General features: G+C 29.8%; 51 protein-coding genes and 3 pseudogenes. 12 read left to right on the top strand and 42 right to left on the bottom strand.

What is annotated here, in order from left to right; genetic code table 11:
- Nucleotides 1–231: 231 nt before the first annotated feature.
- From COL3_RS29095 to COL3_RS28375, 3 genes are all read right to left on the bottom strand, one after another.
- A complete protein-coding gene (locus COL3_RS29095) occupies nucleotides 232–381 on the bottom strand; it encodes a hypothetical protein (protein ID WP_008418600.1) in 150 nt (49 codons plus the stop codon).
- 382 nt (nucleotides 382–763) lie between these two features.
- The gene (locus COL3_RS28380) at nucleotides 764–1,561 is read right to left on the bottom strand and encodes a DUF4097 family beta strand repeat-containing protein (RefSeq protein ID WP_008418602.1); all 798 of its coding nucleotides are present in this window, start codon (nucleotides 1,559–1,561) and stop codon (nucleotides 764–766) included.
- Between the two features lie 285 nt (nucleotides 1,562–1,846).
- Complete coding sequence (locus COL3_RS28375) at nucleotides 1,847–2,260, bottom strand: thioesterase family protein (protein WP_008418604.1); 414 nt, start codon at nucleotides 2,258–2,260, stop codon at nucleotides 1,847–1,849.
- 140 nt (nucleotides 2,261–2,400) lie between these two features.
- Between COL3_RS28375 and COL3_RS28370 the strand changes: the two genes are divergently transcribed.
- Complete coding sequence (locus tag COL3_RS28370) at nucleotides 2,401–3,015, top strand: manganese efflux pump (RefSeq protein WP_008418606.1); 615 nt, start codon at nucleotides 2,401–2,403, stop codon at nucleotides 3,013–3,015.
- A gap of 121 nt (nucleotides 3,016–3,136) precedes the next feature.
- Here the strand turns inward: COL3_RS28370 and COL3_RS28365 are convergent, their stop codons facing one another.
- From COL3_RS28365 to COL3_RS28305, 13 genes are all read right to left on the bottom strand, one after another.
- Nucleotides 3,137–3,847: an MBL fold metallo-hydrolase gene (locus COL3_RS28365; RefSeq protein WP_008418609.1), complete on the bottom strand. Its 711-nt coding sequence runs from the start codon at nucleotides 3,845–3,847 to the stop codon at nucleotides 3,137–3,139.
- A 32-nt stretch (nucleotides 3,848–3,879) separates the two neighbouring features.
- Nucleotides 3,880–4,704, bottom strand: a complete 825-nt coding sequence (locus COL3_RS28360; protein WP_008418610.1) for a pentapeptide repeat-containing protein — start codon at nucleotides 4,702–4,704, stop codon at nucleotides 3,880–3,882.
- A gap of 270 nt (nucleotides 4,705–4,974) precedes the next feature.
- The gene (locus COL3_RS28355; protein ID WP_008418612.1) at nucleotides 4,975–5,250 is read right to left on the bottom strand and encodes a hypothetical protein; all 276 of its coding nucleotides are present in this window, start codon (nucleotides 5,248–5,250) and stop codon (nucleotides 4,975–4,977) included.
- A gap of 167 nt (nucleotides 5,251–5,417) precedes the next feature.
- Complete coding sequence (locus COL3_RS28350; RefSeq protein WP_008418614.1) at nucleotides 5,418–5,633, bottom strand: hypothetical protein; 216 nt, start codon at nucleotides 5,631–5,633, stop codon at nucleotides 5,418–5,420.
- A 108-nt stretch (nucleotides 5,634–5,741) separates the two neighbouring features.
- On the bottom strand, nucleotides 5,742–6,446 hold the full coding sequence (locus COL3_RS28345) for an FTR1 family protein (RefSeq protein WP_008418615.1): 705 nt from the start codon (nucleotides 6,444–6,446) through the stop codon (nucleotides 5,742–5,744).
- A gap of 76 nt (nucleotides 6,447–6,522) precedes the next feature.
- Nucleotides 6,523–7,236 carry a Crp/Fnr family transcriptional regulator gene (locus COL3_RS28340; RefSeq protein WP_008418617.1) on the bottom strand — a complete coding sequence of 238 codons (714 nt, stop codon included), beginning with the start codon at nucleotides 7,234–7,236 and terminating at the stop codon, nucleotides 6,523–6,525.
- A gap of 277 nt (nucleotides 7,237–7,513) precedes the next feature.
- Nucleotides 7,514–8,248 carry an iron-sulfur cluster repair di-iron protein gene (gene ric / locus COL3_RS28335; protein WP_008418618.1) on the bottom strand — a complete coding sequence of 245 codons (735 nt, stop codon included), beginning with the start codon at nucleotides 8,246–8,248 and terminating at the stop codon, nucleotides 7,514–7,516.
- A 72-nt stretch (nucleotides 8,249–8,320) separates the two neighbouring features.
- Entirely contained in the window at nucleotides 8,321–9,076 is a 756-nt protein-coding gene (locus tag COL3_RS28330; RefSeq protein ID WP_008418620.1) for a DUF438 domain-containing protein, read from the bottom strand.
- A 238-nt stretch (nucleotides 9,077–9,314) separates the two neighbouring features.
- Nucleotides 9,315–10,076, bottom strand: a complete 762-nt coding sequence (locus COL3_RS28325) for a SagB/ThcOx family dehydrogenase (protein ID WP_008418623.1) — start codon at nucleotides 10,074–10,076, stop codon at nucleotides 9,315–9,317.
- Nucleotides 10,077–10,438: 362 nt separating this feature from the next.
- Nucleotides 10,439–10,672 (bottom strand): hypothetical protein, encoded by a 234-nt coding sequence (locus COL3_RS28320; protein ID WP_242982211.1) that lies wholly within the window; start codon nucleotides 10,670–10,672, stop codon nucleotides 10,439–10,441.
- An 84-nt stretch (nucleotides 10,673–10,756) separates the two neighbouring features.
- The gene (locus COL3_RS28315; protein ID WP_008418627.1) at nucleotides 10,757–11,227 is read right to left on the bottom strand and encodes a pyridoxamine 5'-phosphate oxidase family protein; all 471 of its coding nucleotides are present in this window, start codon (nucleotides 11,225–11,227) and stop codon (nucleotides 10,757–10,759) included.
- Nucleotides 11,228–11,251: 24 nt separating this feature from the next.
- Entirely contained in the window at nucleotides 11,252–11,512 is a 261-nt protein-coding gene (locus tag COL3_RS28310) for a TfoX/Sxy family protein (RefSeq protein WP_008418630.1), read from the bottom strand.
- Between the two features lie 272 nt (nucleotides 11,513–11,784).
- A complete protein-coding gene (locus COL3_RS28305; RefSeq protein ID WP_008418631.1) occupies nucleotides 11,785–12,357 on the bottom strand; it encodes a flavin reductase family protein in 573 nt (190 codons plus the stop codon).
- Nucleotides 12,358–12,492: 135 nt separating this feature from the next.
- Here COL3_RS28305 and COL3_RS28300 point away from each other — a divergent pair, with 135 nt between their 5' ends.
- Together COL3_RS28300 and COL3_RS29090 are read left to right on the top strand one after the other, a co-directional pair.
- Nucleotides 12,493–12,837 (top strand): helix-turn-helix domain-containing protein, encoded by a 345-nt coding sequence (locus COL3_RS28300; RefSeq protein ID WP_008418634.1) that lies wholly within the window; start codon nucleotides 12,493–12,495, stop codon nucleotides 12,835–12,837.
- A gap of 122 nt (nucleotides 12,838–12,959) precedes the next feature.
- Nucleotides 12,960–13,103 (top strand): hypothetical protein, encoded by a 144-nt coding sequence (locus tag COL3_RS29090; RefSeq protein WP_008418636.1) that lies wholly within the window; start codon nucleotides 12,960–12,962, stop codon nucleotides 13,101–13,103.
- A gap of 200 nt (nucleotides 13,104–13,303) precedes the next feature.
- Here the strand turns inward: COL3_RS29090 and COL3_RS29085 are convergent, their stop codons facing one another.
- The 9 genes and pseudogenes from COL3_RS29085 to COL3_RS28260 form a co-directional block, all read right to left on the bottom strand.
- Nucleotides 13,304–13,480, bottom strand: coding sequence for a hypothetical protein (locus tag COL3_RS29085; RefSeq protein ID WP_008418638.1), 177 nt, complete (start codon nucleotides 13,478–13,480; stop codon nucleotides 13,304–13,306).
- Between the two features lie 83 nt (nucleotides 13,481–13,563).
- Nucleotides 13,564–14,316 (bottom strand): MBL fold metallo-hydrolase, encoded by a 753-nt coding sequence (locus COL3_RS28295; RefSeq protein WP_008418640.1) that lies wholly within the window; start codon nucleotides 14,314–14,316, stop codon nucleotides 13,564–13,566.
- Nucleotides 14,317–14,378: 62 nt separating this feature from the next.
- Nucleotides 14,379–15,224: a hypothetical protein gene (locus COL3_RS28290; protein ID WP_008418642.1), complete on the bottom strand. Its 846-nt coding sequence runs from the start codon at nucleotides 15,222–15,224 to the stop codon at nucleotides 14,379–14,381.
- Nucleotides 15,225–15,478: 254 nt separating this feature from the next.
- A pseudogene (locus COL3_RS28285) lies at nucleotides 15,479–16,916 on the bottom strand (HAMP domain-containing sensor histidine kinase).
- Between the two features lie 5 nt (nucleotides 16,917–16,921).
- Nucleotides 16,922–17,578 carry a response regulator transcription factor gene (locus tag COL3_RS28280; RefSeq protein ID WP_008418646.1) on the bottom strand — a complete coding sequence of 219 codons (657 nt, stop codon included), beginning with the start codon at nucleotides 17,576–17,578 and terminating at the stop codon, nucleotides 16,922–16,924.
- Between the two features lie 160 nt (nucleotides 17,579–17,738).
- Nucleotides 17,739–19,076: a hemolysin family protein gene (locus COL3_RS28275; RefSeq protein ID WP_008418648.1), complete on the bottom strand. Its 1,338-nt coding sequence runs from the start codon at nucleotides 19,074–19,076 to the stop codon at nucleotides 17,739–17,741.
- 261 nt (nucleotides 19,077–19,337) lie between these two features.
- Nucleotides 19,338–20,342 (bottom strand): annotated as a pseudogene (locus COL3_RS28270) (NAD-dependent epimerase/dehydratase family protein).
- 130 nt (nucleotides 20,343–20,472) lie between these two features.
- Nucleotides 20,473–21,054 (bottom strand): Crp/Fnr family transcriptional regulator, encoded by a 582-nt coding sequence (locus COL3_RS28265; protein ID WP_008418657.1) that lies wholly within the window; start codon nucleotides 21,052–21,054, stop codon nucleotides 20,473–20,475.
- Nucleotides 21,055–21,073: 19 nt separating this feature from the next.
- A complete protein-coding gene (locus COL3_RS28260; RefSeq protein ID WP_008418659.1) occupies nucleotides 21,074–21,934 on the bottom strand; it encodes a helix-turn-helix transcriptional regulator in 861 nt (286 codons plus the stop codon).
- A gap of 200 nt (nucleotides 21,935–22,134) precedes the next feature.
- On the opposite strand from COL3_RS28260, the gene COL3_RS28255 reads away from it, so the two are divergent.
- The 5 genes from COL3_RS28255 (at nucleotide 22,135) to COL3_RS29080 (ending at nucleotide 27,146) form a co-directional block, all read left to right on the top strand.
- Complete coding sequence (locus tag COL3_RS28255) at nucleotides 22,135–23,097, top strand: MraY family glycosyltransferase (protein ID WP_008418661.1); 963 nt, start codon at nucleotides 22,135–22,137, stop codon at nucleotides 23,095–23,097.
- Between the two features lie 22 nt (nucleotides 23,098–23,119).
- Entirely contained in the window at nucleotides 23,120–24,091 is a 972-nt protein-coding gene (gene mraY, locus COL3_RS28250; RefSeq protein ID WP_008418663.1) for a phospho-N-acetylmuramoyl-pentapeptide-transferase, read from the top strand.
- Nucleotides 24,092–24,146: 55 nt separating this feature from the next.
- Complete coding sequence (locus COL3_RS28245) at nucleotides 24,147–25,628, top strand: oligosaccharide flippase family protein (RefSeq protein WP_008418665.1); 1,482 nt, start codon at nucleotides 24,147–24,149, stop codon at nucleotides 25,626–25,628.
- A gap of 149 nt (nucleotides 25,629–25,777) precedes the next feature.
- Nucleotides 25,778–26,875, top strand: a complete 1,098-nt coding sequence (locus COL3_RS28240) for an iron-containing alcohol dehydrogenase family protein (protein WP_008418668.1) — start codon at nucleotides 25,778–25,780, stop codon at nucleotides 26,873–26,875.
- A 109-nt stretch (nucleotides 26,876–26,984) separates the two neighbouring features.
- On the top strand, nucleotides 26,985–27,146 hold the full coding sequence (locus COL3_RS29080) for a hypothetical protein (protein ID WP_008418669.1): 162 nt from the start codon (nucleotides 26,985–26,987) through the stop codon (nucleotides 27,144–27,146).
- Nucleotides 27,147–27,323: 177 nt separating this feature from the next.
- Here the strand turns inward: COL3_RS29080 and COL3_RS28235 are convergent.
- Nucleotides 27,324–27,584 (bottom strand): annotated as a pseudogene (locus COL3_RS28235) (GNAT family N-acetyltransferase); the annotation flags it as partial.
- A 100-nt stretch (nucleotides 27,585–27,684) separates the two neighbouring features.
- Here COL3_RS28235 and COL3_RS28230 point away from each other — a divergent pair.
- Nucleotides 27,685–28,002, top strand: a complete 318-nt coding sequence (locus COL3_RS28230) for a hypothetical protein (protein WP_008418671.1) — start codon at nucleotides 27,685–27,687, stop codon at nucleotides 28,000–28,002.
- A gap of 33 nt (nucleotides 28,003–28,035) precedes the next feature.
- Here COL3_RS28230 and COL3_RS28225 read toward each other — a convergent pair whose 3' ends face one another.
- Nucleotides 28,036–28,716, bottom strand: coding sequence for a DUF5680 domain-containing protein (locus COL3_RS28225; protein ID WP_008418673.1), 681 nt, complete (start codon nucleotides 28,714–28,716; stop codon nucleotides 28,036–28,038).
- Nucleotides 28,717–28,822: 106 nt separating this feature from the next.
- Nucleotides 28,823–29,527, bottom strand: coding sequence for a 4Fe-4S double cluster binding domain-containing protein (locus tag COL3_RS28220; protein ID WP_008418675.1), 705 nt, complete (start codon nucleotides 29,525–29,527; stop codon nucleotides 28,823–28,825).
- Nucleotides 29,528–29,752: 225 nt separating this feature from the next.
- Between COL3_RS28220 and COL3_RS28215 the strand changes: the two genes are divergently transcribed.
- Nucleotides 29,753–30,451, top strand: coding sequence for an ABC transporter ATP-binding protein (locus tag COL3_RS28215; protein ID WP_008418677.1), 699 nt, complete (start codon nucleotides 29,753–29,755; stop codon nucleotides 30,449–30,451).
- The gene (locus COL3_RS28210) at nucleotides 30,451–32,694 is read left to right on the top strand and encodes an FtsX-like permease family protein (protein ID WP_008418680.1); all 2,244 of its coding nucleotides are present in this window, start codon (nucleotides 30,451–30,453) and stop codon (nucleotides 32,692–32,694) included. The genes COL3_RS28215 and COL3_RS28210 overlap by 1 nt, the downstream gene beginning before the upstream one ends.
- Nucleotides 32,695–32,818: 124 nt before the next feature.
- Here COL3_RS28210 and COL3_RS28205 read toward each other — a convergent pair whose 3' ends face one another.
- The 4 genes from COL3_RS28205 to COL3_RS28190 form a co-directional block, all read right to left on the bottom strand.
- Nucleotides 32,819–35,194, bottom strand: a complete 2,376-nt coding sequence (locus COL3_RS28205) for a phosphoketolase family protein (protein ID WP_008418682.1) — start codon at nucleotides 35,192–35,194, stop codon at nucleotides 32,819–32,821.
- A gap of 781 nt (nucleotides 35,195–35,975) precedes the next feature.
- Nucleotides 35,976–37,175, bottom strand: coding sequence for an FprA family A-type flavoprotein (locus tag COL3_RS28200; RefSeq protein WP_008418684.1), 1,200 nt, complete (start codon nucleotides 37,173–37,175; stop codon nucleotides 35,976–35,978).
- A 153-nt stretch (nucleotides 37,176–37,328) separates the two neighbouring features.
- Entirely contained in the window at nucleotides 37,329–39,233 is a 1,905-nt protein-coding gene (locus tag COL3_RS28195) for an acyl-CoA dehydrogenase family protein (RefSeq protein WP_008418685.1), read from the bottom strand.
- Between the two features lie 502 nt (nucleotides 39,234–39,735).
- The gene (locus COL3_RS28190; RefSeq protein WP_008418687.1) at nucleotides 39,736–40,317 is read right to left on the bottom strand and encodes a LysE family transporter; all 582 of its coding nucleotides are present in this window, start codon (nucleotides 40,315–40,317) and stop codon (nucleotides 39,736–39,738) included.
- Between the two features lie 180 nt (nucleotides 40,318–40,497).
- On the opposite strand from COL3_RS28190, the gene COL3_RS28185 reads away from it, so the two are divergent.
- Entirely contained in the window at nucleotides 40,498–41,388 is an 891-nt protein-coding gene (locus COL3_RS28185) for a LysR family transcriptional regulator (RefSeq protein ID WP_008418689.1), read from the top strand.
- A gap of 156 nt (nucleotides 41,389–41,544) precedes the next feature.
- Here the strand turns inward: COL3_RS28185 and COL3_RS28180 are convergent, their stop codons facing one another.
- The 10 genes from COL3_RS28180 to COL3_RS28135 all read right to left on the bottom strand — a co-directional run bounded on the left by COL3_RS28180 (nucleotide 41,545) and on the right by COL3_RS28135 (nucleotide 51,133).
- Nucleotides 41,545–42,414: an NADAR family protein gene (locus tag COL3_RS28180; RefSeq protein ID WP_008418690.1), complete on the bottom strand. Its 870-nt coding sequence runs from the start codon at nucleotides 42,412–42,414 to the stop codon at nucleotides 41,545–41,547.
- A 50-nt stretch (nucleotides 42,415–42,464) separates the two neighbouring features.
- Nucleotides 42,465–43,088 carry a DUF47 family protein gene (locus tag COL3_RS28175; RefSeq protein ID WP_008418692.1) on the bottom strand — a complete coding sequence of 208 codons (624 nt, stop codon included), beginning with the start codon at nucleotides 43,086–43,088 and terminating at the stop codon, nucleotides 42,465–42,467.
- 16 nt (nucleotides 43,089–43,104) lie between these two features.
- Complete coding sequence (locus COL3_RS28170) at nucleotides 43,105–44,145, bottom strand: inorganic phosphate transporter (RefSeq protein WP_008418695.1); 1,041 nt, start codon at nucleotides 44,143–44,145, stop codon at nucleotides 43,105–43,107.
- Nucleotides 44,146–44,489: 344 nt separating this feature from the next.
- Entirely contained in the window at nucleotides 44,490–45,077 is a 588-nt protein-coding gene (locus COL3_RS28165; RefSeq protein WP_008418698.1) for an ACP phosphodiesterase, read from the bottom strand.
- 98 nt (nucleotides 45,078–45,175) lie between these two features.
- Nucleotides 45,176–47,209, bottom strand: a complete 2,034-nt coding sequence (gene pheT / locus COL3_RS28160) for a phenylalanine--tRNA ligase subunit beta (RefSeq protein ID WP_008418701.1) — start codon at nucleotides 47,207–47,209, stop codon at nucleotides 45,176–45,178.
- Nucleotides 47,210–47,232: 23 nt separating this feature from the next.
- The gene (gene pheS, locus COL3_RS28155; protein ID WP_008418702.1) at nucleotides 47,233–48,246 is read right to left on the bottom strand and encodes a phenylalanine--tRNA ligase subunit alpha; all 1,014 of its coding nucleotides are present in this window, start codon (nucleotides 48,244–48,246) and stop codon (nucleotides 47,233–47,235) included.
- Between the two features lie 419 nt (nucleotides 48,247–48,665).
- Complete coding sequence (locus tag COL3_RS28150) at nucleotides 48,666–48,848, bottom strand: hypothetical protein (RefSeq protein WP_008418704.1); 183 nt, start codon at nucleotides 48,846–48,848, stop codon at nucleotides 48,666–48,668.
- Between the two features lie 19 nt (nucleotides 48,849–48,867).
- Nucleotides 48,868–49,230: a DUF4180 domain-containing protein gene (locus COL3_RS28145; protein WP_008418706.1), complete on the bottom strand. Its 363-nt coding sequence runs from the start codon at nucleotides 49,228–49,230 to the stop codon at nucleotides 48,868–48,870.
- A 14-nt stretch (nucleotides 49,231–49,244) separates the two neighbouring features.
- The gene (locus tag COL3_RS28140) at nucleotides 49,245–49,733 is read right to left on the bottom strand and encodes a helix-turn-helix domain-containing protein (RefSeq protein WP_008418708.1); all 489 of its coding nucleotides are present in this window, start codon (nucleotides 49,731–49,733) and stop codon (nucleotides 49,245–49,247) included.
- Between the two features lie 527 nt (nucleotides 49,734–50,260).
- The gene (locus tag COL3_RS28135; RefSeq protein WP_008418710.1) at nucleotides 50,261–51,133 is read right to left on the bottom strand and encodes an alpha/beta fold hydrolase; all 873 of its coding nucleotides are present in this window, start codon (nucleotides 51,131–51,133) and stop codon (nucleotides 50,261–50,263) included.
- Between the last annotated feature and the right edge of the window lie 221 nt (nucleotides 51,134–51,354).

Here is a 51,354-nt window from a genome sequence, read left to right as displayed (position 1 = left end):
TGTTTTGCTTCTGGTATTAATGTTCTGTTTCTTCCACTATTGTTTGATGACATATAAATCTACCTCCCTTAATTAATATAATTTTGCTTGGCAGTAATATATTAACCACTATCACAAATTATAATCTATAAAAATATTAACAGAAGTAGTATTGATAGCTTGTATTAGATGACCTTAGTTTTTTAACTTATAAAATGTATTCTTTCTAGTTTTATCTTATATTTTAAGCCACTACCAGCGGCAACCACCAACTCTGACACTCCAATTTCTTAATTTCCTAACAGTCTGCTCTTTTTGATATGCATAAAATTCATAATCTGATTTAGACCTTCTTTTAATAATATCCTTAATAGTTTTTCTTGCTAGCTCTTTTGGTGTCATAGTGTTTTCACCATCCTTATTTATTTTTATTTTTCATTTTAATTTTCTCAAAATTTTGATAAATGTATTCGCATATACTGTTAAGTCTTTGTTAAACTATGGGAAATAAAAAAATGACATCCTTATTTCTTTAGATGCCATTATAAAAATTCAAATTAATATCCTCTTTTATAAACTAATAGTATGGTATTTTTTCTGCTTAGAATCATTAAACTTCTTAATAAACCAAAATATCATAATGATGCCTAAAACTGCTCCTATTATAATTAAATCTTTTGGTATAGGAGATATACACTTCTCATACCATTAAACCTTAGTTTATAAGCATTCTTATTAAAATATATAGCAGGTTCATGCTATTATTTTCTATATCATTTTTCACTTAGTTTCTTACATTTATTGCCCCTACTCCAACTTTTAAATCGAAGGTGTACATTTCATTATTGGATGTTGTTGCATTAATTTCACACTTTCCAACACCTTTATGTGTCAAGAACTTAACTGGTGCATTTTGGGGTATTGTAATATTTGTTTCACCTACACCACCATTATATCTAAAATTCCCTCCCACTTCAGTCATTTTAACACGTACTTCGCCTACGCCCCCAATAATATCAATATCTCCGCATTTATCATTTAAATTAAGATCAACTTTTCCTACTCCAGACTTTAAATCTAATTTATCAAACCTGATATTTCCACAATTTAATTCTCCTGCTCCACCAGTGATATCCATTTTTTTAACTTTTATTCCCTCAATTTTTGATGTTCCTGCTCCTTGTTTAAATGTAAAATTACCATTAAATTTTGAAGGAATAGAAATATTAATTTTAGTTTTATTAGCTTCAGTATTTATCAAAGATCCAAACAATTCATATCCTTTTTCAACAATTTCAATTTCATTACCAATTTTATTTATATCAAAGCCTTTACTTTTATCTGAGAGTTTACCTGCTATCTTTACGTCCTCTCCATCATAACTATTAATATTCACTTCAGCCGCACAAACTTCAACGTTAATACCTGTTGCATTATCAAGAGCTACTTGTTTATCAATTACACTATCATTGCTTAAATTACTACTTGCATTATTAGCTACTGTATTTCTTGCATTAACGTTGCATCCAATAACTAAAAACATCAGCATCACTGAAATAGCTAAAAAAATTATTTTTTTCATTATCCTAACTCCTTAAAATTAAAATTAAAATTTTAATATCTCTCCTTTGATTTAAATAGCAAAAAAACAAATATTATATTTTTAATTCTAAACTTGAAACCTTAATTTAGTATTTATGAATTCCTTAATTTTTCTTAATATTTTGTGGGATATAAGTCAATTGGTGGCAATAAAAATATTTCTTAAATAAAGAAAAAAGTACACTCGGTACTTTATCTGCTTAAATATTTCAATTTTTTGTAAAGAAGAACTTTTAACTCTTCTTTTAAAAAAATAACTTTCTTTTTACAACAATACTTGAAGTTTTTCATATATGTCCGGATGAATTCTTTTAAGATTTATTATCTTAAAGTCATTGTTAACAAAAACATGTAATGTACTTCCTTTAGAAAGTTCCTTTTGATCTTTTTCTCTAATAACTGAATAATTAAACTCAACCTTAACTGGCGTTAATTCTTTGACCCAAGTTTTTATAATTAACTCATCTTCATACTTTGCACCAGTAAGATATTTGCAGCTGCTTTCAGCTAAAGGTATCAATACACCTTTTTCCTCCATTTCACTATAACTAACACTGCTTCCTTTTATAAAATCTGTTCTACCTGCTTCATACCAAATTAAATAATTAGAATGATGAACTATACCCATTTTATCAGTTTCTGCATATCTTACAACAATCTTTGTTTCGCTTATATACAATAAAAACACCCCTTTTAAGTAACATTATTATCTTCTTAATTATATAGAAATAAGTGGATTTAATAAAGTAGCTATATTTTTCATTCATCATATCAGTTTTAAACCATATATTAAAGCATGGATGTGAAGGAGGGCTATATATGGCATTAATTTTATCAGCAATCTTATATAGTTTATCGTCAAATTTAGATAACTTAGTTGTAGGAATAGCTTATGGAATAAAAAAAATAAATATTGGAATAATACCAAACCTTATAATCGCAACTATTACTTCGATTGGAACGCTTATATCTATGTCACTTGGACTATATATCTCAAAATTTTTACCAATTTCAATAACTAATACATTAGGTGCTATAATAATTATTTTTCTAGGAGTTTATTTCTTTATTCAAAGTATACTAAATCTTATAAATAATAATAAAACCAAAGATCTTGCATTGAAAAATATTAATGAAATGATTGAATATGCTGAAAAATCCGATTTAGATAATTCCGGTAGTATAAATGCCAAAGAAGCTTCTTTTGTAGCATTTGGCCTAACTTTCAATAATTTAGGTACTGGACTAGCTGCAAGTATTACAGGTGTTAATATTGAGGTTACTGTAATATCTACATTTATTTTCAGCATACTTATCATTTCACTAGGTAAGTCTCTAGGAAATCATATATTAGGAAAGTTTTGTGGTAAGTATGCCCCGTTATTCTCAGGAATATTATTAATAGTTCTCGGCATTATTGAATTTTTTAACTAAAACTAATACAGGTAGTTTAATTTTAGCTTTAATTTAAACTACCTGTTGTCTAAATATTCACAGAACTTTTGGATATAAAATCCTAACAATCATCTGCAGGAAAAATATTATTTTTATAATTTTACATATTAGCAAGCTCTGCTATTCTCTTATTTGGGCTGTCTGTAAATACTCCGCCATGATAGCATATAACTATTTCTATATCATATTTTCCTAACTTTTTTAATGATTCAACTGCTTGTATCATATCAAATGTATATTCAGGATTAGGCCCACTTAACTTGCCATTTATTACATTCATTGCATCTCCTGTTACTAATGCCTTATATTTTTTTAAATAAAGACAAGTATGCCCTGGAGTGTGGCCTGGAGTATGAATTACCTTTATTCCTCCGCAATAAGGAAGTTCCTCATTATCTTCAATAATTTTATGAACCTTTGTCTTAATTCTTCTAATCCCCTCTAGCATTTCAGTACGTTTATCTTCTGGCATAGACGCAAGACGCTCTGGCGTAAGTTTTATTGGTGCTTTATCACCCTCAATATAAGGTTTTTCACCATTATGAGCTAATACTTCTATTGCATTTTGAGAATGATTAACAATATTAGATAAGCTTCCAATATGATCAAAATCGTGATGAGTAATAATTATCTTATTTATTTTATCCAAAGATATATTAGCCTTATCCATTTCTTTTCGAATATTTTCTATCTGTCCTGGTAATCCACTATCAATTAATACTACATTATCTTCATCCCATATTAATGTAAGATTCATTCTTCTCTCTTCACTTCCTAATTCAAGTACAGATAAACCTTCAGCAATTTTCATTTTACTCCTCCTTTTATTCTCACTCGTGATTTTTACCAGTTAACTGGCTTACTAATGAACTTTGGCAGCTTTGTATTACCGTCACCTTTTGCCGAATTAACCTGAGCCTGTGTTAAAAAAATACTATTTGAAAGATTAGCTCCCCTTAAATCCGCATCTCTTAAATCAGCTCCAATAAGGTCTGCAAAACTTAAATCTACTTCCCTTAGGTCAGCTGCAATAAGATACGCTCCACTCAAATTTGCGCCACTAAGATCTTTTTTTCTTAAATCTGCACCAATAAAATCTAAGCCTCCTCCAAAAATTCTTTTACTCTTTAATGTAGTAGTTTTATTATTTCCAGCCCTTTTTCTTACGATTTCACTGGTCTGAAAAAGCAGCGAATTAACACGTGGCCTAAATAATACCATATCAAACTTTACTAATGATTCAGCACTTAAATTTGTTATATTTTCTATTTCACTTATCATTGCTTGTATTTTATCTTTAGCATTTTTTTCAAACTGTAATTCATAGGCTTGTGTTAAATACCAGAGCATTTCATGAAGCTGCCTCATAATAAGAAACACCTCAAACATTTGGCTTGAAAATCCCGGTGTATTTATCCAATCTTGTCCATCATATGTAATTTGAGCAACCTTTTGCCCGGCACCAAAACAATCATAAGCTATACATCCCTTAAGCCCCTTTTGTTTAAGTTTTTTATGGACTTTGCATAGAAAGTCATCTTGCAGGTTAATACACGGCTTACCAGCATCCTTATTTACCGGAAATCCCTCTGAAGCTGAAAAGTATAAAGCAACACAACACAGCCCAAAACATTTTTCACAATCAGCTTTTAAATTATATAAACTCATATTCATTCTCTCCGCATTCACAAAATATTTAACTGTCATTCATTATATCACAACTGCTATATAATTCAATTTACTAATTAATTAAATGGTAACTTACTGGAAATATAAAATATTTTTTAAATTTCTCTATTTGATTATTTAGCAAATATGTTTAATTAAAAAACTAAATTATAGTTTTAAGTATGTATACATTGAAATGTGGAAAAAATGTTTTAAATAGAGGTACCCAAAATTCAATTATGAAATTGCGGTACCTTTACCTAATCTTAGCTATGCCTTAAATTTTTCATATAACTTTTCAATAATTGCAAAGATAATTAAAAATAATTCTACTCCCCAAATAAATATGGTATCTATTATATCTCCATAGCCACCATACTGTGATAAGTACAACAAAATATAAAATATTATTAAAATAATTAGTAATAAGCAGATCACATATCTCATTATATTCTTCTTTAGAATATTTTCAAAACTCTTTACACTAAAATATACTATCCCAGCTATTATAAGCGACAGTATAAGTGATGCTATAATTATATCCATAAAATAGCTCCCCATTATTTAGTATTATATTAACCATTATATTCTGACTTCTAGTATTATTACCAAACTACTTCTAAAGTATAGTTACTTACTTAATTTTCAAATAATGTAGTTAATATATGAAAAAATAAAAAGAACCCTATTTCTAGAGTTCTTTAGCCTCTTATTTACTTACTACTAACGGTTTTAGAGACTGTTTCATATAGTTGTTTTAAACTAAAGCCTTCAGACTCATTAGAATTATTTTTAAATAAACTTATAACATATCTTATTTCCGAGCTTTCTCTATCAAATTCTATTTTAGTACTTGGATTCTTAATAATGGAATTAACAACATTCCAAACATGCTTCTCTTTAACTTGTTTATCCTTAACCTCTTTCATAAATCTCACCCCCTTCATATAACTAATTATGCAAAAAGAGGTAAAATCCTTCTAAATATCAAAAAATGCCGTATATTCGCTCTAATGAATAATACGGCATTTTTAATATTATTTTATTTTATCGGAGTTTATATATTTTTTTAAGTCATTTTTTATCATTATAAAGTAACTAGGAAGCGCATATACCAATATACCTACAATGAAAGCTTGTGAAAAACTTTCACTAAATAATACATCTAATGCATCACCAAAGTAATATGCACCGAGTCCGATCAAAAATAGGTTTAATATATAAAACACTAGACTTATATTAAGATTTGAAATTCCTTTAGCCACTACGTAAACACATAAAGCTGCACAAACTAATCCTAATAAAGCCATACCTGAGACAAAGACAGGTGAATCTGCTGAACTCGTTAAAATAAACAATATTGCTTCTAAAAATTCTCTAAAAAATGTTATTGCAGCAATGATAAATACTCCCTTTTTACTTAATGAAATGAAACGTTCATTTGGAACAGTATTGAAGGATTTATTTTTCCGTAAAAGAACCACACTATACAATATTAATCCTGATAAAACTATTCCTAATATTCCATCAAACAACTCACTAGCAGGACCGTTTAATAAAGCAACTTGCGAAAATATTACAGCACCAATTATAATGGCAATAACTCCACCTAAAGCCCCTCCAAGGGTTACACTTCTACTCATATCGTACATTTTGTTTTTATTAAAATAAATTACCAGAGGGATAATCACCAAAAAAATTTCAATACCTTCTCTAAAGCATATAATAAATGGAGCAAACATGAATTTTCACCTCCTGCTTGCTATATTATATGCTTAAGTTAGTCAATATGTTTCAACATATTTTATTATTGTAACTTTATATATAATCTCTTAATCCTTCCTCATTCAAAATTATAATATTTTTTGTTCCTATTATCTTTATCAGTTTCTCATCTTCAAACTTCTTCAATTTTCTGCTAATAGTTTCCCTTGTTACTCCAATGTAATTAGCCATTTCTTCTCTAGACAAAGGCAGCTTTATAGATACTTTATTCTTTGTTATTTCTCCATATTGCTCTATTAAATCTGTTAATAAATAAGCCATTCTTGAATCAACATCATTAGTAGCAAGATTTTGAACTAAATTTTCTACCCTTGATAATCTTTCCCCAATGGTTTCTAACAATTTTATTCCGATCTCTGGTTTTTTCATCATTATTTCTTTCATTTCATCTTTAGTAAGTGTACATATTTTTGCATTTTCTATTGCTTTAGCATTAAATCTATATTTAGAAGGCTTTATGAGTTCCAACTCTCCAAAAAAATCTCCCTCTGAGAGTATATGTAATATTTGTTCTTTACCATCCTTAGTATATTTATATAATTTTATTTTTCCTTCATTTATAAAATAAAGAGTATTAGATACATTGCCTTCTGTAAAGATTACATCTCCCTTAGTAAATTCTTTATGATTAATGTTTCTTACAATTTCCAATAGTTCTTCCCTATTTAAATTTTCAAATATAGGCACCTTGCTTGCACAAAGCTCTCCTCTACAATTATTACAGCAATTACCACAGTGTTTATTCACACTTCACTCCTCCTTTACTCATTTATTATTTTTGATCTATAGTTTAAAAATAATTTTTTCTCACAATCAATAGCTAGCGGATAATATTACACTTCCATACTACCAATTTATTCTAATTTAGTATGTAACAATTGTTACTCTAACAAAATAAGAAATCTTGTATTATATAGATGCTACGTGTGAGCTTTTCCGTTCATTCTCTTGATGATTGATTATATAATAAATAAGGATGCATCAGATTCTTTTCTGATGCACCCTTAAATGAATATCAAAAAATTCATTTTACTTCTTTATTTAGTGAGTTATTTTTTAATTCATAAAGCCTTGGAAATAATATATTATTTTCTAAATGTATGTGCTTAAATATATCTGCTTCCATTTCTTGTAGCTTAGAATAAGTTAATCTATAAGTAGTGCATCCATTAGCTGGAACATCATAATCATTAGTTAGCGCCCTTAATTCTTTAAGTATATTTCCAGCTCCAGTGTGTTCATCTTGTAGCTTATTAATAATATTTATTGCCTTATCTAAATCATCTTCACTGTTACTTGTTAAAAATGCCTTAATTGCAGGGTATTGAATTGTCTCTTCTTCGATTAAATGAGCATCTAATTCCATTTTAACTGTATGAAATAACTTATGGACTTTTGAAAGCTCAGGATGATTTTCTCCATGTACTCTTAATATTTTAGTTGTTAGTTCGCTTATTTTAGGAAGATTTTCATAAAGATAAGCATGATGTACATTTATAATTTGATCAACTAATTCATCAAGTGGTGCAAGCAACCAGTTTCTATCTTTTGAGTAAGGATTGCTTTTGATTTTCTCATATTCATTGTTTATTCTTTCTAATAGTTCTGTTTCATTAACCCCTTGTTCTCTTACCGCTTCTATTAATGGTCTATCTCCACCGCAGCAAAAATCAATTTTATATTCCTTGAATACATCTGCAGCATTTGGGAACTTGCTTACTATCTCTCCAATTTTTTGATTGCTATTAAATGTGTTCATTATTTATACCTCCTTTAGGCCATTTGCTATAAATTTCTAGTTAGTTTTCTCTAATCATATTTGCTAAATATATTATATTTCTGGTGTAAAACCACAATATCCTATTTCATCGCATCTTCTCTTCATATCATTCCATATTTCATCATCTTTTATAGCTTCTATTGCTGTAGGATATAAAATATAATTTTCTTTAAATATATGATCTCTTAAATTAAATACTATATATTTAGCTGCATCATCAACTTTTTCTTTTAGCTCCTTATAATCTAACTCAGAAGCCTTTTCTGCTATTTGTTTTAAAAACTTTTTTTTTGCCCTTAAGTCATCATGTTCCATTCTCATTATTCTAGTTGGTCCTGTAATTGCTCTATCTTCCATTTCGCTAAATAATACTTGCTCTTCTCTTAAATGATGTTTTTCTGCGTCCAAGATATTATTAATAACAGTATTCAATTCGCTAAATTCTTTTATGCAACTATCATAGCTTTCAGACTTTTGAATCTTAGAATTAATTTCCTCAAGTTCTGTTAAAAATTCAAGAATTTTTTCATGTTCAGCAATAAATGTATCCACGACATGTCCTAGTCCGATTTTAGTTTTAATTTTATCAAGTTCTCCTTTTAGTACTTCCATGTGAATATCGCAAAGGTGTCTTAAATCTTGAGGATTCATTCCTTTTTCTATTAAGTTTTGTTCTGCAATTGATAGCTCAATTGGATTTATATCAGAAACAATCCCTAAAGCTTCTTTTCTTAAATCTTCTGTCACTCCATTTTTATTTAATTTTTCCAAAACTTCAGTTAAATTTTTTATTTTTGTAGTATTCATTGTTAATTCCTCCAATCTGGATTTATATTGATAGTAGTTTAAATAAGATTGTTTCTTTCTATACACAATCTGTATCTTTTAAATCACTAATATTTTTCATGAGTTATAAATTTAATTCATTTAAATTATCTTATCGACAAATTTTCTAAACCATTATCTATTCTCTATGAGATTATTTTAAGTTATTTAATTTAAATATAATGTGATTTCAATCAAATTTTTTTAATTTATTATTCCTTTATTCTCGCTTTTTTCCAACTGCTGCAAGGTATATTATAAATTCTTCGTCTCCATCTAAACCTAGAAGTGTATCTATCATATCTTGGTCATATATTCCTACGGCACAAGTCCCTGCTCCAATAGATTCGCTTGCTAAATAAAGATTCTGGCATACATGGCCTACATCTATTAATATCTTCTTATGAGCCGTAATATCATACTTCCATTCTGAACGATATGGCGTTGTACTCCATGCAAATAATACTGCAGCTTTCTTTGCGAAATTAGGCACAAATGGCTGTTCTAATGTAATTTCATCTATTTTATTATCTATTTCATCTAATTTAAACATAAATAAAAGTTTATGCTCTACTGGAAGATATCTATATACTCCTTCCACAGTCCCTTCAACATTTCTGATAAATAAATATGTTTCAAATGAATGAGTTGCACCACTGCAAGGAACTGTCCTTAAAGTAAGACCTGCCTTATTAGTTTCAGTGATTCCCTGAGTAGCCCATAAAAGATAAGATAATTCATCCAACTTCATTGATTTATCAGCATAAAATCTTGTACTTCTTCTTTTCTTTATACACTCATAAATGTTAGAGTTTTCTACAACTTTCTCATTGACAGTTGGAAGATTAATAATATTAGAACATGAATCGTAAGACTTAAAAACAGGTGGCTGAGGAATTCCATTCATTTTATCAGTTTTTATGTTTTTAAATTCACTAAAATTAGATTTTAAAAATTCTCTCTGTGCTTTATATTTTGTCATAAATATTCCTCCTTTATTTTCTTATAATTTATGATATTTCTTGTCTATAAAAAAGTATGTATCATAAGTTACAGTGATAAATTTTATTAGGTAATTAAAAACAGCCACATGTATTTATGGCTGTTTAAGTATATAATATTTAACCTAAATGGAGTTTGTAAGCTACATATCAATATAATATTTTATGATGTTTGCCCCTTATAAATTAACTACTTGTTTCCAAAACTATTTTTCTCATCGGTCTAATTCATCACCATTTATAATACTTAATCTCAAATAGAAAGGAACTCATTTAAATATAATCAATAATATTTATAAATTCTGAAATTATAATATCTGGTTCTTTTTTCAATGTATTTATGTTACCCATTCCTCCCCAGCCTTGTTTTACCCAGATAGTTTTCATATTCACTATGCCAATGTACTTTATTTAAACCAAATTCCTTCAAAGCACATTTATATGCATCTTTATTTTGTTTGGCATAAAAGCTCATTTTCTTCAAAAATTCATCTTTAGAAGGGGCATTTTTCTGTTGCAATGTTTCCATTGTTCTATAGTTATCACATTGTTCTTCATTAATAAATGTAGACCCCATATCCATGAATATCCATTCAATTAAGAAAATCACCTCCAATAAATTAATATTTGTAATACGCACCCTTAAGTTAGAATTTGTAAATTAATCAATTATTAAACTATCAAATGTAAATGGAAATTCCTCAGCTTTTTTATTTTCAAAATCAACTTTATATCCAATTCCGCTTTTATAAAAGAAACCCTGCTTTAATTCTATTTTCACATAACACATATTTTCATCATTTTCGTTGTTGTGTGCAAAATACCAAGGTTCAAATGCCTTTATCAATTTTTCTCTAATAACATGATTTTCTTCACATAACGGATGTCCAATATTACAGGCAGTTCCGCTAAATCGATAAAGTTTATTACACATTGATATTTCAGAATTTTTTTCAATATCGTTTACTTTCTGTGATTTTGCATGAGAAACAATATAAAAAGCACCATTATCATAATAAGTATCTACAAATCTAACAGATGGAATATTATCATTTGATGTTGCCAACGCAAATTGATAATCTTTTGCAAATAACTCTTCTAAAACATTTAAACTTTTTGTGTATGTAGTCATCTTTAATATCTCCTTTGTGAGTTTCTATTTGCTTTTATGCCAATTATAAAAATCTTTTAGGTCTGTTTTACGTTCCTGTGGTAACTCTGTTTTCTTAACTCCGTGAATTGCGCCTTCCAGTGCTAACAATCTATGAATGCATGCAGAAGCATCAATTTCTTGTATTTTTAACCACGCCTGTTCTGCGCCAATATCCTTTAATTCGTCATATGTGAATATACCTACTTCATTTAACTGTCTTTCAACTTCTTTTCCGATGTTAAGAAGTTTTGATAATTCTCCCATAATGAACCTTCCTTTCAAATTATGATTTATCCAGATGTTATACAAATAAATCTTACTTTACCTTATATATCCATTATGCATTATCTATAATATATTTTGCAATGCTGTCCTATTAAAATTTTATTTATAAAAAATAGAGTAGATTTTATACCACTCTATAAAGCTATTTGTTTATGATTAAAGATCAAAAAGCCATACCCTACCTATTGCGACATTTATAATTTACCCATCACTATTTATTCAATACTTTTCTAAAACTCAATTTTAAGTACTCATTTTTTGTTTTTGATATTTTTTCCTACGTGCCACGCCTTGCCTATCTTTTCTCCAACGCAATAATAATTAAATTCATATACAGAAAATAAAATTGGATTAATCTTTTTTAAATCTGGAATATTGTTTTTAAGATATTTTTCCTCAGAATACGTTTGTACTACTTCACCTATCATAATTATGTTAGTTCCTCCTAAATCTAATTCATGGATGACTTTACATTCGATATTTATAGGGCATTCTTGTATCATTGGAGCAGTATTAAGATTTCCGTAAAAGGTACTAAATAATTTAGATTTATCAACATTTTTTCCAGATACACTCCCACAATAATCAGTGATTTCCAACATTTCTAAGGATGGAATATTAACGCTGAAAGATTTGTTTTGTTTAATTCCATCACAAGTATAATGTTCTCTATTAAGTGAAATTGAAATCATAGCTGGTACTCTATTTACAATGCCACAATATGAAACATTTAAATAGTTAGCCTTACCTTTAACATTTGCACCAATTAGTACTGTAGGTAGTGGATAAAGGTACCCATTATTTCCAATCTCTATTTTATTCATTTTATACTTTCCTCCTTAACATTCAGCAATTTATAAATCAAATTTACCTTAATTCCATATATTGTACAAGTACCTACTTTTTAGTATAATACTATACAGAGAGTAAGTATGAAAAATTAAATAGAAGGTGTATCTATGTCAATAAAAAATGAAAAGTCATATGATTGTCCTATAGATTTTACTATTAATTTAATTGGCCAAAAATGGAGCATGTGGATTTTGTGGACACTGCAAGATAGTCCTTTACGTTTTGGAGAAATTAGAGATAGAATCCCTGGAATTACTGAAAAAATGTTAATACAGCAACTAAAGAAATTCGAAACTTATAACATTGTTGCTAGAAAAGTATACCCAGAGGTTCCTCCTAAAGTAGAATATTCACTAACTGAACACGGTAAGAGTTTAAAACCAATGATGCTTTTAATAAAACAATGGGGAGATGAACATTTATTTATTCAGGAATCTTCTCTAAATAAATAAAGCTTTAAATAGATTAGTTTCTTTATTTAAATACACAATAATAATTTAATATTTCACAAAATCTAGTTTATAATTATAATAACTTAAAGATATTTTATATGGAAAATAAGGAGGAATACATAATGGCTGGCTGTAACGAAAAAAACTGTACATGCTTAAATAATAATTGTGAAAGACATGGTAAATGTTGCGAATGTGTTAATTTTCATCGTAGCAATGGAAATCTTGTTGCTTGTTTAAGAGATTTGAAAATAGAAAACAAATAATTTTTAGTCAAAAGCCCTACTGGGCTTTTGATATTATCCTTTATCTCCTTCTTTATTAAGTTCAATTCCTCAAATGTATACTATAATTCTTTTTTCATTCTATAGGTATCTTTTTATCATTACTTTTTACAAGTGTATTGCGCCTATTACACTGATAACTACTAGTTATAATATTAATCTCCATTTAAATAGGCTGGGGATTACATTGGAATTAATACTCTTGGTTTTTCAAATATGTAATTTGTACCTTCAATAGGATTTCTGCCTGAAATCAAATTCATTCCGGTAACATAAAGAGCGTCTGCCATAGCACGTGGATCTACTGGAACTGAACCCGCCATGAATCCGTTATTTATTAAATCTTTTGCTTCAGGCATTTCATCAATTCCAAAGACCGGACGTAACGAGTTTTTTCTACAACTTCACAATAAAGAATACAGTGAAACTCTGTTTTACTTCCTTAGAAATTTAATATTTCTCCATCATTCGGTATGAATATATTATTATTTATAATATTACTCTCAATAAAACTTTTTAAGTCTTTTCTTAATAATCTGCAATGGTTCCATGCTTCCATGTGTACTGCAACAATCTCTATATTTGTATATCTATGACATAATTCATACAGATCCTCTGAAGTCATTGTAATAGGTTGTCCATAACTAAATTGAGCACTACCACAATTACAGACAACAACATTAGGCTTAAATTTCTCTATTGATTCTTGGACTTCTTCACACCAAACAGTATCTCCTGTAATATAAACTGATGCTTCATCAAAAAATGAAATAACGAAACCTGATACTGGTGCCATCTTTTCAGCTAGTTCATCGTGTCCATGTTTTCCGCTTGTACGGTTAATGCTTATATCATTCCAAACATAATTGGTATGTATAGGATGTACTTCAGTAAATCCATAAGATTGCAATTTAGCTTCATCTTCAGGTTGGCAAAATACTGGAATTTTTTTAGGCAATATACTTGCTGCAGCTTCATCAAAGTGGTCTCTATGCGTATGGGTAACAATAATAGCATCGCAATTAGTAATGTGATTAATGTCTAATGGTAACTTAACTAATGGGTTATAATTTTGGTTTGGTACATCTGGTACTGGATCCATAGAACCAGCTTCACTTAATAGAGGATCTATTAATATTCTTTTATTATTTAAAGTTACTATTAAAGTGGCATGCCTTATCAATTGAATCTTCAATGTTTATTCCTCCTATCATATAATTCATACTTATTATACCATAGGAGTATATTATATCAATTTTAACCAACATATTTATTATACTCAAAATCTGCATAGGCTTTTACTGCAAAGCTATCTACTTTACCCGTATATTCATTGATACCTACCATGACTTTTTTATTTTGATCATTTCCATCTTGATAAAAAGCATACCACCCATTTGTTTCATCAGTTCCATCTTTTAAAGTAACATGCTCTTCTTTTACAAGTATACATTTAGGATTCTCTATATCCCCTAGCTTATTTTGTTTAATGAAATCCTCCGCTGTATTTTTTATTTGTTCTTCACTAAGTGTTAATGGAACATCTGATTTATTATAAATCTTGCCAAACACCCTTACCGAATCTACTTCCTTTGTATTTTCATTGAAATCAACATAATAATGTCTATCATCGCTTTCCCAACTAGTAAAAACCATTCCATGTCTTACTTTTACTACTACGTTTTTAAAATATTCCCATAGATCATTAGATCCACCATCATGCATTTTCACTTGCTTATTATATTCTTCCTTCGATATTTTTCCATTCTCATATAAATTCTGCAGTTGTTTTAGTGACTCTGATTTTGCTTTATCCAAAGTTTTCTCATTATATCTTTGTGCATTAAACCATACGTTCTCAGTTGATACGTTAAAGTACTTTTTTAGAGCCTCTGCAGACCTCTCTCTATAAGCTTCATACTCAGGACCATTTATAATATCAAATTCTAGCGAATCTGCCGAAGTATCATTTTTCGTATAAACAATATTTTGATTTATGCTTTCTGTAAAATCTCCTCTTATTATTAATTTATAAAATAAAGCAAAAGCGGATACTACAACTCCTATTGCCAATAATACTGATAGTATTTTTTTTGAGAACATAATAATCCCTCCATATTTTTAACTTTGATTGGCATGTTCAGCAAGTTCTACTCTTTAAGTATAAAATTAAGATGTACCAGATGTTTATTCAAAATGTAAAATAGTTGTAATATTTAACTCATATAATAACCAAAAGAAACAATAAACATATTTATTTCAATATGCTTAGGTTTGTATTTTATATATAACATCTTTTCCTTGAACCCCTAATCATTAAATACAAAATGTAACTTATTTCGGCGCACATACTTAAGTCAAAGTTCCAAATTAGTAAAAATCATTGTTACTTCTGTCCCTCTGCCCAGTTCACTATTTATTTTAATCTCTGCATTATGAATTTCTATTATTTTTTTTACAAATAGATAGTCCAATCCCAGCTCCATTATTTTTTCTGCTCCTTGCTTTGTCACAAACATAGAAAGGCTGCCATATTTTATCCAAGTGTTCTTCAGATATTCCTGAACCCAAATCCTCTATAGACATGAAGGTTTTATTGTCTAAAATAGATACTGTTAAATATATTTTAGAATCATTCTCAGATGCTTTTATAGAATTTTCCACTAAATTGCATAATGCCATCTTAATTAGATCCTTGTCTACTTCTAATACACAGTCCTCTCCTTTAATAATTAGATCTATATTTTTCTCTTTAAGTTTAACAAATAATAACCGTTTAGCTTCATCTATTATACACATTATTTTCTCAGGCTTAAGTTCAATTTCCTGGGTTTTTGCATAAATTAGATCCATCATTTTAAAAGCCATTTGCTCAAGTCTTTTTCCCTCTTTGTAAATATAGTCCGCAGCTTCAAAGAATAATTCCTCATTATACTTTGAGGTTCTTATTAGGTTAGCATATCCAATTATTGAGGTTAAAGGTGTCTTAAGCTCATGAGACAGGTTATTTATAAAGGTTTCTTTTTCGATATTAGATATTTCTAATTCATTTATTTTGTCTTCTATTGCCTGCGCCATCAGGTTAAAGTGATTTGAAAGCACATTAAATTCATCCTTTGATTTTATTTTTATCCTTTCAGAATACTGGCTCAAAGATATTTTTCTATTAGAAGCTATTAATGTATTTATTGGTTTTGTTATGGATCTACTAATAAAAAGCATGAAAACAGAAAATAAAAAACAAATTAAAATATCCAATTTAATAAAAAGAGAAATTTGATTCGTTTTTTCAATGTAAATATTTGATATATCCTTACAATAGTATATTTTTATTGGAACGTCATACGCATTAACTAAACTACTCACATATAAATACTGTTTGTCATTCACAGTTCGAATAATGTAGTTGACTTTCCCTAAAACCAGATTTTCTAATTCCTGTTTCTCTTTTGTGGCAGGAAATTTCATATCTGAATAAAGCATTTTATCATCAGAATCTAAAATTTCTATATCCCCATGCTGTCTAGCTTCATGATTAGTAGAACTGTTATATTCATCCATTAAAGTACCAACCAATATATTTATATCAGAACCTATATCTGAATTAATTTTCTTCATATATATGGAATTAATTGTTATTTGCGAAGAAACAAATTTTTGTTCTGCAAGACATTTATCAATTTCTTTTTCTAGCGAGTCATTATGAAACTTCTGTATTAATATAAATCCAGCTAAATTTAAGGTTAGTATAAGTAAAAATGAAGGAAACAGATATATTTTCAGCCATAGCTTCATATTTATTACTCCTCTAACCTATATCCGATTTTATATACAGTTTTTATGTTATCAGTAATACCAAGTTTCTTTCTTATTTTTTGAATGTGGGTATCTATTGTCCTTGTTTCTCCCATATACTCATAGCCCCATATCTTTTCTAGTAAATGCTCCCTAGATAAAGCAATATTTTTATTTTTAACAAGTATAAGCATAAGTTCAAATTCCTTCAACGTCAGGTCGATTGCCTCACCATCTCTTTTTATAATTCTTTCCTCTTCATATATTTTCAAATTCTTGAATTCTATACAATTGCTATTTTTAGAATATCTCCTTAAGACCACTTCAATTCTAGCAAGAAGTTCAATGGTTTCAAATGGCTTAACAATATAATCCTCTGCTCCAGATTTTAGGCCAGTCACCTTATCAGCAAGTCCATTTTTAGCTGTAAGAAATATTACTGGTATGTTTAATTTCCTTATTTTTTTCATCACTTCAAGTCCATCTATGCCTGGCAGCATAATATCCATAAGTATCAAATCAAAAGTTTCTTCTTTAATCAAATTCAAAGCTTCCAATCCATCAAATATTTGTATACTTTTATAACCTGCCATATTTAAATTTATTTTAATTAAATTAGAAATGGCTTCATCATCTTCCACGATTAAAATCTTTATTTTCAACTATATTCCCCTATAATGTTTAATCGATAATTCTATTGTATAACAATTTTTCAAACAAATTGCAAAATAGTTGTAAAATATAATTATAAACTAAATTAATCTCTCTACTTTTGACAAAAAAAAGCCTCACATTTTCAGTGAGACTTCTTATATTATAGTTTTATAATGCAGCTAGAGATTCTTCTTTATTTTTAATATAAAGTTTTATTTTTTCAATTCTCTTTGCTTTCACTTCTTCTATCTTAAATGTTAAATTTTCATATTCTATGGCTTTTTCCTCTTTATTCTTAGGAATATACCCTATAATTTCAATAATAAAACCACTCATTGTATCATAGTTTTCACTTTCAATGTTTACATTGAAATAATTATTAAACTCATTGATTGACAGCATACCGGATATTATAAAATTATTATTATCAATCTTCTCTACTTCTGGTTCATCCTCGTCATATTCATCATCTATATTACCCATAACTTCTTCAATTAAGTCTTCTATAGAAACTATGCCTGAAAATCCTCCATACTCGTCTACTAGTACAGCTATATGTTTTCTAGACACCTGCAATTCTTTAAATAGTTCGTCAATGCTTTTATTTTGTGAAACAAAATATGGTGGATGCAAAATACTTCTAATATCCACATTTTCAAATCCACATTTTCGAGCCTCACTAAGGAAATCTTTCATATATAGAATGCCAATAATATTATCTATATCATCTTCATATACAGGGATTCTTGAATATCTTTCCTCTATCAATTCATCTAAATATTCATTTAATGGAGTTTCTATATCAATCATATATACTCCTGTTCTAGGTGTCATTACTTCATGAGCTATTTTATCATCAAATTCAAATATGCTATTTATCATTTTCTTCTCAGTTTCATTTATAGCTCCATGTTCTTGTCCAACTTCTACAAAAGACTTAATCTCTTCTTTTGATACTTTTTCGTTGGAATCATCATTATCAAGATGGACTAATCTTACTAATATATTAGTTGACGCAGAAAGCAGCCTTACAAAGGGAATTGCAATTTTAGATATATATATTATTGGTTGTACAGAAAACATTGCAATAGCTTCTGATTTTTTTAGTGCTATTCTCTTTGGAAAAAGTTCTCCAAATACTAATGTAATATATGACAGTATAATTGTCACAATTATCAAGGCAGCTTGTCTACTATAAGGAATATTATATCCCCTTAGATAAATAGCCAAATCGTTTGATATTCCAGTTGCTGCTGAAGCACTACTAAAAAAACCTGCAAGTGTTATTCCTACTTGTACAGTAGATAGGAAATTGGTAGGTTCCTCCATGAGATTTGATAAAAGTTTTGCTTTTTTATTTCCTGCTTCTTCAAGAAGCTTTATCTTATTTTTATTTAGTGATACGATAGCCATCTCTGCTGATGCAAAAAACGCATTAATCAACGTTAAAATAACTATCAAAATTAACTGAAACGTTATACTCGTCTGTTCCGGGTCTAAGTCCATAAGTGTTTTTCCTCCCAAGATAAAGTTTTTTAATGTAATAATATCACAAATATTACAAACAGTAAAGTTGACAAAAAAGATCATCATTTATTTATTCTTCAACCATCTACATATTATTATATTTTATAATATTACTTTATTGACTTATTTATTAGTTCCAGTATAATTTTTTTTTGTATCGTAAAAAAATTTCTATTCTTTTTATGGTTAATTACCAAACTAATTTAAATCTAAATATTACCATCTATTTATACCTACTTGTTAAATTACTGTTGATGAAATTCTCTTAAAATAATCTTCCAACGCTTCTGCGCCTGGCTTAGGATTAAAACCTAAATCCTTTTTTGATGTAGTTAGATCATAGTGTCTATTTATTCCACCATAATATAATTCTACTTGACTTCCAAGTAGTAATGGCTGGGCATTATTCTGTTTTGCTTCAGCTTCAAGCTTATCAGCTAATATTAACAACTGCTCTTTAGTATATTTTTGTGGTATCTCTAAATCTGGAACAAACTTCTTTGCAATTTTAATTATTTCATCTGAAGTTACAGGTTCTTCATTTGCTAAAATATATCTTGTACCTTTTACTCCTTTTTCAGCTGCTGTAATCATACCCTGTATAACATCATTTACATCTATTGGAGTCATTTCAGTTATATAATTAATCTTCATCTTACCTAAAAGGATACTATCAAAACCAAGCATGGTCGGAGTCTTCTTTAAAAATTCTCCACCAATCATTGCACCTGAAAGAACACTTACCATATCTAAATCATATTTTTCTGCCAATTCCCAAGCTCTTTTTTCAGAACGGGCTTTTGAATCAAAATATGCATTACCATGACTACTTTCAAGCCATGTAGTTTCATCAATTTTGTTTCTCGAGTTCATCTTGTCCAAAGATAATGCTGCCACAGAGCTTACATAAACTATTTTTCTTACCTTAGCCTCTTTTGCTGCTTCCATTATATTTTGAGTCCCTATAACATTCGGAATAATTATTTCTTTTTCAGGATCTTGAGCCCAATGCTTAAATACTGCTGCTACTTAATATAGTGTATCTACTCCATCAAGTGCCTTGCGTAATGAATCTTTATCCATAAGATCTGCATATACTACTTCACAATCAAGTCCTATAAAGGCTTCTTTATCATTTATATTTCGCACACTTGCTCTGACCTTTTCTCCTTTTTTTAATAACTCCCTTACCAAATTGTTACCCAAGTGACCATTTGCACCTGTTACTAAAGAAATTTTCTTCATAATTAACTCCTCCTAAATAATCAAAATTGAAATTATAGATATATTAACGCGAAAATTTCTAATTGTAATTGACATATGTCAATTGCCAAAAAAACATCAAATAACTTCATTTGATGTTTTCGAAATATATTTATTCTGTTTTCATACTTCTCTTAATCCTGCTAAGAGAACTTGCTCTTACTCCAATAAAAGAAGCAATGTATGCTTGATTTATTCTATCTTCTAAGGAAGAATATTCTCTTTTAAACTCTTTATATCTTTCTAAAGCATCCTTCATAAGTAATGCCTTTTCACGATTTAAAGTATTAATAAGTATTTTCCGGATATACTCGTTGAATATTATCTTCATTTGATTGCTTTCCTTCATTCCTTGATTTATGGAGCCATAAGGAATAATTACACAAATGCAGTCTTCCAAACTTTCTACACTAAAAGTAGTTTCTCCACTCCTTAATAATCCTTCAGCACAGGCAAATTCAGTTTCACATGCAAAACATTTTGTAACATCATTACCTGATTCATCTATATAATATCCCCTAATAATTCCTTTATGAATATAATACAACGAAGAAGGTATTTCCCCCTGTCTAAGAATAATTGTACCTTTGGGAACTATCCTTATAGCAGCTGTGGAATTAAATAATTCTTTTAAATCTTCTTGAAGCTCCATTTTAAATCCTGCTTCAATATAATCACTTGGTTTACAAATCATAATTTATCACCTCTTTAAACTATGACAGTTTTAAAATAAAATTATAAGCAGCTTCATCTTCCCATTGAGATATTTTGATATGACCTAAATTAGCTCCTTCAACATTAAAACTCAAAATTTCCTTTAAATTAGCGTAATATTCGTCTCTATTCAATCTTACTTTACTAAATAGAATTTTTTGAACACATGGCTTACTATTTGCATCTGATGGAAGCATCATCATTGCCACGCCCCCCACATATTTATTCTTATTTACATTAGGTTTAATCATATTTATATAAGTAGTTCCATCATTGTGACTATTCAAATTAAAGAATATAATCTTATCTGAAATAGTAAATCTTCCTGTGAAACATTTTATAACCTTTCCGCTGGAACAAATTTTAAAGCTAACATTTTCCTTATGAATTTCCATAACGCCTTCATGTATAGCACCTTCTTTTGCTATGTTAGTCACGAAAAAATATACATAATACCTTTCATCAAATATATTATGTTCAATTCCCGTATCATTTTCTAAACTTTCAATATCAACTGCAGTTAATGGTATAGAAATAAGTTTTTCTATTTCTATATTGTATACTTCACAAATATACAGCAACGTTTCTATTGATGGAAAGGCATCTCCTGATTTGTATTTTGATAACAAGTCCTCAGATATTCCAATTTTATTTGCAAGATTCTTTTGTGTTGACTCCAGTTGAATTAACTTTTTCAAATTATAAATGAAAGCTTTAGAAGTCTTTTCATATATATCATTTTTCAAAGCTTTTACTTCGTTAATATTATTTGACATAATATCAAGATTGCTTTTAATATAACTTAATTTGTTCTTGACCTTTTCATCTATTTCTTTAAGTTCTTGTAAATCTTTATTCAATTTCATCACTCCATATTCTTATCATATAATGATAATCATGCAAATTGAATTATATTCAACTTAATCTTTGATGATTTTCAAGTATATTAGATACTTATATATATCAATTGATACAATTCAATTACTATATTACCATATTAATGAAAACTTCAAAACATTTATGTAATGTATAAAATTTATTATTGACTTAGGAGGAAACAATGGATTTTTTGCGTGCTTTTACTTTTTCATTATTAATGATGTTGTTTATAACACCAAAGCTTATGCAATTAGCATATAAAATTGACTATCTTGAAAAACCTAAAATAGATTGTGAACGAAAGATACATAACGAAGCCAAACCGTACTTAGCTGGAGTAGGAATATTTTTTTCCTTTTGGATTGCCTACTTTAGTATAAATCCAGTCTGTAATATAAAAAATATAATTATTTTTTTGAGTTCACTCTTAATTTTTATTGTAGGAATGTTTGATGATTACTACAAAATTAAGAAAAAGGACTTAAAGGCTCTTCCAAAGATGATTTTTCAGCTACTTGCATGTATATTAGTATATGAAGCAAGTGGTGTTAAATTTTCAGGAATTACAAATCCATTTGATGGATCTTATGTTGTGCTTCCAATATGGTTACAGTTTACTTTGACTATTTGCTGGTTATTCGGAGTTACTACTGTAATCAATTTTATTGATGGCATGGATGGCTTAGCTGGAGGAATAACTTGTATATCTTCCTGTACTTTATTCTTAGTTGCATTAGTTAAAAATGATTTGTCCTCTGCTCTAATGGCAATAATCTTAGTTGGCATCTGCTTAGGATACTTAAAATATAATAAATTTCCCTCAAAAATTTTAATGGGTGATTCTGGTGCTACTTTTTTAGGTTTTATTTTAGGCATTATCTCTCTAGATGGAGCCTTCAAGCAGGCTACTGCTATTTCAATCTTTATTCCCATTTTAGTACTAGGCTTACCTATATTTGATAATATTTTTGTATTATTTAAAAGAATCCATGAAGGAAGACCTATTTATATTGGCGACGCCAGCCAAATACACTTTAGATTATTAGCAAAAGGACTTAATCAAAAGCAAGTGGTTTATTTGTTATATCTAGCCTGTGCCTGCTTGAATTTAAGTGCAATTGTTTTATTATTTTTAAAAATATAAGTATAGTTTAAGGAGATTTATTATGACTCTAATTATTTTAGGAATATTAAGCAGCTTTTTTATAACTTTTTTAATTGGAAAACTATTTATTCCAATAATACGTACATTAAATTTAGGTCAAAACATCCGAGATGAGGGTCCTGAAAGTCATCTAAAGAAAGCAGGTACTCCCACATTTGGAGGTATTATATTTATATTATCAAGTATTGTAGTTACTTTAGTCTTATGTAAAGAGTATAAAAGTGAAGGAATGATAAGTTTATACGCATTGGTAACATTTGGTCTTGTCGGCTTAACAGATGATATATTAAAAAAACTACATAAACACAATGAAGGCCTAACTCCAATTCAAAAGATGTTTTTACTGTTAATAGCTTCATGGATTTTTGCATTCTATGCCTATAACACTCCATCAATAGGCAGTTCTATCTATGTTCCAATCATTAATACTGCAGTAGATATAAAACTAATGTATATACCATTCATAATTTTTTATTATATATGTACCACTAATGCTGTAAACTTAACTGATGGCCTAGATGGATTATGCAGTACCATAACAATAATTGTAATGATATTTTTATTAATTTTAAGTTTTTCTTTGAAACACTACTCTCTTTCTGTTTTCTGCGGAATTATTGTTGGCTGTTTATTAGCGTTTTTAATATTTAATGTTTTTCCTGCTAAAATTATTATGGGTGATACAGGCTCCTTAGCCCTTGGAGGTGCTATAGCAACTGTAGCTATGATACTTAAAACTCCCCTTGTAATAATTATTATTGGAGGTATATATGTTGTTGAAACTTTGTCAGTTGTAATACAAGTAGCTTCATTTAAGCTATATGGAAAGCGCGTTTTTAAAATGGCACCAATTCATCATTCTTTTGAATTATCAGGTTTTCATGAAACTACAATAGTTGCAATGTTTTCCATTGTAACAGTAATTTTATGTCTTGTTGCATTTTTATTATTTTTAGTTCCAATTTCTATATAGCTGTAATCACACATAACACATTCACAATCTATTTTTATATACTAAGGAGTAACTTATGTCTAAATCAATATCTAAAAATGCTTTTTTCAAGGCAATTCTAAATCTATCTAATATAATTCTGCCAATAATAGTAATGCCAATAGTTCTTACCGCAATCCAAGATAGATTAAATGGATACATAACTATGGGAGAAACCTGGACTGCTGTTTTTATGATTTTTGCAAGCTTCGGAGTTTATCAATATGGCTTAAGGGAAGTAAGTAAGGTAAGAGATGATAAAAAGAAACTAAGGCAGACAATTACTAGTTTATTTATAATTACTACTGCTACAACAGCTGTAACTTCTATTTTATATACCCTTTTTTTAATTCTATTTCACAAAAACGATGCATATTTTTACACCTGCATGGTGATGGGATTAAACATAGTCTTTAACCTATTTAATGTTGAATGGATTAATGAAGCTTTAGAAAATTATGATTTTATAGCAGTAAAAACTATGCAAATCAAAATAATATATAATTTATTGACAATATACTTTGTAAAAACTCAGGAAGATTTTTTGTTTTACATTTATCTTACTTGTGGCATCAATTTTATTAATAATATATCTAGTTTCGTATATATAAAAAAGAAAATACAATTTGACTTTTCCAACCTATCTATAAAAAAGCATATTAAGCCTATGTTTTCAGTTGTAGTACTTGCCAATACATATATTCTATACACCTGGCTTGATAAAATAATGATAAATAAAACTATAAACTCTACAGAAGCAGGCTACTATGGAGTAGCTCAAAAGATAATGTCTATGATAGATCTTTTATTGTTTACAATAGTTCAAGTTTCCATGTCCAGACTTACTAATTACCTAGAAAATCATTCAAAAGAGGTTTACTTAAATTTATTAAATAAGGTGGTCAAGGTATACTTTTTATTATTGTTTCCAGCTTCAATAGGACTTCTTGGAGTTTCTAAACAAGTTGTTATAATAATGGGAAAAGGTACTAATACCTATCTTCCTGCTGTACCAATACTTATGGTGTTTTCTATATATATGCTGACTATAGGAATTGATCGAATTATTGCAGATCAGATAATTTATATTTTCGGAAGAGAGAAAACAGATGCCAAGTTGGTATTAATCGGCGGCATAATAAATTTAATATTAAATCTGCTTTTAGTTATTACTAATATCTTTACACCAACTACAGTAATTATAACAACTTTGCTTGCAAATCTAGTAGTTATAGCAATGGAATATAGACTAGTAAAAAAAGAACTTAACCTAGATATACACTTATTTGCCTTTGATAATTTAAAATACTTATATTACTCTTTAATATTTATTCCAGTAACTTTTTTTATAAATAAATATGTATCTGGAATTTTATTATCGTGCTTTCTTGATGTAACTGCATGCTGCAGCATTTACTTTATAATACTCAGATTAACAAAGGATGATGTATTCTTTGATTTACTAAATATTATTCTTCAGAAAATTAAGATACTACTTAGTTTATCATCTACCCTTTAATAATTATAATTAGGTCAACATAAAACAACTGTGTTCTTCTAAATTCCATTGAAAAATATTTTTTATAATATCACATAATTGGCCTATTATTTATCTTTTGTGTATAATTGTTATAAGTATTTTTATAGAATTTGAAAGGAAGATGATTTATGGAATTTAAATATTCTATGCCTACAAAAATATACTTTGGTAAAGATTCAGTTTTGAAAAACAAAGAAGTATTTAGTTCTTTAGGTAGTAAAGCTTTAATTGTTACTGGAAAGAGTTCTGCTAAAAAAAATGGTTCCTATGAAGATGTTGTCAAAGCACTTTCTGAAACAGGGGTTGAGCATATTCTTTTTGATCAGGTGGAAGAAAATCCTTCGTTGGAAACAATAGAAAAAGGCGGCAATATCGGTAAAACAAATAATGTAGACTTTATTATAGGTATTGGTGGAGGCTCTCCTATGGATGCTGCTAAAGCTATTGCTATTTTTGTAAAAAATCCAGATATAAATATAGATAATATTTTTAGTGGAAAACAACTAAAAAGTATTCCTGTTGTAGCTGTGGCAACAACTTCAGGAACAGGCTCAGAAGTTACTCAGTACAGTATTGTAACTTCAAATAAAGAAAAGGTAAAGAAAAATTTAGGACAGTCAATATTTCCTGTAGCTGCCTTTCTTGATAGCAAGTATACTTTCAATTTATCTTATGATATAACTGTAAATACAGCTATAGACGCCTTTACGCATTTAGTTGAGGGATATCTAAATTCAAATAGTACTTATATGTCTGATATTTATGGTGAAAAAGGTTTTGAATTATTTAAATACTGCTTCGAAAAACTTATTAACAAAAACCTCGATAATGAATTTAGAGATAAAGTTATGCTGGCATCAACTTTAGGAGGCTTACAAATATCTCAAACCGGAACTTCCCTGCCTCATGGTATGGGCTATCCCCTTACGTACTTTAAGGGACTTCCTCATGGCCTAGCCAATGGAGTTCTAACAATAGAATATTTAAAATCTTTTAAAGATAAAACAAAGCTTGAAAAAATGCTAAGAATTCTTAAACTAAATTCATTAAACGATTTAGAGGAAATCTTCAAGCAATTATTTAAAGTAAACATCCAAATAACAAAAGAAGAAATAATGGAATATTCCAAAGCTTTTGTTGCTAATAAAGCAAAATTAAAAAATCATCCTGAAGAAGTATATTTAGAAGACATATTGGAAATTTATAGCAAAAGTCTTTCAAAATAATCATTGAAAGTGATAAACTTCCTGTTATAAATGGGAGGAATGAAGGTAAAATATATTTGTTAGATAATTTAAATAATTAAGAGTCACAAAATGAAAGGGGAACATAATTATGGTTAGAAACGCATATGACGTTAAAGGTTTAAAGATACTAAATTCAGATGATTCAGTTCAAAGTTCCGCTAGCAGCGTTTATTCTGGCAGTGCTAAAAAGTCTGCTTCAAAAAAAGGTAATATAACAAGTTCTTCAGATTCATCAAACAATTTAAAATAAAATTAATATACAAAAGTTACATATTAATTTAAATAAAGTTCTAATAACTAAAAATACCCCACATAAACTTCAAGGGATAATATATTTTCCCTTGAAGTTCATGTGGGGCATATATTTGTATAAAGATTATTCCCTATATGAGTATCGTTCAGCATTCAAATATAACCGTATAGTTCTTCATAAGATTTTCTCAAAAGCTATTCTTTTGCTTCCATCTTCTAAATAAATTACTCCACAATATTCAAATTTGTTTTTCTTAAGTAATTTTTGCATAGATATATTTTCTTCATGAGTATCAACTTTAATACTATGTACACCCCTATTTAAGCAAAGCTTCTCAACGCTCCCGATTATTTGAGATTATAATCCTAATCCTTTATATGTGTTGTCAACAGCTATTCTATGAATAACCGCATACTCATTATTACTGATCCACTTTGTTATTTAACAAGCTCAACTTACATAAATTATTTTCATACTCCACATAATAAAATTGATCTATATTATTTATATACGATTATGAAAGGTGGGTTCGTTAATGAAGAAATTTATTACTGTATTTTTTCTTTCATTATTTTTATTTTTAAACATTAATTCTATTTCTAGTATTGCTGAATCAAAATCTTTTACTCAGGGACTTTACTATTATAAAGATACAGGCTTAACTACTGGTTCTACTTATAAAATTAGAAACTCATCACCTACTGGTAAAGCTGTAGTTATTGTTTTTGATGGGAATCAAATGATGCAAGAATTTATAAGATTAGAGCCTAATTCTCCTGATTATATTGTTAAGCCTCTTGATTTTGATTCCATAATCATAATTATTGGTGGAGGCTCAGTTACATTTTCTTAAAAGGTACCTAATAGGTATCTTTTAAGGATTTAACTATTTTATTAATCCTCCATGGAAAATACACTCATAAACCTTAATATTATCAAAATATATTTCCTCATGTCCTTGAAACCAGTTAAATTCGCCATTTATAATACAATGATATTTATGCTGTCCATTTTGATAAATAATAGGACCTCTATACGGATTTTCCTTAGTTACTAAACTCAAAACCTCCTTTAGAAAGCTGCCTGAGAATTTATCATCTATCACTCTTCCAATATAATTCATTGACCAAAATGGAATATTATCTTTCCATAAAGCTTCTTCACCCGAAAAATTTCTGCCTCCTAAATATGTGTCTATATATTTTAAATTTCCCTCCATATATTCTAAATCGTGAGAATTTGGTCTTGAAGATTTACTCTCTGGTCCCTTTCCAGCATATGTTGATCTTTTGGCCCTGCATAAGAAATCAATTATCTCTTCACCTATAGAGTTAACTTTATTTTCTTCTATGCATAATCTGCAATTTTCTTCATAATCATTAACCAGTTTATCAATGCTTACTTTAAAAAAATCACTTAATGCAATCAATCTTGCAATATCAGGATAAGACTGTCCCACTTCCCATTTTGCAACCGCCTGTCTTGAAATCCCCAGGATTTCAGCTAATTTTTCTTGTGACAGACATTTTGCTTTTCTAAGTGTTTGCAATTGTTCTTGAAAACTCATAATTTAATCACCTCTAATACCATTATAATGACATATTACTATATTTCTACCAAGTAAATATAACAAAGATAACAACTAGAAGTTGCTTCTAAAAAAAGAATTTAAGTTACTTTTTTCCAAATGGACAGGCACAAAGGCACATACCACATATTTCAAGTTTATCTTCTTCCTTAAGTTCATGAAAATATTCTTCACATTTTCTTACATCCAACCTTACATCCCGAGGTTCATGTTCTACATAATTTCTACCAAGTATAGCTTGTGCAGGACATATTTTTACACACTCGTTACAGCTACCACATCTACTTTCTAATATTTCTTTATTTTCTTCAAAGGGAGCATCTGTTAATACTGTTGTCCATCTTACGCGAGGACCATGATCAAGATTAATTAAAAGACAGTTCTTCCCTATCCATCCAAAACCAGCAAGCCTTGCAGTAAGTTTATGTGATATTGAAGCGCAAACTCTATTACTATCTATACGTTCTGCAGCTGGTAATGGCATTACTTTATAGCCCTCACGTTGTATTACCGAACTAACAATGGAAGCAAAATTATCGAGTCGATTGTTAATTACATCATAGGCATGTGTTTGGTATTGAAGTACATTTTCATATATATCTCTATCTTTTAGAAGATCTACAATGCTCTTTTGCAATACTATTCCTATAGATAATGCTCTTGGGTAATCATACAATAAAGAACCACTGATTTCTCTAATTTCGTTTGAAACCTGACTTATTCCTGCAACACCAATAAAATCAATACCATGGATATCACCTAATTCTTTTATTCTTTCTAGCAAACTCATATTTCTTACCTCCATAAAATTATAATTCATTTATAATATTATAATTGTTTCAAATTTTTCCTTAAAATGCAATTATATTTTAATTTGATTATTATTTATAACCAATAGTTTGTAAATAGTATATTTACATTGAATAAAGTAATATCCTTGTGCTAACACTAGTATACGAACCTTTTCAATCCTTATTAAGTTGGAAACAAATAGTATTTTATAAGGAGGCAAATAATGTTTTTGAAAGTAGAAAATTTAAAGAAAAGCTATAATACAGGTGATATAACCTCAACAGTTTTAAATGGTGCATTTATAAGTTTAGAAAAGAAAGAAATAGGTGTAATACTTGGACCTTCTGGTTCCGGAAAATCAACCCTTCTTAACATTATTGGAGGAATTGACAGATGCGATTCAGGTAAGGTTTCAGTTGATAACATAGATATTACTACACTAAGTGACAATAAACTTACAGATTATAGACGAGAAAATATCGGCTTTATATTTCAATTTTATAATCTAATCCCTAACCTTACTGTAGTTGAAAATATAGAGGTTGTTTCAAATATAAGCAAATCACCGCTTAACGTTGATGAAGTTCTAAAAGCCGTATGTATGTCAGATAAAAAATTTAGATTTCCAAGGGAACTTAGTGGTGGTGAGCAACAGAGAGTTTCTATTGCAAGGGCTATAGTTAAAAATCCAACCCTTTTGTTATGCGATGAGCCAACAGGTGCTCTTGACTTTTCAACCTCAAGAGAGATATTAAAACTTCTTCAGAAGGTAAACAAAGAGTTTGGCACAACTATACTTATGATAACTCATAACACTGCAATTAGCGCTATGGCTAATAAGGTTTATAGGGTTAGAAGTGGTGAAATTGTAGAAAGCATAGTTAATCGTATAGCCATGCCTGCAGAAAGGATTGAGTGGTAATGATTATTAATAAAAAACTCAAGCGAACCATGCTGGAAAGCAAATCACAATATATTGGTTCACTAGTACTTATTGTTTTTAGCTGTTTACTTTTTACAATGTTTAATTTGGTTTCAAAGAATCTTACACAATTATCAATTTCCTTTGAAAAAGATTATAAACAAGAGGATGCAAATTTCACAACTACTCTAAGACTAAGTAATATTGAAACCTTGGAAGCAAAATTTAATATGAATATTGAGGAAACAAAATCATTTGACTACTCGATATCAGAAGATAAAACCCTAAGAATATTCAGTGAAAATAGAAAGGTTAATATTCCTGCTATAATTCAAGGAAAATCTCTAAATAGAGGTGATATCCTCATAGATCCCTCCTATGGAAAATCTAATAACTTGAACATTGGGGATAATATAAAAATTAATAATAGAAATTTTATAATATCAGGTTTTATGTCTCTTCCTAACTATATCTATCCCTTAAAAAGTGAATCAGATATAATGAATGACCCAAACAGCTTTGGAGTAGCTGTTATAAATAAAGAGGATTTTAATAGTTTAAATAAAGGCAATGTTTCTTATTCCATAAGATTTAATGGTGACAGAAGTAATATAGATAATAAGATATTCGATTTTAAAGATTATCTAAGAAGTGAAAATATTATTCTTCTCAGCTGGATGAACACAAGTGACAATCCAAGAGTTACGTATTTTACAGCAAAGCTTTCTGGAATTGATAAAATGAGTTCTTCCATGCCTATGTCTGTACTTCTTTTAACCTGCATATTAACTGGGATAGTTATGTATAGAATGCTACAGAGAGAAGCTATTATTATAGGAACTCTTTATGCATTAGGTTACAGAAAAAAAGAGATTATGAAGCATTATCTTCTATACCCCATAGTCATTTCACTTGTAGGCGGTATTCTAGGAACTATCCTTGGATTATTAACCTTAAAACCTATGATGAACTATTATGTATCATTCTTTAATATTCCTGTAGGTTATTTAAGCTATGATATAAACTATATTATAATAAGTATTTTGCTGCCAATATTCTTCTTAGTAATCTGCAGTTACTTTGTAGTTAATAAATCTCTAAAAAATTCACCAATCCAGTTAATGAGAGGTGGCGCTGAAAAGAATAAGGTTGGTTTCCTAGAAAGAAAAGTAAACCTTGAAAGATTGAGTTTTAATACTAAATTTAAAATACGTGAGCTCTTAAGAAGCATACCAAGAAGCACATTTCTGTTACTTGGCATAATTATGTCAACAATGTTGCTACTAATGGGCTTTGCATCTAAGAGTTCAATGGATTCTTTACTTAAAGAATCCTTTAATGAAGCCTTTAAGTATAATTACCATTATGTATTCAACGCTCTCCAAAACGGTAAACCTGAAAATGGAGAACCCTTTTTGGAAGTGCCATTTGCAATGAAATACGACAATAAAACTAATTTTACTGTGTATGGTGTAAATCCTGATTCAAAGTATATTTCCTTTAAGGATAAATCAGGTAATATATTGAAACCTGACAGGATTATTATTACAAGACCTTTAGCTGATAAATTAAATATAGCTCCAAAAGATACTCTAAAGCTTATAGATAGATTGGATTCAAAAGAATATAGTATAACAGTTGACAGCATTGCAGAAACATTTGTAGGCCAGTATGTTTATATGCCACTAGATACTCTTAATAATATGCTTGGTTTCCCTTCTGGAAGCTATATTGGATTATGGAGCACAGAAAAAATAGATATTCCAGAAAATAAGCTATTAACAGTTGTGACAGTTGATGATATGAAAAAGGCTTTTGATACAATGACAAAACCGCTTCAAGCAGTAATAGGAAGTATAGCTTTTATATCCTTTATACTTGGGCTTATTGTAATATATGTTGTTACTTCTCTAACAATAGAGGAAAATAAAGATAATATTTCTCTTTTAAAGGTTTTAGGTTATAGAAAAAAAGAGATTTACTCATTAATTTTAAATAGTTCCAGGTTTATAGTAGTGCTTGGCTATATACTCGGCGTACCACTCCTTCTTGGTTCCCTAACTGCACTTTTTAAATCAATGACAAAAGAGATGAGTATATCATTTCCTGTAACTATTAATTATATCTACGTTCTGATTGGCTTTGTAATAATATACTTAACCTTTGAACTCTCAAAATTACTTAGCAGAAAAAAGATAAATAGAATTTCAATGGCTGAAGCATTAAAGTTAAGGATTGAATAAAAAGTTTAATTTTCTCATATTCTAAATAATCTAATAAAAAAGAGCTGAACACTAATATTTTAGTGCAGCAGCTCTTTTTTATTTATATTGATGCCTCTGGCATTCTTTAATTGAATGTAGTGGATTAGTTAAGGCCTTTCCATTGCCAGTTAGCAATCTCTGGCATTTCAACACCATGTTCATGAACAAATTTAGTATGCGTATCTAATTTTTCGTTCATTTCTTGGATAATATATGCGCCCTTATTACCTAATTGCGGCAAGTGGTATATTGCATCTTTAACAAGATTGAAACGATCTAATTGATTTAACACACGCATATCAAATCCAGTTGTGATTTCACCTTTATCTCTGTAACCATGAACAGAAACATTGTGGTTAGCACGTTTGAAGAATAAAGTATCTATTAAGTTTTCATAACCATGGAAACCAAAGATAATTGGTTTGTCAGTAGTGAAAATCATGTTAAACTCTGCATCAGATATACCATGTTCATATACTTCTGGAGATTGTAATTTTAATAGATCAACTATATTAACAAATCTAATTTTTAATTCTGGTAAGTAATCATGTAATAATTGTACAGCAGCTAAACCTTCAAGTGTTGGAGTATCACCAGCTGTTGCAAATATGATATCTGGTTCCGAACCTTTATCTGTACTTGCCCATTCTACGATACCTAAACCATTATTAACCAAATATTCTGCTTCATCAATAGTGAACCATTGTTGTCTTGGATGTTTTGAAGCTGTTAAAAGATTTACTTGATTACGGCTTCTTAAACATTTATCAAAGGTTACAAGTAAAGTATTTGCATCTGCTGGTAAGTATTCATGGATTAAACCAGAATTTTTATCAGCTAAATGTCCAAGCATTCCTGGATCTTGATGAGTATAACCATTATGGTCTTGTTGCCAAATATGAGAAGTCATAATTAAGTTTAATGATGAAATTTCTTCTCTCCATGCAATTTCTTCACATTGGTTAAGCCATTTAAAGTGTTGTGTAACCATTGAATCTACTACACGTAAGAATGCTTCATAGCTATGTATAAATCCATGACGACCAGTTAAAAGATAAGCTTCTAAAGCACCTTCAGCAGCATGTTCACTTAACATTGAGTCAAATACACGTCCGTCTGCTGATAAGAATTCATCATAAGGTTCATTGATTTCCCCAACCCATTGACGGCTTGTTTCTTCAAACATTGCATATAAACGGTTTGATGCAGCTTCATCTGGACTGAATGCACGGAAATTACGTTCTTTTTTATTTAATTTCATAACGTCACGAACATACTTACCTAAAACAAGCATATCTTGTGCAACTTCTTTACCTTTTTCTTGATTACCAAGAGCATATTCACGATAATCTGGTAAACGTAAATCTCTTAAGATTTTGCCACCATTTGTTGAAGGGTTGCATGACATACGTTTATCGCCTTTAGGAATGATTTCAGCGATTTCATCAACTAACTTACCATCTTCAGTAAATAATTCTTCTGGACGGTAACTATTCATCCATTTTGCGAAGTCGTCTGCATATTCCATATGCTTACTATCAAAAGGAATTGGAACTTGGTGTGCACGGAATGAACCTTCAATTGGAGCTCCATTTAATTCTTTTGGACCTGTCCATCCTTTAGGTGTTCTGTTAAGAATAACTGGCCATTTAGGTCTAGACATATCGTTGTTTAGAGTTGCATTCTTTTTAATAGCTAGAATTTTTTCTATAGCTTCATCCATTTTTTCTGCCATTAATCTATGCATTACTTCAGGTTCATCTCCTGAAACAAAGATTGGATCCCATCCTAAGCCTTCAAAATACTTTTGTAATTCTTCATCAGTCATACGAGCCATAATAGTTGGGTTACTAATCTTGAATCCATTTAAGTAAAGTATTGGCAATACAACACCATCTGTAATTGGATTTATAAATTTATTTAATTGCCAAGAACCTGCTAATGGTCCTGTTTCTGCTTCACCATCTCCAACTACAACTGCAGCAATTAAATCAGGGTTATCTAAGATAGCACCAAAACCATGCATTACAGAATAACCTAATTCTCCACCTTCATGTATTGAACCAGGAGCTTCAGGAGTTGCATGTGAACCTACTCCGCCTGATGATGAGAATTCTTTATATAGCTTTGATAATCCTGGTATATCTTGAGTAATTTCAGGGTATATGTCGCTATAGCTACCATCTAAGTAAGAGTTAGAAACCATAACTTGTCCACCATGACCTGGACCAGAAATATATAACATATTTAAATCGTATTTGTTAATTACACGGTTTAAATGAGAATAAATAAAAGTTTGTCCAGCAATTGTTCCCCAGTGACCAAATACTGCATTTTTTACATGTTCTGGCTTTAATGGTTCTCTTAATAAAGGATTTCCCTTAAGATACAATTGTCCAACTGATATAAAATTAACAGCTCTCCAATATGCGTCTACTTTCTTTAAATAACTTTCAGAAGAATAATCAATATTTGTCATTTTATAGAATCCCCTTTTCTATGTATTTTTGCATAGCAAATAAAATTAATTTTTACTAAATGAACTTATAAATAAGTTTAAGTAACAAAATAATAAGTATTTTATATGTACGTACAAGTTTGGATATATTGAATTATAAATATAGTGGTCTCCACCAATAATATTCTACTTGCAGTAAGATGAGTATATAATATACGCCTTATTTAACAAGCAATCTTGAAATATTTTGGATTTTTTTTAAGGTTAAAGCGGCCGCAAACCAATCACAACAAGTTTACCATTTATATCGTTCATCTTAAATCTTTCACAACATAAAGAGAAAACCTTTGTCTATTATTTAACAATATTATAATACGTCTTTTCTTTGAATAATTCAAGATATTTTGTCAAAAAAATTTCTTATTCTAAAAAAAAGTGGAAGTTAAACTTATTGAAAAGTCGAAATTATTGAAACTTGCGCATAAAAATTGACCTAAACAGTCAATTGATAGAGGACTCTATACATAAGAATTTTTAAACATTATCAATAAGAGGTTAATAAAAAGAGCATAAAGAATTCCAAAAATATTTCACCTTTAAATATCGCAGGTAAATCGTTATCCATTTAACAAAATCCAAAACAATAACACCGTACATGTTTCAATACAAGTTAAAGCTATGTGTTTGTTTAATTTTTCATATCAAAACGAAAGAGATTTCTTTTAGCTTTTTTAAGCATAAATTAAAATAAAGATTAGCCCATGAATCTAATCATGAGTTAATCTTTATATTTTCTAAAAACTTATTTCATGGATTCTAGTATACTATTAACAATAGAATCCATTGAATCCTCGTCACTTTCTTTCATGCTAGAATTAATTGACATATCACAATCTAGAATAGTCATGTCTTTCATTTGTCCTATTAGTTCACGCATTAGCTTGCCTGATTGAGGAGCCCATGAACCATTTTCTATAAGAGCAAATGTACGTTTTTGAAGATTTAATGCTTTCATATCTAATATATAATCGTGCATTGGTGGATATATATTTAAATTATAAGTTACAGATGCAAGTACAATATGGCTGTATTTGAATGAATCAGAAATTAAATATGAAACATGAGTACTTGAAACATCATACATAGCCACGTTAGTCATCCCCTTTTTAACTAACCTTGTTGCTAAGTCATTGGCTGCAGCCTCTGTATTTCCATACATTGATCCATAAACAATTACTACTCCTTTTTCTTCAGGTTCGTAACTGCTCCATTTATCATACTTATCAAGTAGATAAGCAAAATCATTACGCCATACAGGCCCATGAAGTGGGCAGATAATCTTAATGTCTATAGTTCCTGCTTTCTTTAACAAAGCTTGGACATGAGGTCCGTATTTTCCTACTATGTTTGTATAATATCTTCTAGCATCATCAATCCAATCGCGATCAAAATTCACTTCATCATTAAACAGCTTTCCATCCAAAGCTCCAAAGGAACCAAATGCATCAGCTGAAAAAAGTACTCCATTAGTAGTATCAAAGGTTACCATTGCCTCTGGCCAGTGTACCATTGGTGCGGCAACAAATACTACATTGTGCTTTCCAAAGGACATTGTATCTCCTTCTTTAACCTCTGTTACTATGCCATCTATATCAAAACCAAACTGACGCATGAACAAAGATGCTTTTTCAGTACATATAATCTGTACGTCTGGATAACGGATAACAATTTCTTCAATACAAGCTGCATGATCAGGCTCCATATGGTTAATTACCATATAGTCTAAAGTTCTTTCCCCTAGAACCCCTTTAATATTTTCAAGGAATTGTCGGCAGATTGACCAATCTACAGTATCAAATAATACTGTTTTCTCATCTAAAAGTAAATATGAGTTATATGAAACACCCCTTGGAATAGGATGAACATTTTCAAAAAGAGCAAGACGACGATCATTGCCTCCAACCCAATAAAGATCTTCAGTTATTTCTCTAACGCAATACATGGATAATCCTCCTTTATACCCAAAAATTTTTTATCCGATAGCTAGCATCCGTAACACTCCCACTTCTTCAAGTGCGACCTAACGGCTGCACGCTCCTGGACAAGGTGCCCCTTGAGGGCGTAAGTTCAACTAAATTTCACTTGATTGTATGTCTTAGATTTCTATAAACATATCCTTTTCTTCACCACAAGCCGGGCAAGTCCACTCATCTGGTATGTTTTCAAAAAGTGTACCTGGAGTTACTTCTCCTTCTAAATCTCCTTCTCCTGGATCATATTCATAGCCACATCCATTACATACATAATGCTTCCAAGTTGGAGCAACTTTTTTTACTACAGCCCTCTTGATCTTTTTCATAGGTGGCGCCTCTTTCTTTGCCTCACCGTTATCTAAAGCTGCAGTTAGTAGTGGTAATACTTCCTTCAAGTCACCAACTATTCCATAATCAGCATTCTTAAAGATTTTTGCATTTGGATTAATATTTATAGCAACTATTGTAGATGCATCTTTTATACCTTTTAAATGTTGACCTGCTCCCGAAATACCGCAGGCAATATAAAGATTTCCTTTAAACTTTTGACCTGACATACCTACATATCGATCTATTGGCACATATTTTAATGTTTCAGCTACAGGACGTGAAGAACCTATTGCTGCACCAGCTTGAACTGCTAAATCTTTTATAAGGTACATATTTTCCTTCTCTCCTATACCTTGACCTACGCTGACTACTCTTTCTGCTTTACTTATTGGAGTATCTATAGGAATTCCAACAGTAAAATCATATCCGTCTTTCTTAAGAGCCTCTACAAGAGTATTTACTCTTTCTTCTAGAGTTCCATCCTTAAAAATTACTTTTTTACGATAACCTGTAGCAGGTTCCCTTGAAGTTTTTGCTGCCTGCTCTGTCTTTGGCATTTTACCTATAATATTAGCTGCAATAACAACTCTTTGAATTTCATTAGTTCCTTCGTATATAGTGCAAATTTTAGCATCTCTGTAGGCACGTTCAACTTCCATTCCTTTAAGGTACCCACTTCCACCAAAGATTTGAAGAGCATCATTGACAATCTCAAGACAAACATCTGAAGCATATTGTTTAGCCATAGCAGCTTCCATACTGTAATGTTCATGATTTTCCTTAAGCTCTGCTGCGCTATAAACAAGGAATCTAGCAGCCCTAAGTTTTGTAGCCATATCTGCTAGTTTAAAAGCGATTATTTGCTGCTGACAAATAGGTTTACCAAATTGAACTCTTTCTTTTGAATACTCTAAGGCATTCTCATATGCGCCTTGAGCTATTCCTAAAGCTTGGGCAGCAATACCTATACGTCCACCATCTAAAGTAGACATAGCAATCTTGAAGCCATCGCCTTCCTTACCTAATAAATTTTCCTTTGGCACTTTTACATCATTAAAAATTAACTCTGCAGTAGCTGAAGAACGAATTCCCATTTTGTCATAATGTTTACCAAAACTGAAACCTTCCCAGCCTTTCTCAACGATAAATGCACTAATGCCACGTGTACCAATGTCTGGTGTAGTCACTGCAAAAACAATATAAATGTCTGCCTCACCACCATTAGTGATGAATATCTTTTCTCCATTTAAAATATAATAATTCCCATCTAATACAGCAGTTGTTTCTGTTCCTCCTGCATCGCTACCTGCATTTTCTTCTGTTAGTCCAAATGCACCAAGTTTTTCTCCTTTTGCAAGTGGCACTAAGTATTTTTGTTTTTGCGCCTCAGTTCCAAATGCAGCAATTGGATATGTTCCAAGTGATGTGTGAGCAGATAAAATTACTCCAGTTCCCCCATCAACTCTTGATAATTCCTCTACAGCAATTGCATAGCTGATTACATCTAAACCTTCCCCTCCATATTCTTTAGGATATGGAATTCCCATTACTCCCATATCAGCCAGCTTTTGAACTACTTCTGAAGGAAATTTATTTTCCTGGTCCAACATAAATGCAATAGGCTTAACTTCCTCTTCAGCAAACACTCTGATTTTTTCCCTTAAGTTTTCATGTTGTTCTGTAGTCTTAAAAAACATAAATACACCTCCCATAAATTATACGGTCTCACTAACGTCATTCTATGAAATCTGCAAAACCACATTACTCGATACCATAAGTAAAAATACCTCAAACTTAATCAATCTTTGTATTCCTTTTCATTATTGAAAATTATACAGTTAATATTCTTACTTACTCAACCATTTTCTCAACACATTCCTTAAATGTATACCTGAACCGTATACTTTAATTGTATACCTCATAAGTATACTTTTCAAGTGCTTCATTATCCATTTATAACCATTATAGCCAATAAAAACTTGTATTTTCCTATCTTTTGAACTCATAACCCCTTTTTCTCTTATTAGCTTTCAAAAGCAACGTTTTTCATTCTGTTAAATTATTTTATGTCCATCCTCCTCGTCTAGCTTAATCAATATTTAATATTCAGCTATATTGTATATCAACACTTATAATTATGCTGTTTTTAATACTATTATTAATTTAATTTGGCTTTAAATAAAATTATATTTTAACTCCTTATATTATTAAAGTAATTGCAGAATAGACTAATAGCAGTGCCATTATTATGTTAGCTGCAATTCTATATTTTTCAAAAAATCCCTGAAATACTGCACCAAAGATTGCCCAAGCGAAAACTCCAGAACATCCAAAAACTGTGATTAATAACGTAAAAGCTCCAATTGAGAAAAAAGAACTATAGAAAGGTATTATAAAAGTAGAAAAGGCTGTTATGCCATATAATATAATTTTTACATTTACAAATTGCAGAATAAATCCTGTGCTAAAGCTGTCTGTATTTTCTATATTCTCCTCATTGGATTGTGATTTGCTTTTAACAACATGCCACGCTAGCCACAAAATATATCCTACTCCAATATAAGTCATAGCAGGTTTAATCGTTGGAATGATGTTTACAAGAATCACACTAAAAAAGCTGCATAATACCATTACTGATAAAAAACCAGCGAAAATTCCTTGAATTAATTTAATACTCTTTTTCAATCCAAACTTACTTGTATTAGACATGGCCAATATATTATTTGGCCCTGGTGTAAATGCTGTTAAAAGAGTAAAAGTCAAAAATGCTGCTAAATTCATGATATAATTCTCCTTCTAATAATATTTTCCATAATACTTGTCCTAGATTTAATCTTCGAATATCTCCTTTCGTTAATTTATACTATCAGACCACTATATATTTGTAAAATTGATATTTTCAAATTGACAATTCATTTTTTTCAATATATTATGTAGATTATACAGATTGGAGTGATATATATGGATATAAGGCACTTTAAAACATTTAAATGTATTGTTGAAGAAGGCAGTTTTTCAAATGCAGCATTAAAGATTGGATACACTCAATCTACTGTTACATCACAAATTCAACAGCTAGAACAGGAACTTTCAATAAAATTATTCGAAAAAATAGGCCGCAATATGGTATTAACTCCATTGGGAAAAGACCTAATAACATATACGGATGAATTGCTTGAAACGGTAAAAAAAATTGAAAGCATAGGGAAAGATGAAAATATACCTAAAGGGGAATTAAAAATTGCAATAGCTGACTCATTAATGTCCTATAAATTACAGGATGTGCTTAGTTTATTTAGACAAAAAGCTCCTGATGTAAGCATTTCTATAGTTTCATTAAATTGCTATGTGATTAATGAAATGTTGCTTAAGGGTGAGGTAGACATTGGTTTACTTTATGATGTGGGAACTCATAAAGAAAATCTGACTTCTGTTCAATTAACTGAATTTCCTCTAGTCCTAGTATGTTCACCTTTATTTGAACATGAAAAAGTTGACTTTAGCACGCCAAATCAAATAATAAATACAAGCCTTATTATTAATGAACCTAATTGTATTTATAGAAGAATATTTGAAAATTATCTTCGCAGTAACAATATAGCCTTAAATAACACCATAGAGCTATGGAGTATTGAAGCAATTAAAAATTGTGTTTCAAGTAATTTAGGAATATCTTTCTTGCCTCGTTTTGTAGTTGAAAATGAGCTTAAAAATAAAAAATTGAAAGAAATTCATGCAAACTGCTCCGATACTAAAATTACAGCTATATACTCTTATCACAAAAACAAGTGGATTAGTCCTGCAATGTCATTGTTTATGCAGTTAATAAGCGAAAACTTTGAAAGCAAATAAATAACCGAAAAAGTTATCATTCTTATAAAATGAAATCAAAAATAGTAGTTACCCAATTCATATAATTGGGTAACTACTATTTTTAAGTATCAAATCAAATAGCGATATCAATTGACTATATTATATGGTGCACGCATAATAATCATAATAAAACTGTCATCCAAACAATTTATTAATCATAGCAAAATCAAGCTTATCATAATTATTATAAATCCTTAAAATTTCTTCCCTAACTTCCATTAATGCAAAACCTAATAAATTTGCTCCTTCCCAAGCACATGGGTTTTCCCTATTTTCAAAATCGTACGTTCCTATTCCCCAAATATTATCATAAGCACTAGCATTAACTAAAACTTTATCTCTTGTATCTGTTAGAAATTGTCTTAATTCATGATTTTGACCAAACTTTGCATAATTACCATTAAGGATGATAGCATACCTTCTTTTAATCCATAACTTCTCATTAAAATTTTTAACGTCTCTTCCTACTTCCTGCATTATCAATTGATTAGAAGTTTTCATTATCTTTTCCAAGGCTTCATTATCATTGAAAAGTCTAGCTTTTTCTGCCATCATGTATTGTTCCATACAGGAATAATCATTCGAATCAATTCTAAAATTAGATTTCCACCATTGACTTAAGCAGCTTTCAGTAATATTTCCATCCTTGCTAGGCTGATGACCAGAAAAAAACAGGTATTCTAAATTTTTGCCATCCTTATAATCGCCTTTTAAACAATCTATGTTATAGTCAATTTCACCATCTCTATTCCAAAGAAGAATATTGCTATCATATATATCCTCGGAATCATCTCTATCGTAAAAACCAAGCCATCCCTTTGGCTCTGGAAACATACCTTGAAACGCATCCTTTTCCTCTGCAGTCAAATTGCCGTACCAGTTAATAAACTCACAAATATACCTCTCTCCCCTGCCCATTTTCCATCCAGCACTATGCCTTCTCATATCTGGAAACATAAGCCATGGGGGTGCCATAGGATTATTAATATTAAAGTTTTCTTTCATAAATTCACCCCAAAACCATATAATACAAAATCACATCAAGATTTTTCAAGCTATACCCTTCTAACAATTATCCTATGAAGTATATCAACTGTGTACTCTAAGTAGGTGGAAGCATCTTTTATATGATGGTATACTTCTCTTTGTTTTAGAGCATGCATTGGGTCATTACCCTTAAACACTTCAGTCATTCCATCTCGGTAAAGGTGTTCCACTTCAACATGTGTTTCTCTCATTTTAATAATGTTTTGTTGAGATTTTATTGGATTGCTTTCTAGAATTGTTAATGACTCAAATAGATAATCTGTACCTTCCTTAATCTTTTTCACCATATTTACAATCACATTATTTGCATCAACTTCATAAGCTTCCATTGATTCTAACGTTGATTTAGCAAACTCAATTACTTTATCCATTTCAACAGAAATAGAATAAATATCTTCCCTATCAAATGGTGTTATAAACGCCTCTATTAATTTACTTTCCATATCCAGTCTAACTTCATCAGCTTCCTTCACATATCTAAAAAGTTCTTCCTTTTCATTCTTTGACCTGCTGCTTAACCATTTGTATAACATATTAATACCTAGCATATTGAGTTCTGCCTGTTTATTTAACATTCCGTAAAAATCATATTTAACTGGAAATAACCTATCAAGAACATTTCTTTTATCCATGTTTTTTCACCTCACCTTATATTACTTTAAAAATATAATTACATAATATATATATTAATGCAGAAACTACTGCAGATAGCGGTATTGTTATAAACCACGCTAAAATAATCTCCTTAGCTACACCCCAATGAACCATTCTATATTCATCAGCCGCGCCAACTCCCATAACACTTCCAACTACCACATGGGTAGTTGACACAGGTGCTCCACTAAAAGTTGCTAGTAATAATGACCCTGCAGAAGCCAATTGAGAATTTAAACTATGTATACCTCTTATTTTATATATTCCTCTGCCTATGGTTCTCATTATTGTCCACCCTCCAAACATTGTTCCAATAAACATTACAAGTCCCCCAGCTACTCTTACCCAAAGAGGTGTTGAAGCTACACTATTCCCTGCAATAAGTGCTAAGGTTATTATTCCAATTATTTTTTGAGTGTCATTTGCACCATGACTATAGGCTAGGGCTGCTGCTATTCCTAATTGCAGTTTATTTAGAGTATTATTTAATGTATATTTCGCATTTCTTAAAAGCAATATCATAACTTTTTGAAGAATATATGCAACTATAAATCCAAGCATGGGTGAAATTATTAAACCTGCTACTACTTTTGCAATTCCAATTAGTTGATGATGCTTACCAACTAGTTCATTCCAGCCCCATAGTATATGCTTGTAACCAGAAGAAACCCACACTGAGCCAATAATCCCCCCTATCAAAGCGTGTGTTGAGCTTGAAGGCAATCCTAATCGCCAAGTAACCAAATTCCATATAACAGCTCCTGTAATTGCTGCAAAAAGTATTGTAAGTAATGAAATATTCACTGGTAAGTCTATAACCTTAGTTATAGTATCCATTACTGCACTGCCACCGAATATAGAACCAATCATTCCAAAAATTGACGCAATTGCTATTGCCTGCTTTGGAGTTGCTGCACCACTAACAATACAAGTTGCAACAACAGAACTTGCATCATGCAGCCCATTCGAAAGTGCAAAAATAAGTGCTACTAAAATTACTGCTATTACAATTACAGTTATACTGATAGACACCATCTACAAATCCTCCTAATCCTCTTATAATATTCAAATTTTATTTACGTATTTAATACATCTTTGGTTTCTTTACATTCTCACATCCTATTACTAAAATCATTTTTACCTTAAAACATTTTCATTGCTTTCAATTATAGCATATTATGTAAATACAATCTGTTTTAAATAAATATTTTCTTTATTTCTAATTATTACATATGATTTTTAATCTTAACTAAATTTATCTTTAACATTCTGTTAAAAATATGCTGTACAGATAGCTGTCTAACTGCAGATTCTCAAATCAAAATAACTCACGGCAATATTAAATTGTCGTAAGTTTTATATTAAAGGCAGATACACAGTTAAAGCTTTACTTTAAGTTCATTTGCATATTCAATTGCGTGAGGATAAAAACTTTTAAAGTCATTTTCAAGACTATCATAATTACTAATTAATTCATCTATAGGATTTATTAGCGGGTGCCTTGTATTTGAAAATCTTTTAGAAATTCGCTCTACTGATCTTTGAATACCACTTATATCTCTATAAGAAAGAAGCCAGTTTTCTTCTATCATAAACGGCATTCTTCTTTTTAATTTATCTGGAAGACAGTAAGAAAACTTTTTAAGGGTCTTATAAAAATTATCTGCGTATTCTTCTAATGATACTAAAGAATAATCATGCCAGTTCTTAGCTAAAAAATGATCATAAAACATATCAATTAGTACTCCTGCAAGACGTCTATTAGTACTGGAAACCCTTTTTCTACTCCTTAAAAAATCTGGATGAGAATCCGTAAAAGTATCGAGTTTTTTATGCATAAAAATTCCCTGCTTTATGGAGTATTCAAATTCATCTTCTTGTGACTTACTAACAAAATCCCCCAGAAAATTTCCCAACATATTTTCTTCACTATTACCCGAAAGATATATATGAGCTAAATAATTCATTTTTTCTCCTTTCAAATCCTTTTACATAATACCACAATATATATCATAATACATTATTACAATTCCTTTCAATCAGCCATTATAATTCATAGCACTTTTTAATTAATATTTCTTAAATTTAGTCCATTTATATTTAAATGCTTTATAAAAAGTTCCTTTACCTTATTTATTTCTTCAATCTGTAAAGTTCTATTAATATCACCAATTACAATTCTAATAGTCGTACTCTTCATGTCCTTTGGAATGTTTTCACCTATATAAGTTTCTATATATTTAGTCTCAATTACTAATTCATTAATGAATTTACTTACCAATTTCCCTATATCACAGTAAGGCATATCCATTGGAGTCAAAATACTGAAATCAAGATACGTCTCAGGATATTTATAAATAGGTTGATATTTAATTTCATTCCTTTCAAGGTCACTTACTACTTCTAAATCAATATCTAATATATTTACAACATGTTTTCTGCTAATTAATCCCACAGTTGCTTCAGGTATTGAATATATATACCCCAATTTCTTATTATTGTAGTTAATGCTTAAACAATGCTCCTTATTAGTATCCTTTACTTGGATGTATCTTGCTTCAATATTTTTTATGCTTCTTAGTAAATAACTACAAATACCTTTAACATATCTATAAACTTCTTCTTCATCTTTCCTGCTATATATTGATGCTGTTAAATGTTTAGGCTGTGTCAGCTCTCCATCTTTCACTAAGAATACCCTTCCTATTTCAAAGATACTAATCTCTTCATAATTTTTTCTATTATTATAAATTATCTTTAATAAATTAGGTACTATATCACTTCTAAGCTTTTCAAATTGTTTCACACTTGAATTCACTATTTTTAGACACTCTTTATATTCATTTCCAAGCTTATTAATCCAATTATTATCGTACCAGGAATATGATTGAACTTCATTGAAATTAAATTTCTTTACCAATGTATCCTTTATGGAATATTCTATATCCTTCGCAATATTTTTTTTAATACATGCTGCATCTGCTTTATAAGGACTTCCTTTTATATTGTCATATCCATATACCCTAAGAATCTCCTCTATTATATCCGCTTTGCATGTAATATCTTTAGTTGCTCTAAATGTTGGAACTTTTATATTGTACATTTTATCCTTCTGAGCAACCTCGAATTCCAAACTCTCTAATATTTTTATCACCGTTTCTTTATTAATACCTGTTCCTAAATAAGTCTCTATATACTTATGCTCAATGCTGATATTTACATCCTTTACAGCATTAATAATATTATCATACAATGATGATTCTAATTTTATTTCCGGCTGATACTTTTGTAATAATCTTAGGAATCTTCCAATTGCAACAGTAGTAACTGCAGTATCTAAAAATTTTTCATACCTTGCACTCGCATCTGTTCTAAGCCCTATGGCTAGCGCAGTTTTTCTTATGGCAACTCCCTCAAAGGTTGCTGATTCAAGGACTATTCCTTCTGTATTTTCTGAAACAGCAGATTCTTCCCCTCCAATAATTCCTGCTATTGCTAAAGGTTTATCCTCACTGCTTATGATCAACGTATCTATTGGCAGTACCCTCTCAATTGTATCTAAAGACTTAAATTTTATTGGCTCTTTTAGTGAAGCTACCCTAATACTATCAATATCTTTTTTATCGAAGGTATGAAGGGGCTGACCAATATCAAGCATTACATAATTAGATATGTCGATTACAATATTAATTGGCCTGATGCCACACTTAGATAATCTAGTTGCAATAATTTCTGGTGACATATTTGCTTTTATATTACCGATTTTAATTGCAGAATATCTCAAACATTTTTCCCTGTCTTCAATGCTTACATTTAGAGCCTTTTCACTAATATTCTTTAGTTCCTCTTCCTCTACATAATCTATACTCTTTAATTTCCTGCCTGTGATGGCTGAAATTTCTCTTGCTATTCCATAATGACACCATAAATCTGGTCTATTAGTCAATGATTTATTATCAATTTCAAAGATCACATCACTTCCTGTGTGATATACATCTTCTATTTCAGCAGTAGTAATTGTGAATTTATTTGTAAGCCATTCCACATCTATATCTTGTAAGTTTACATAATCATTTATCCAATCTAATGATATCTTCATTAATTTTACCTTCCTCTCTATAATTAATCATATTTCAATTGCTTCAATATTTTTAAGTTACCAGAATTGAATACTCTAATATCAGGTATTCCATATTTCATCATTGCAAGTCGTGTAAGCCCAAGGCCAAAAGCAAATCCAGTATATTTTTCACTATCAATGCCTCCATATTTTAATACATTTGGGTGAATCATACCGCAAGGTAATAATTCCAACCATCCTGAGTTTTTACAAGTAGGACACCCTTTTCCACCACAAATTTCGCATTTTATATCTAATTCAAAGCCGGGTTCTACGAATGGGAAATATCCTGGTCTAAGCCTCACTGTAATATTCTTTTCAAATATTTTACTTAACATTGTTTCCATTGTATAAATTAAATTAGCAACAGATATTCCCTCATCTATTACCATCCCTTCTAGTTGGAAGAATGTATTTTCATGGGATGCATCAATATCTTCATTTCTGAAACATCTTCCTGGAATAATAGCCTTTATTGGCACTGAAAATTGTTCCATTAAATGCTGCTGGCCAGCTGAAGTCTGTGTTCTTAATACCATTCCATTTTCCAACCAATAAGTATCCTGCATATCTCTAGCTGGATGATATTTAGGGATATTTAAGGCTTCAAAGTTATAGAAATCTGTTTCAACTTCATTTGTATCAGCTATAACAAAGCCCATACCTTTGAAAATTTCTTCAATCTCCCTTTGAACAATAGTTATAGGATGATAAGTTCCTTCTTCGAATTCTAATGGCGGAAGTGTTATATCAAATTTATTTTTTAAACTATTATTTTCAAGCTCATTTTTAAGTTCTGAAATCCTTTGTGTAATATAGCCTTTAAGCTTATTTGCTTCAGCTCCTATTATTTTTCTGTCGTCAATGCTAAATTTACTTATTGATTTAAGTAAACTTGTTACTTCTCCGTTCTTACCTAAAAACTTTACTCGAAGCGCCTCAAGTTCTTCTAAGGTTTTAATGTCTTCTAAAGCTTTCATTACATTTTCTTTTAATGGGGTAATTAAATCTTCCATGTATAATCATCTCCTTTTAATTTTTTTATTTTTCCTTATAAAAATAAAAAACCTCTCATCCTAAAAAGGACGAGAGGTTAAACTCACGTGGTACCACCTTTATTATCAATCATATTTTATTTATATAAATTATATTTTATATAAATATCTAAATACATTTGATATCTCAAATAGATACAGGAATATTTTCCGATATCCTCTTTCTTTTAACGGTGAAAGTCTCCGTCTACCCTACTTGCATTTCAGCTCAAAACTCCAGAGGGAACTTCAAAACATCCTCTACTGCGGGCTCTCATCCTTCCCTGCTCTCTGTAAGCTTTAGATATATCTACTTTCCTCTATCATAGTCGTATCAATATTTATTTTTATTAATACTAGCATAACTCATATTATAAGTCAATATATTAATATTTTAAATTTTATACCCTAATTATGAATATTATCCCATTTAAATCTATTACTGATCCAATAAATGTCCTTCCATACCTTGTATTTACATATAATTTTTCATAAGCTAATGCCCACTTTTGAAGAAATAAATCATAATGTTTTAATACATCATTTTTTCCTTCTAGAGTTTTAAACACGGTATCTTTTTTCATTTTACTTTTCTCCTTAGTATTATAAGTTTGAAATCCAAATTTCAGCATCTACAATATTCTTAAATGTTCTAAAGTGATTTCCTTTGTTAGCTTCCATAATCATTTCTTTAAATCTCATATTTAGCTTTTCTTCATCTTCAATAATTACAGCTGTTTTTACATGGTAATTCATAAATTTTTGCAATGCCATACCTGCCAATCCGGTTTTAAGATTAAAGAAATCTTCAGATAATACGTTATAATGGAGCATAATTGTATAAATATCATTTTCCATGCAGCTAGATATGCAATCTATCACATCTTGCTCTGAAGAAAGTTTCCATAAGTCCGAAGTAAATTCAATATATTTATTATTATTTTTATTTACCACTCTGTAATTCAAAATATTCACGCTCCTTATAAATTAGTTTGTTCCACAAGCATAGAAATGGAACTTAGCATCTCTTCAACAAAGCTTACATTTCCCCATAATAAAACCTTTAACCTTTTTTCTTTCTCATCATATTTCATATTAATTGTTGATTTTTTCATTTTGGAATCTTTGCAATTCATTAGTGCTATAAGAGTATTAGATATTCTAAAATACTCTTCTTTATCCACTTCGCTTATATCCACAACAGTAGAAACATTTACCTTTTGCTTTTCAATTTCCTCCACTTCTCCATTGATAACAAAATCAATACTTGATTCTTCACTAATTTTTTTTTCATTTATATTAACATTATTTTTTTCCATAAAAAGACTTAAATCATGACCTGAAATTCTCCACTGCTTTCCAACTTTACTTGCTGGAAGCTTGCCCTCTGTTATAAACTTTCTTATAGTTTTGTGATGCATACCTAATATTTCTGCAATTTTATCTATTGTATAAAATTGATTCTCCATAAAAAATCTAACCTTTCAAAATTAATCTATGGTCAAATTATAATAATTCTTTCGATAATAGTCAAACACTTTATTGTACTTTGTTTAACTTTATTGTATTTTATTGAATTATAATACCTTTTATTTCGCTAAATTGTACTATAATTAATTTATTTTACCTCCATTTACCATAGTTTTACATTTTCATACTCTCTTAAATAATTTAATTTATCATGGTTAATATCATCAATAAATTTAAAAACTCTTACCTATGTTTCCAAGGTAAGAGTTTTTAATACTATAATTCATCTTTACATTTTCAAAAAATTGTTCGCCATATCAGTTGAAAGTGATAACACTTCTTTTCTTTCTAACCTATATAACAAGTTCTTTTCTTTAAAATAAGAAGTACCGCTTAGATATTTCTCATCATTTTACTTTTAATTGTTAAACCATATTATGTAAGAATATCATGAAAATGGACAGCCAATATTTTATATATATTAATTGCTTCATGTTATCTTATTCCCGTTTCTAACAGAGCATATTTAATTTAAGTACAATTCTTTATTAAGATAAGCAAGTATCTCTTTTGGTAATTGGACGTGGAATTTTTCTCTCTCAAATCCTTCCGGATCTGTTGATGGTAAAAACTTCGGATTTCTCATTGACTCGGGAAATGGACTAAGAAAAGAAAAATGACCGGCATTTGCAACTTGCCTGAAAGTAACCAGTGATTCATCCGGAATGCTCTTTAATACAGTTTCGCTATTCCGAGCGGGAGTAATTGGATCATGTTCCGCTGTTAACATAAGGATAGGGATTGTTACATTATCCAAACCATTCATGAACCAGCCTGCTCCAGGCGCAAGTAAAACTATTGCTTTAATTCTTTGGTCAGGAGTAGTTTCTATTTTTTTACCCTCTCTTGTTCTTGGAACACCACCTGCCAGTGCGAGAGCTGTGTATCCACCCATTGAATGCCCTATGACTGCTACCTTGTCACCTATAATATGTTTGCTAAAAAAACTATCTGAAAGAAGTTTATCAATTGTTAGGCTGATATGCTTTGGTCGCAAGATAAGATTTTCTTCGGTGTTTTCCAATTCATTACTATTCCTGTTGTTTCCATAATGCTCTACCATCGCTACAATAAAGCCATTTTTTGCGAGATGTGTACTAATTGTTCGATAAAGAAGATGCGAACCTCCGCTACCATGAGAAATCATGACAAGTGGAAATCTACCCGCTAATAACTTGGCATTAATACAAACATCCATTGTGTATGGACCAAATGCTATTGGGGCCGAAGACTCGTTTGTTGGATATTGCACAAGAACGTTAAAAAAAACGTCTTTGCTTTCATCTCTAATTTGAATTTCTTTACATCCAACATATGTATTAAATTGTTTGCTATTCATGCTTATCGCTCCTTAATTTTCACAGTATATATAATTAATTGTTTTCGTAAAGAAACTAATTAATACAATTATACCTTTTTTAGAACTGAATATCTATTACTTCTAATTTACAACTATGAAGTAATTATACGAAATACTGTATAATTTTAAATTAAGGGTAGTAACTCCATGCGCGTAAAGCTTAACCAGTAATCACCAAATTATAGGGGGAAGAGAGTAGC

The sequence above is a fragment of the Clostridium sp. LS genome (assembly GCF_002760435.1).
In the GTDB taxonomy this organism is placed as follows: domain Bacteria; phylum Bacillota; class Clostridia; order Clostridiales; family Clostridiaceae; genus Clostridium.
This window is presented reverse-complemented; position numbering and strand designations above follow the sequence as displayed.

What these genes read in the sequence shown, in the direction of transcription:
- COL3_RS29095 (WP_008418600.1), bottom strand. Translation starts at nt 381, where the DNA reads ATGACACCAAAAGAGCTAGCAAGAAAAACTATTAAGGATATTATTAAA.
- COL3_RS28380 (WP_008418602.1), bottom strand. Translation starts at nt 1,561, where the DNA reads ATGAAAAAAATAATTTTTTTAGCTATTTCAGTGATGCTGATGTTTTTA.
- COL3_RS28370 (WP_008418606.1), top strand. Translation starts at nt 2,401, where the DNA reads ATGGCATTAATTTTATCAGCAATCTTATATAGTTTATCGTCAAATTTA.
- COL3_RS28365 (WP_008418609.1), bottom strand. Translation starts at nt 3,847, where the DNA reads ATGAAAATTGCTGAAGGTTTATCTGTACTTGAATTAGGAAGTGAAGAG.
- COL3_RS28360 (WP_008418610.1), bottom strand. Translation starts at nt 4,704, where the DNA reads ATGAGTTTATATAATTTAAAAGCTGATTGTGAAAAATGTTTTGGGCTG.
- COL3_RS28355 (WP_008418612.1), bottom strand. Translation starts at nt 5,250, where the DNA reads ATGGATATAATTATAGCATCACTTATACTGTCGCTTATAATAGCTGGG.
- COL3_RS28350 (WP_008418614.1), bottom strand. Translation starts at nt 5,633, where the DNA reads ATGAAAGAGGTTAAGGATAAACAAGTTAAAGAGAAGCATGTTTGGAAT.
- COL3_RS28345 (WP_008418615.1), bottom strand. Translation starts at nt 6,446, where the DNA reads ATGTTTGCTCCATTTATTATATGCTTTAGAGAAGGTATTGAAATTTTT.
- ric (WP_008418618.1), bottom strand. Translation starts at nt 8,248, where the DNA reads ATGAACACATTTAATAGCAATCAAAAAATTGGAGAGATAGTAAGCAAG.
- COL3_RS28330 (WP_008418620.1), bottom strand. Translation starts at nt 9,076, where the DNA reads ATGAATACTACAAAAATAAAAAATTTAACTGAAGTTTTGGAAAAATTA.
- COL3_RS28325 (WP_008418623.1), bottom strand. Translation starts at nt 10,076, where the DNA reads ATGACAAAATATAAAGCACAGAGAGAATTTTTAAAATCTAATTTTAGT.
- COL3_RS28320 (WP_242982211.1), bottom strand. Translation starts at nt 10,672, where the DNA reads ATGGGGTCTACATTTATTAATGAAGAACAATGTGATAACTATAGAACA.
- COL3_RS28315 (WP_008418627.1), bottom strand. Translation starts at nt 11,227, where the DNA reads ATGACTACATACACAAAAAGTTTAAATGTTTTAGAAGAGTTATTTGCA.
- COL3_RS28310 (WP_008418630.1), bottom strand. Translation starts at nt 11,512, where the DNA reads ATGGGAGAATTATCAAAACTTCTTAACATCGGAAAAGAAGTTGAAAGA.
- COL3_RS28305 (WP_008418631.1), bottom strand. Translation starts at nt 12,357, where the DNA reads ATGAATAAAATAGAGATTGGAAATAATGGGTACCTTTATCCACTACCT.
- COL3_RS28300 (WP_008418634.1), top strand. Translation starts at nt 12,493, where the DNA reads ATGTCAATAAAAAATGAAAAGTCATATGATTGTCCTATAGATTTTACT.
- COL3_RS29090 (WP_008418636.1), top strand. Translation starts at nt 12,960, where the DNA reads ATGGCTGGCTGTAACGAAAAAAACTGTACATGCTTAAATAATAATTGT.
- COL3_RS29085 (WP_008418638.1), bottom strand. Translation starts at nt 13,480, where the DNA reads ATGCCTGAAGCAAAAGATTTAATAAATAACGGATTCATGGCGGGTTCA.
- COL3_RS28290 (WP_008418642.1), bottom strand. Translation starts at nt 15,224, where the DNA reads ATGTTCTCAAAAAAAATACTATCAGTATTATTGGCAATAGGAGTTGTA.
- COL3_RS28275 (WP_008418648.1), bottom strand. Translation starts at nt 19,076, where the DNA reads ATGGACTTAGACCCGGAACAGACGAGTATAACGTTTCAGTTAATTTTG.
- COL3_RS28265 (WP_008418657.1), bottom strand. Translation starts at nt 21,054, where the DNA reads ATGATTTGTAAACCAAGTGATTATATTGAAGCAGGATTTAAAATGGAG.
- COL3_RS28255 (WP_008418661.1), top strand. Translation starts at nt 22,135, where the DNA reads ATGGATTTTTTGCGTGCTTTTACTTTTTCATTATTAATGATGTTGTTT.
- mraY (WP_008418663.1), top strand. Translation starts at nt 23,120, where the DNA reads ATGACTCTAATTATTTTAGGAATATTAAGCAGCTTTTTTATAACTTTT.
- COL3_RS28245 (WP_008418665.1), top strand. Translation starts at nt 24,147, where the DNA reads ATGTCTAAATCAATATCTAAAAATGCTTTTTTCAAGGCAATTCTAAAT.
- COL3_RS28240 (WP_008418668.1), top strand. Translation starts at nt 25,778, where the DNA reads ATGGAATTTAAATATTCTATGCCTACAAAAATATACTTTGGTAAAGAT.
- COL3_RS29080 (WP_008418669.1), top strand. Translation starts at nt 26,985, where the DNA reads ATGGTTAGAAACGCATATGACGTTAAAGGTTTAAAGATACTAAATTCA.
- COL3_RS28230 (WP_008418671.1), top strand. Translation starts at nt 27,685, where the DNA reads ATGAAGAAATTTATTACTGTATTTTTTCTTTCATTATTTTTATTTTTA.
- COL3_RS28225 (WP_008418673.1), bottom strand. Translation starts at nt 28,716, where the DNA reads ATGAGTTTTCAAGAACAATTGCAAACACTTAGAAAAGCAAAATGTCTG.
- COL3_RS28220 (WP_008418675.1), bottom strand. Translation starts at nt 29,527, where the DNA reads ATGAGTTTGCTAGAAAGAATAAAAGAATTAGGTGATATCCATGGTATT.
- COL3_RS28215 (WP_008418677.1), top strand. Translation starts at nt 29,753, where the DNA reads ATGTTTTTGAAAGTAGAAAATTTAAAGAAAAGCTATAATACAGGTGAT.
- COL3_RS28210 (WP_008418680.1), top strand. Translation starts at nt 30,451, where the DNA reads ATGATTATTAATAAAAAACTCAAGCGAACCATGCTGGAAAGCAAATCA.
- COL3_RS28205 (WP_008418682.1), bottom strand. Translation starts at nt 35,194, where the DNA reads ATGACAAATATTGATTATTCTTCTGAAAGTTATTTAAAGAAAGTAGAC.
- COL3_RS28200 (WP_008418684.1), bottom strand. Translation starts at nt 37,175, where the DNA reads ATGTATTGCGTTAGAGAAATAACTGAAGATCTTTATTGGGTTGGAGGC.
- COL3_RS28195 (WP_008418685.1), bottom strand. Translation starts at nt 39,233, where the DNA reads ATGTTTTTTAAGACTACAGAACAACATGAAAACTTAAGGGAAAAAATC.
- COL3_RS28190 (WP_008418687.1), bottom strand. Translation starts at nt 40,317, where the DNA reads ATGAATTTAGCAGCATTTTTGACTTTTACTCTTTTAACAGCATTTACA.
- COL3_RS28185 (WP_008418689.1), top strand. Translation starts at nt 40,498, where the DNA reads ATGGATATAAGGCACTTTAAAACATTTAAATGTATTGTTGAAGAAGGC.
- COL3_RS28180 (WP_008418690.1), bottom strand. Translation starts at nt 42,414, where the DNA reads ATGAAAGAAAACTTTAATATTAATAATCCTATGGCACCCCCATGGCTT.
- COL3_RS28175 (WP_008418692.1), bottom strand. Translation starts at nt 43,088, where the DNA reads ATGGATAAAAGAAATGTTCTTGATAGGTTATTTCCAGTTAAATATGAT.
- COL3_RS28170 (WP_008418695.1), bottom strand. Translation starts at nt 44,145, where the DNA reads ATGGTGTCTATCAGTATAACTGTAATTGTAATAGCAGTAATTTTAGTA.
- COL3_RS28165 (WP_008418698.1), bottom strand. Translation starts at nt 45,077, where the DNA reads ATGAATTATTTAGCTCATATATATCTTTCGGGTAATAGTGAAGAAAAT.
- pheT (WP_008418701.1), bottom strand. Translation starts at nt 47,209, where the DNA reads ATGAAGATATCATTAGATTGGATAAATGATTATGTAAACTTACAAGAT.
- pheS (WP_008418702.1), bottom strand. Translation starts at nt 48,246, where the DNA reads ATGGAAGATTTAATTACCCCATTAAAAGAAAATGTAATGAAAGCTTTA.
- COL3_RS28150 (WP_008418704.1), bottom strand. Translation starts at nt 48,848, where the DNA reads ATGAAAAAAGATACCGTGTTTAAAACTCTAGAAGGAAAAAATGATGTA.
- COL3_RS28140 (WP_008418708.1), bottom strand. Translation starts at nt 49,733, where the DNA reads ATGGAGAATCAATTTTATACAATAGATAAAATTGCAGAAATATTAGGT.
- COL3_RS28135 (WP_008418710.1), bottom strand. Translation starts at nt 51,133, where the DNA reads ATGAATAGCAAACAATTTAATACATATGTTGGATGTAAAGAAATTCAA.